The 47344-nt window shown below is 33.1% G+C and carries 44 protein-coding genes and 1 tRNA gene; 25 read left to right on the top strand and 20 right to left on the bottom strand.

Translation table 11 applies throughout. The annotated features are described in order from the left end of the window. The coding region (locus Q5I67_RS09350) for a YitT family protein (protein WP_368043396.1) at window positions 1-542 on the top strand (542 nt) is incomplete at its 5' end. Window positions 543-628: 86 nt separating this feature from the next. Here the strand turns inward: Q5I67_RS09350 and Q5I67_RS09345 are convergent. From Q5I67_RS09345 to Q5I67_RS09335, 3 genes are all read right to left on the bottom strand, one after another. Beyond that, on the bottom strand, window positions 629-1198 hold the full coding sequence (locus tag Q5I67_RS09345) for a hypothetical protein (RefSeq protein WP_302487136.1): 570 nt from the start codon (window positions 1196-1198) through the stop codon (window positions 629-631). Between the two features lie 70 nt (window positions 1199-1268). Continuing rightward, on the bottom strand, window positions 1269-1739 hold the full coding sequence (locus Q5I67_RS09340; protein WP_278402144.1) for a hypothetical protein: 471 nt from the start codon (window positions 1737-1739) through the stop codon (window positions 1269-1271). Window positions 1740-2214: 475 nt separating this feature from the next. Beyond that, the gene (locus Q5I67_RS09335; RefSeq protein WP_302487138.1) at window positions 2215-2682 is read right to left on the bottom strand and encodes a sigma-70 family RNA polymerase sigma factor; all 468 of its coding nucleotides are present in this window, start codon (window positions 2680-2682) and stop codon (window positions 2215-2217) included. A gap of 223 nt (window positions 2683-2905) precedes the next feature. Between Q5I67_RS09335 and Q5I67_RS09330 the strand changes: the two genes are divergently transcribed. The 6 genes from Q5I67_RS09330 (at window position 2906) to Q5I67_RS09305 (ending at window position 7775) form a co-directional block, all read left to right on the top strand. Continuing rightward, window positions 2906-3292, top strand: coding sequence for a phage holin family protein (locus Q5I67_RS09330; protein ID WP_204921459.1), 387 nt, complete (start codon window positions 2906-2908; stop codon window positions 3290-3292). Window positions 3293-3388: 96 nt separating this feature from the next. Next, window positions 3389-3844 carry an amidase domain-containing protein gene (locus Q5I67_RS09325; protein ID WP_278850183.1) on the top strand — a complete coding sequence of 152 codons (456 nt, stop codon included), beginning with the start codon at window positions 3389-3391 and terminating at the stop codon, window positions 3842-3844. Window positions 3845-3911: 67 nt separating this feature from the next. Further along, window positions 3912-4745 carry a hypothetical protein gene (locus Q5I67_RS09320; protein ID WP_302487135.1) on the top strand — a complete coding sequence of 278 codons (834 nt, stop codon included), beginning with the start codon at window positions 3912-3914 and terminating at the stop codon, window positions 4743-4745. Between the two features lie 276 nt (window positions 4746-5021). After that, a complete protein-coding gene (locus tag Q5I67_RS09315; RefSeq protein WP_302487134.1) occupies window positions 5022-5852 on the top strand; it encodes a hypothetical protein in 831 nt (276 codons plus the stop codon). Between the two features lie 82 nt (window positions 5853-5934). Then, window positions 5935-6744, top strand: coding sequence for a hypothetical protein (locus Q5I67_RS09310; RefSeq protein WP_204921455.1), 810 nt, complete (start codon window positions 5935-5937; stop codon window positions 6742-6744). A gap of 689 nt (window positions 6745-7433) precedes the next feature. Further along, window positions 7434-7775, top strand: coding sequence for a hypothetical protein (locus Q5I67_RS09305; protein WP_204921454.1), 342 nt, complete (start codon window positions 7434-7436; stop codon window positions 7773-7775). A gap of 93 nt (window positions 7776-7868) precedes the next feature. On the opposite strand, the gene Q5I67_RS09300 is transcribed toward Q5I67_RS09305, so the two are convergent. From Q5I67_RS09300 to agaF, 9 genes are all read right to left on the bottom strand, one after another. Continuing rightward, window positions 7869-9152: an adenylosuccinate synthase gene (locus Q5I67_RS09300; RefSeq protein WP_204965165.1), complete on the bottom strand. Its 1284-nt coding sequence runs from the start codon at window positions 9150-9152 to the stop codon at window positions 7869-7871. A 42-nt stretch (window positions 9153-9194) separates the two neighbouring features. Further along, window positions 9195-10490, bottom strand: a complete 1296-nt coding sequence (gene purB, locus Q5I67_RS09295) for an adenylosuccinate lyase (RefSeq protein ID WP_278850170.1) — start codon at window positions 10488-10490, stop codon at window positions 9195-9197. Window positions 10491-10739: 249 nt separating this feature from the next. After that, a complete protein-coding gene (dnaB, locus tag Q5I67_RS09290; protein WP_296896724.1) occupies window positions 10740-12077 on the bottom strand; it encodes a replicative DNA helicase in 1338 nt (445 codons plus the stop codon). 19 nt (window positions 12078-12096) lie between these two features. Then, window positions 12097-14070 (bottom strand): Lon family ATP-dependent protease, encoded by a 1974-nt coding sequence (gene lonC / locus Q5I67_RS09285; RefSeq protein WP_302487133.1) that lies wholly within the window; start codon window positions 14068-14070, stop codon window positions 12097-12099. A 9-nt stretch (window positions 14071-14079) separates the two neighbouring features. Then, complete coding sequence (rplI, locus tag Q5I67_RS09280; RefSeq protein ID WP_296923371.1) at window positions 14080-14523, bottom strand: 50S ribosomal protein L9; 444 nt, start codon at window positions 14521-14523, stop codon at window positions 14080-14082. Beyond that, a complete protein-coding gene (locus tag Q5I67_RS09275; RefSeq protein WP_296896081.1) occupies window positions 14495-16504 on the bottom strand; it encodes a DHH family phosphoesterase in 2010 nt (669 codons plus the stop codon). Before Q5I67_RS09275 ends, rplI begins: the two co-directional genes overlap by 29 nt. Window positions 16505-16515: 11 nt before the next feature. Continuing rightward, a complete protein-coding gene (locus Q5I67_RS09270) occupies window positions 16516-17469 on the bottom strand; it encodes a YybS family protein (protein WP_302487132.1) in 954 nt (317 codons plus the stop codon). A 134-nt stretch (window positions 17470-17603) separates the two neighbouring features. Beyond that, a complete protein-coding gene (nagA, locus tag Q5I67_RS09265) occupies window positions 17604-18758 on the bottom strand; it encodes an N-acetylglucosamine-6-phosphate deacetylase (RefSeq protein WP_302487131.1) in 1155 nt (384 codons plus the stop codon). Further along, on the bottom strand, window positions 18751-19179 hold the full coding sequence (gene agaF, locus Q5I67_RS09260) for a PTS galactosamine/N-acetylgalactosamine transporter subunit IIA (RefSeq protein WP_302487130.1): 429 nt from the start codon (window positions 19177-19179) through the stop codon (window positions 18751-18753). The genes nagA and agaF overlap by 8 nt, the downstream gene beginning before the upstream one ends. Before the next feature lie 365 nt (window positions 19180-19544). Between agaF and Q5I67_RS09255 the strand changes: the two genes are divergently transcribed. From Q5I67_RS09255 to Q5I67_RS09245, 3 genes are all read left to right on the top strand, one after another. Then, entirely contained in the window at window positions 19545-20090 is a 546-nt protein-coding gene (locus tag Q5I67_RS09255; protein ID WP_115150800.1) for an NADH peroxidase, read from the top strand. 144 nt (window positions 20091-20234) lie between these two features. Continuing rightward, window positions 20235-21539, top strand: a complete 1305-nt coding sequence (locus Q5I67_RS09250) for a M18 family aminopeptidase (protein ID WP_302487128.1) — start codon at window positions 20235-20237, stop codon at window positions 21537-21539. An 18-nt stretch (window positions 21540-21557) separates the two neighbouring features. Continuing rightward, window positions 21558-22505 carry a D-2-hydroxyacid dehydrogenase gene (locus tag Q5I67_RS09245; protein WP_302487127.1) on the top strand — a complete coding sequence of 316 codons (948 nt, stop codon included), beginning with the start codon at window positions 21558-21560 and terminating at the stop codon, window positions 22503-22505. A gap of 50 nt (window positions 22506-22555) precedes the next feature. Here Q5I67_RS09245 and Q5I67_RS09240 read toward each other — a convergent pair whose 3' ends face one another. The 6 genes from Q5I67_RS09240 to Q5I67_RS09215 form a co-directional block, all read right to left on the bottom strand. Next, a complete protein-coding gene (locus Q5I67_RS09240) occupies window positions 22556-22930 on the bottom strand; it encodes a desulfoferrodoxin family protein (RefSeq protein ID WP_302487126.1) in 375 nt (124 codons plus the stop codon). Between the two features lie 27 nt (window positions 22931-22957). Further along, window positions 22958-25054 (bottom strand): glycogen-debranching protein, encoded by a 2097-nt coding sequence (locus Q5I67_RS09235; protein ID WP_302487125.1) that lies wholly within the window; start codon window positions 25052-25054, stop codon window positions 22958-22960. A gap of 12 nt (window positions 25055-25066) precedes the next feature. Continuing rightward, a complete protein-coding gene (locus Q5I67_RS09230; protein ID WP_296899860.1) occupies window positions 25067-25408 on the bottom strand; it encodes an STAS domain-containing protein in 342 nt (113 codons plus the stop codon). Window positions 25409-25774: 366 nt separating this feature from the next. Then, window positions 25775-27679 carry a fructose-specific PTS transporter subunit EIIC gene (locus tag Q5I67_RS09225; protein WP_296898208.1) on the bottom strand — a complete coding sequence of 635 codons (1905 nt, stop codon included), beginning with the start codon at window positions 27677-27679 and terminating at the stop codon, window positions 25775-25777. Between the two features lie 37 nt (window positions 27680-27716). Then, on the bottom strand, window positions 27717-28628 hold the full coding sequence (pfkB, locus tag Q5I67_RS09220; RefSeq protein ID WP_302487124.1) for a 1-phosphofructokinase: 912 nt from the start codon (window positions 28626-28628) through the stop codon (window positions 27717-27719). Continuing rightward, window positions 28629-29372, bottom strand: a complete 744-nt coding sequence (locus tag Q5I67_RS09215; RefSeq protein ID WP_302487123.1) for a DeoR/GlpR family DNA-binding transcription regulator — start codon at window positions 29370-29372, stop codon at window positions 28629-28631. A gap of 190 nt (window positions 29373-29562) precedes the next feature. On the opposite strand from Q5I67_RS09215, the gene Q5I67_RS09210 reads away from it, so the two are divergent. The 14 genes from Q5I67_RS09210 to Q5I67_RS09145 all read left to right on the top strand — a co-directional run bounded on the left by Q5I67_RS09210 (window position 29563) and on the right by Q5I67_RS09145 (window position 41780). Beyond that, window positions 29563-30423: a YitT family protein gene (locus tag Q5I67_RS09210; RefSeq protein WP_296898214.1), complete on the top strand. Its 861-nt coding sequence runs from the start codon at window positions 29563-29565 to the stop codon at window positions 30421-30423. A 265-nt stretch (window positions 30424-30688) separates the two neighbouring features. After that, complete coding sequence (locus Q5I67_RS09205; RefSeq protein WP_296898216.1) at window positions 30689-31795, top strand: hydrogenase small subunit; 1107 nt, start codon at window positions 30689-30691, stop codon at window positions 31793-31795. A gap of 6 nt (window positions 31796-31801) precedes the next feature. Then, a complete protein-coding gene (locus Q5I67_RS09200) occupies window positions 31802-33703 on the top strand; it encodes a nickel-dependent hydrogenase large subunit (protein ID WP_302487121.1) in 1902 nt (633 codons plus the stop codon). Next, window positions 33696-34451, top strand: coding sequence for a Ni/Fe-hydrogenase, b-type cytochrome subunit (gene cybH, locus Q5I67_RS09195; protein WP_296898220.1), 756 nt, complete (start codon window positions 33696-33698; stop codon window positions 34449-34451). The genes Q5I67_RS09200 and cybH overlap by 8 nt, the downstream gene beginning before the upstream one ends. Window positions 34452-34466: 15 nt before the next feature. Beyond that, the gene (locus tag Q5I67_RS09190; RefSeq protein ID WP_015562036.1) at window positions 34467-34709 is read left to right on the top strand and encodes a cation transporter; all 243 of its coding nucleotides are present in this window, start codon (window positions 34467-34469) and stop codon (window positions 34707-34709) included. 47 nt (window positions 34710-34756) lie between these two features. Then, window positions 34757-35098, top strand: a complete 342-nt coding sequence (gene hypA, locus Q5I67_RS09185) for a hydrogenase maturation nickel metallochaperone HypA (RefSeq protein WP_296898224.1) — start codon at window positions 34757-34759, stop codon at window positions 35096-35098. Continuing rightward, on the top strand, window positions 35099-35773 hold the full coding sequence (hypB, locus tag Q5I67_RS09180; RefSeq protein WP_302487120.1) for a hydrogenase nickel incorporation protein HypB: 675 nt from the start codon (window positions 35099-35101) through the stop codon (window positions 35771-35773). It abuts the gene before it with no gap. Between the two features lie 2 nt (window positions 35774-35775). Then, complete coding sequence (locus tag Q5I67_RS09175; RefSeq protein ID WP_296898228.1) at window positions 35776-36252, top strand: HyaD/HybD family hydrogenase maturation endopeptidase; 477 nt, start codon at window positions 35776-35778, stop codon at window positions 36250-36252. After that, complete coding sequence (gene hypF, locus Q5I67_RS09170) at window positions 36228-38519, top strand: carbamoyltransferase HypF (RefSeq protein WP_302487119.1); 2292 nt, start codon at window positions 36228-36230, stop codon at window positions 38517-38519. The genes Q5I67_RS09175 and hypF overlap by 25 nt, the downstream gene beginning before the upstream one ends. Before the next feature lie 33 nt (window positions 38520-38552). Next, entirely contained in the window at window positions 38553-38816 is a 264-nt protein-coding gene (locus Q5I67_RS09165) for a HypC/HybG/HupF family hydrogenase formation chaperone (RefSeq protein WP_289128978.1), read from the top strand. Next, complete coding sequence (gene hypD / locus Q5I67_RS09160) at window positions 38767-39864, top strand: hydrogenase formation protein HypD (RefSeq protein WP_302487118.1); 1098 nt, start codon at window positions 38767-38769, stop codon at window positions 39862-39864. Before Q5I67_RS09165 ends, hypD begins: the two co-directional genes overlap by 50 nt. Window positions 39865-39926: 62 nt before the next feature. Next, window positions 39927-40916 carry a hydrogenase expression/formation protein HypE gene (hypE, locus tag Q5I67_RS09155; protein WP_302487137.1) on the top strand — a complete coding sequence of 330 codons (990 nt, stop codon included), beginning with the start codon at window positions 39927-39929 and terminating at the stop codon, window positions 40914-40916. A gap of 64 nt (window positions 40917-40980) precedes the next feature. Continuing rightward, window positions 40981-41056 (top strand) — tRNA-Gln (locus Q5I67_RS09150). Between the two features lie 70 nt (window positions 41057-41126). Next, entirely contained in the window at window positions 41127-41780 is a 654-nt protein-coding gene (locus Q5I67_RS09145) for an HAD-IA family hydrolase (protein ID WP_296897870.1), read from the top strand. 51 nt (window positions 41781-41831) lie between these two features. Here Q5I67_RS09145 and Q5I67_RS09140 read toward each other — a convergent pair whose 3' ends face one another. Then, window positions 41832-43175 (bottom strand): sodium:alanine symporter family protein, encoded by a 1344-nt coding sequence (locus Q5I67_RS09140; protein WP_302487117.1) that lies wholly within the window; start codon window positions 43173-43175, stop codon window positions 41832-41834. A 370-nt stretch (window positions 43176-43545) separates the two neighbouring features. Here Q5I67_RS09140 and gyrB point away from each other — a divergent pair, with 370 nt between their 5' ends. Beyond that, the gene (gyrB, locus tag Q5I67_RS09135) at window positions 43546-45543 is read left to right on the top strand and encodes a DNA topoisomerase (ATP-hydrolyzing) subunit B (protein WP_302487116.1); all 1998 of its coding nucleotides are present in this window, start codon (window positions 43546-43548) and stop codon (window positions 45541-45543) included. A gap of 351 nt (window positions 45544-45894) precedes the next feature. Here the strand turns inward: gyrB and Q5I67_RS09130 are convergent, their stop codons facing one another. Further along, entirely contained in the window at window positions 45895-47004 is a 1110-nt protein-coding gene (locus tag Q5I67_RS09130; RefSeq protein WP_302487115.1) for a M48 family metallopeptidase, read from the bottom strand. Window positions 47005-47344 lie beyond the last annotated feature (340 nt).

The raw sequence follows: 47344 nt of genomic DNA, 5'->3' as shown, positions 1-47344 counted from the left end.
GATATAGTAAGACCTGCTATTTTAGTAGGCAAGTATCGTTTGTATCCAAGAATCCCCTGCATTTAGGCATGGGGAGTATGTCAAAAGTGCCAATGACCTTTATTTTCTGTGCTTTTATTGATTTATTTATGTATATATTTAGTTGGCTCCATCCTCAAGCTTATTATCAACATATTTTAGTATTGTTAATCGGTTGTATCTGTATGGGAATAGGTGTTACATGTCAATTATTAGGACGTGTGGTTATGCTTCCTGGTGAAGGTTTAGTGAATGCGATTGCTACTCATTGGAAATTAGACTTTGGCAAGATAAAGGTTATTTTTGATTGGTCACTCGTTGCTATAGCTGGTGGATTATCATTATATTATTTTGGCACTATTGAAGGAATACGAGAAGGAACACTTGTTTCAGCATTATCCACCGGTATTCTCGTTAAATTCTTCATGAATACGTTGTTGAAGATAAGAATAAAACGTATCGGTAAATTAAGACAGCAGTGCAGAGTGAATAGAATAAATAAAATAAGCACTCAGGCTGAATAAAATAAAAGACCTATGAAGTTGAATGAACAGCTTTATAGGTCTTTTTTATCGTATGCCATAAGATGTAATAAAAAATAAGGCAAATATTATATTTGATGTGTTTCATACAAATAGTTAAAGTATTTTTCATAGAATGCAGGAACGCCGTCGATGATATCCTGTACAGAAATTTCATCAACCGCCGTGCCCTGCCATACGGTCAGTTTGCCGTCATTTGTTACAGCAGTCGGTTTACCAAAATTTTTTGTCATAGCGCGTTTTAGAAGATAATATTTCGTGAAATTTGCATACTGCTGTTTATCTGAATTAAGTTTTTTATTAAAAAACAGGGCGGCTTTATATAATTTGTTGTTATACATATATAAAATAATAAACGATTCATCAGGCGAATATTTTTCTGTTGGAAGCAAAACGTATGATTCGTAATATCTGCCTTTATAGCCGTAGTATTTAAGATTGTACAGCTGATTTATTTTTATTAAATCATCATTCCAATCCAAATTGAAATCATTGTGCATAATATCGTCATAGATATAATGAAAAGGCGGATTATTAGGAAGCGGTTTATAAATATATACGTTTTTATCTGTTTGAGCAAAAGCAGAATTGATAGGCATTAGCAAAAGAAAACAGAAAAACATTAGAAATTTTTTCATAGATAAACTCCTCCAATCTAATGAAATATAAGGCAAAATAAAGCGGTTTTGATTTTATCGGAACTGTTTTTTATTTATATCTCCAATCGGTAGATATTGGATCGTCATATCGAATAAGATACCATGTATTATTTTCTATTAGGACAGTAAACTGCTGGTAGCCCCATCCACCGTTAAGGTCATTATTGTCTTTGTCTTTTAAATGAAATGTTGTACGGGTATCTACATAAATAATTCTCGTATCGTCTTTGTCCTGTGTTTGAGATAATTCCATTAATTCAAATGCAGAGAAATGGTCTAATTCAGGATATTGTGTTTTTTGATTGAGCTGTTTAAAAATTTTTTCTGGCATATGTTCGGCAAGTTTCTCATCATAGCCGTTTTGTGTAGTGATAGCGTATTTTATAGTAGGGATTATATCGACATAGGAAGTATAGAATTGATGAGCTTCTATAAATCTGATAGTGAAGATAGTTGAAGGAATTATCATATTAAAAGCGGACATACCGAGGAAAATCATACATAACATAACTTGAAACAAGGGTTTGAGATAAATATTCCTGCTTGTTTTATGCGGCAGATATAAAAATAAAATGCTTACAGTCAAACATATTATGCAGAGTATGCCCCATGAATTATGAATAGGATTGCCGAAGTAAATAAATAGATAATGCTTGCCAGTATTTTTGTATAGATTATTTTTGATGATTTAAACAGTTTGTTCACGGGAAAAAGTATATAGATTAAAGGAATTGATAAAAACAATAGTTGATAGAGATTTTTTTCATGTGGAGGAATAGAGAATGAATAAAGTGCAGGAAAACAGAAAATAAGAATGACACCGCTTAAAAAATGAAGTGATAATAAGGTTTTTAACAGCTTCAAAGTAATTACCTCCCTAAAAATCCATAATTCCTATAATTCACATATATCTTTGCATAAGATTATTAAATTGTCAAATTAAAACAAAATGCCAATCACTGATTAATATATTTTGCAGGGATTGGCATTTTGTTTTAAGGCAATAATTTTCTTAGTTTGTTTAGAGCATGTTTTTCTAGTTTGTATACTGCTTGAACTGAAACCTTATTTTTCTTGGCAATTTCACTTGTGGAAAATCCATATTTGTATTTTAGAATGATGACAGTTTTTTCTTTGGCAGTTAAGTCTTTTAACAGATTTAGAAATTCCAAATCACTGAATATCACGTTTTCTGATACACAGTTGGCAGGATTTTCTTCATAATTTATTTCATCAAGAAAATTAAGTTCAGTGTTAGATTGATTATATTGCTGTTTAAAGTATTTATAGAACTTAAATTTAATGCTATGTGATATATATGAAATCAAGGTTTTGTCATTAGTGTTATTCATTTTATCTAAAGATATTGTATTAATAAGATGGATTAGGAAAATATATAAGTCCTGCTGTATATCTTCAGATTGAGCTTTTCTGCTGTAAGATTTAATTTGACCTTGAAAGATGGTTAGAATATCCGTTATTTTTCTTTATTGCCTTTTTGGATAGTATCAATCAACTCAAATATATGTTTATCCATGTATAACACTTCCTGTCATACATAAAGAGTTGTTTGATATGTGGATTTTAAACCGTGGCAATAAAAAATTTTTTCAGATTTTGAGGTTTAAATATTCGAGCATAAAAAAATCTATATTTATAGTCTTAATATGAATTGGAGGATGACTTATGACTATAAATATAGATTATTTAAGTAAGATATTTATATTATTATTTGGTGTGTTAGATAAATTTATTATTGCATTGGTAGTGATAATGGTTATAGATTTTATCACTATTTTATTTATAACATACTATAGTAAAGATACATTAAAATTTGATGATGATAATATTAAAAAGAGATTAATAAAAAAGTTGTATATATTGCTGCTTATAATACTTGCACATGAATTGGACATTATAATCGGTGAGGATATGAATATAAGAAATGTAACAATCTGTTTTTTTATCGGCAGTGAAGGATTAAATATTTTAGAAAATGCTGTAACCATGAATATATCTTTGCCGAATATATTGAAGAAAATATTGGAGCGTATTCAAAATAAAAATAAATGAGTAGGTTTAAATTCGGTTAGAAGAAATACTCTATATAAATGTAATCGGTTACAAAGAAAATTTGGGAGGTGCAGTGCCGATGTATTAGATAGAAAAATAGCAGTGGAATATGCGTTGAATTATGCTCTTGTACCCAATATCGGTTCAGAAGATGATTTCTGGTTTTTCATGCAGGACGGTACAAATTTTGTATCGCAATGCTGGTATATGGGCGGAATTAAACAAAACGGCGGCTGGTACTGGCAAAATCGCAAAAATCATACAAAGTCATGGACAGATATGAAAAAGTTCGTGCGATATATGACGAAATATTCAGTCTATTATTCTGATGAAAATAAACCTGTTGCCCGAATTTGCCGAGATAAAAATTCAGTTCAAATTGGAGATTTAATTCAATTTAGAAATAATGCTGATATTTGGTATAAATTGGCAATTATCACGGAAATAAAAAACGGCGAGATATATTATGTACAGCATAGCCCGAATTGTCCGGAACATAAATTAAGTGAAGATAATACAAAAGAAATTCGCTTTATCTGTGTAAAAAATTGAAATATGAATACAGTTTTTCATCATTTTCTAATATATAGAGAATATAATGATAATAGGAATTCTATTTATGATGAAAAAGAAAGGCTGTGATTGTATGTTTAGGAAATTAGTTATGCTATTATGTTTCGGTATTTTGTTAAGTTTCAGCGTGGTAAGTGCTCAGGCTAGTGATGAATTGCCGCCGCTTGTAATTGAAACGGATGATGTAAAATACGCAGGGATAATGTTGAAGTTGGATAAGAACCCGACTATAACGGCACGACAGGAAACGGCTATTCATAAAGAACCTTCACCGAATAGCCCTGTAGTAGGAACAATGCAGCGAAATGATAAAGTTTCAATTATAGGAGCGAAAGCCTATATTTATCCGCGTATGGGAAAAACTAAAATAATCAAGGATATGACTTTGGTAGATGAGTTTGGTAATAAAAAAATTTTAAAACCAGGGGATGTTATGTATTTGATATCTCATAATATTTATGGAGAAAATACTATTTGGTATAAAGATACTTTCTTTATGCCAACAGAAACGCATAATATAAAAATGCCTGCACCGTATTCTGATAGTGATGGGGAAGGTAAATATGCTGAATATGAAGGATATACAAATAAACAGGATACAGAAGCTGATTTTGAATTGTATATAGAATATCCGAATGATAACCCGCATACGCCAATGAATACATGGACATTAGTAGACGGAACAGAATTTAGACGTAATGCCGATATATGGCTTTATGTGGAATTACCGGATAAAGTAACGAGAGGTTGGGTACAATTTCTTGATGCACATTTAGGTTCAAAAACATATAAGCAGATATGGTGGAGACAACCTAGTGTGGACGATAGGGAAAGTTTTGATTTATCTTTTTATTATAGTTATTGGGTAATGAAAAATTAACTTTAGGAGTGAATTTATATGGCTAAAATAGTAGATAAGTTTGGTGAATATAATTTAGAATTAATATATCCTACAGACGAAGAAAAGAAAAATAAAATTAGTTGTGCAGTAAATACAAATGAGTTTTTATTTTATTCAAATAATCCGGAAAGTGTATATTATAAGGACTTTGCTGATAGCGGAAAGTATTTTTGCCGTGAAACGGTCAAGGGCAATGGTCAGATATATACTTGGCACAGAAATGAATACGAAGGAACGATAACATCGCTTATTTTGATGTATAATCCAAATGATTTTGATATTGAATTAAATTTCACAAATATCGGGACGACAATTGATGCAAACTGGGTTTCTGATGTATACGCTTGGCGAGATTATCTTACAGCTGCTAACAATCCGGTAAAAATTACACTTCATCCTTATGAATATGCTAATATTTTTAGCAGACAGATACCAGCACACTGTAATTTCGGAGTTATCAGCAGAGTATCAATTGCAGATAAACAAGGCAATCCTGCGGCAGTTACTTTCTTTGATTTGGCTTATGTTGATGAAGCTAAATCTGGAAATGCTACAGAACCGGCACAAGCAAGTGTTACAGGAGCAAAATCAGATCCGCATAGAGGTGTAGGAGCTGGTTTTTATGAAACATTTACATTGAATTTATCAATGAGTTCAGATGAACAGAATAAGGCAAAAGTTGTTTCTTTTGGTAAAGATAAAACAACCGATACAAGTAATGATGGAGATTCTTTTGATGGAAAAGATTTAATTCAGATGACGGATTCTTCCGGGCAGATTACAGTTAAAGGATTAGCCGGAAATTACGGCGTACAAATGGACGTAAGACTTAATTTTACCAATAATACTGGTAGTGTCGGTAATTTCAAGGTTGTTATGTCGAGTACAGGTGGGGCAATTTATCCATTTGTTTCACTTGATGGGGTATTTGCTTATCCGGGAAGAAGGATTGATACTGCAAAGAATTTAATGGAAATGATAGATTTAGGAACGATAGAAAATGGACAATCTGTTTCGGTAAGTTTCTTTACAGCATTAACAGCTGTATCCACAGCACCTTTTATTATCGGTGTTATCCGTGCTTAATTTTATAATGAAAAGAACAACCTTGAATTTTCAGGGTTGTTCTTTTTTTATAGGTAGTATAATGATAGTAGAAATTCTATTTATGATGAAAAAGAAAGGCTGTGATTATATGTTTAAGAAGTTGGTTATGCTGTTATGTTTCGGTATATTGCTGAGTTTTAATGTAGCAAATGCTCAGACTAATGATGAATTGCCGCCGCTTGTGATTGAAACGGATGATGTAAAATACGCAGGGATAAATATTGATTGGACAAAATCTCCATCAGTAATTATAAAGAAAGATGTTATTTTATATAAGGAACCGTCTTTAAATAGTGCTGTAGTAGGAAAGATTTTAGCTGATGAGAAAGCGAAAGATATGGCAAATCCGTATTTATCATCAGATATGTTAATTCCTGTTGTTAAGGCAAAAGCTTACATTTATCCACGTATGGGAAAAACAGAAATCATATCGCCAATTAAAGAAACGTATGAGTATAAAATAAAGGAAAATACGCCAAAAACAGGAGATTTTATTTATATTATTTATAAGGAACCAACAGGAGCTGCGATAGCCTGGTATAATAATGAATTTATAAAATTGCCGTCAAAAGGAGTGAAAACTCCTGATATGGATAATAATTTTAATGATTATATTTATGCTGTATATGAAGGTTATTTTTCTAAATACGATTATGACGGGAACCCGAGAGCTATTGTAGATATGGTATATGTTGACCGTAAATATTATGTTATAAATTATCCTCGCAGAAATGCAGATGTCTGGTTATATCTGAAAAAAACGGATGAATTACAAGGTTGGGTACAATTAACGAATGCTTATTCAGGTTTTAAACAGCAACCTGATTGGTGGAGATATTTTAATGCTGTTGATTTAGGAATATCATGGTAAAAAATGGGGAGACAAGATTGTGGCTAGTATTATGCAGATAAGCTTAATAGTAAGAAAATAAAGTTTTATGATAATATATGTTTAATATAGTTTAAAAATATATATCGATTTTATATCAAATTTTTTGTGTAATAATTTATTATTGAAGGGGATTGAAATGATACGATACATTATAACATCAGTGATAATTTTATTAATGATAATAATATATTATACCTATCATTCATTAGAAATATTTATGATAGGTATATATTTTTTTCTTTTATTTAGTTTTATATCAGGAATAAGTTTTACAATTTTTACAAAAAGTAAGTGTAGTAAGATATTATTGTTTTTTTATAGAAAACTTATGATTTTTAGTGATAAGTATGAAAATGCCTTAAGTATAGATTATAAAAAAACCGTTTATCTGTTTGGAAAGTTACTTTTAGTAGATACATGTTTAAATTTTTGCGTACTTGTATATATAACAGTAAAAACATATCATTTAACTTATAATGTATTTGTCAATATATATCCATTATGGATTTGTATACAAATAATAGTTTTGATGATAACAATAATAGTTAATATAAATGTATCTTCAGAAATAAAAAAATTAAATAAAGTATTTAGGTTTAAAAATAAAGAGAAATAATACTCTATATAAATGTAATCGGTTACAAAATAAGTTTAAGGAGATATTTATTATGGATGATCTTATGTTTACTACAGAAACGACTAAAGATGAATTACTTAGTGTTTTTGATGAGGCTGAAACTTTGTTAGATGTAACAAGTTCAACAATTTTTTTAGTAGCTAATAACTTGATAGGTTATATTTTTAAAGATAAACCGCCAGTAGTATTAGCAACTTCGCTTCTTGATTTATTGCAAGCGAGTGCAAATGTATTAGAAGATACATTGCATAGAATGGAAATGCATAATGCTAATATATTAACTACTACAACTGTTTATGAATATGTGGGATATATGCCGGGATCTTCATATCCAACATATAAAGCTAAAAATATTAGTTATAGTTATAAATAAGCGTTGATTTATAGCTAAATATTCTATATTAGTGTGCACAATAAAAATAAAAAAACCCGAAGAGTTTTATCTTCGGGTTTTTCTGTAAGTCAATTAGAATACATCATGAAGAATGATTGTCTGGTCACGGTTTGGACCTACGGAAACAAATCCAAGACCAATACCTGTAACCTGTGCCATTCTTTCTAAATATTTACGTGCATTTTCTGGTAAATCTTCATATTTTCTGATGCCGGAAATGTCTGTTTTCCAACCAGCGAATGTTTCATAAACTGGTTCTACATTTGCAAGAACTTTTAAGCTTGCAGGCATTTCATCTAAGATTTCACCATTGTATTTATAAGCCACACACATTTTGATTTCATCGAAAGTATCGAGGATATCAAGGCGAGTAACTGCCATATAATCAATACCGCTGAGGTAACCTGCATAGCGAACTACGCAAGCATCAAGCCAGCCAGTACGACGAGGACGACCTGTAACTGTGCCATATTCATGACCACAATCACGGATTTTATCGCCGATTTCGTTGAGCTGTTCAGTTGGGAATGGACCTTCACCAACGCGAGTGCAATATGCTTTTACGATACCTACTACTTTATCGATTTTGTTAGGGCCTACACCAGCACCAGAGCAAACGCCACCTGCTGTTGGATGAGAAGCTGTAACATATGGATAAGTACCATGATCGATATCAAGCATAGTAGCTTGAGCACCTTCGAACATTACTTTTTTACCAGCATTGATTTCTTTATTTAAGAATGCAGATGTATCGATTACATATTTTTTTAGTTTTTCAGCATAACCGAGATATTCAGTGCGAATGTCTTCGTAGTTTAATGGTTCTTTACCATAGAGTTTTACAAGTTCACGATTTTTAACATCGAGAGCTGTTTTTAATTTTTCACTGAATGTTTCTTCATCGATTAAATCACAAACACGAATACCAATACGGTTATCACGGTCCATATAACATGGGCCAATACCACGTTTTGTAGTACCGATTTTTAATTCGCCTTTGTTTTCTTCTTCAAGACCGTCCATGAGACGATGATAAGGCATTACAACGTGAGCACGATTAGAGATACGTAATCCGTCAACAGAGTAACCATCTTTTTTTAGAGCTTCCATTTCTTGAAGGATTACTTCAGGGTCAAAAGCTACACCATTTGCAATCACACAGATTTTATTATCATAGAGCATACCAGATGGCATGAGTCTTTGTTTAAATTCTTTGCCGTCTACTGTAACAGTATGACCTGCATTACTACCACCTTGATAACGTACAACTATATCAGCTTTTTCTGCTAAATAGTCTACGATTTTACCTTTACCTTCATCACCCCATTGGGTACCAGTTACAACAACTGTTGACATAAGAAAACTTCCTCTCTATTACTCAAGTTTAATATTAACTGCTTATTCAATACCGAAACGAGCCATAATCATGTCTACATTGCGTAAGAACCATTTGTAATCGAAGCAGTTGTCGATTTCTTCTTTAGTGAGATATTTTGTGATATCTGGGTCTTTTTCTACATTTGTACGGAAATCTTCGCCTTTGAGCCATCTAGCCATAGCATTTCTTTGAACCCATTTGTAAGCATCTTCACGAAGTACGCCTTTGCTTACAACTGCGAGCATGATGCGTTGGCTGAAAATAAGACCGCCAGTTTTGTTAAGATTTTCCATCATAGCTTCTGGATAAACGAGAAGTTTATCTAAAAGATTTGTTAATTTACGGCAGCAATAATCAACGTTGATAGTGCTGTCTGGTAAAATTACGCGTTCAACGGAAGAATGGGAAATATCGCGTTCATGCCAAAGAGTGATATCTTCCATAGCTGCAATAGCGTTACCACGAACAAGGCGAGCCATACCAGAGATACGTTCACCAGTGATAGGATTACGTTTATGAGGCATAGCGGAAGAGCCTTTTTGACCTGGCTGGAAGTATTCTTCAACTTCACGGATATCTGTACGTTGAAGGTTACGTAATTCTGTAGCGATTTTTTCAAATGTGCTAGCTACGATAGCAAGAGTAGTCATATATTCTGCATGGCGATCACGCTGAATAACTTGTGTTGCAAGTTTTACAGGTTCAATGCCAAGTTTTTTGCAAGTGATTTCTTCAATACGAGGGTCAATATTGGAATAAGTTCCTACAGCACCGGAGAGTTTACCAACAGCAACGATTTTTTTAGCGTGTTCAACACGTTCAATATCACGGCAAACTTCATCGTACCATAAAGCGAATTTTAAACCGAGAGTCATTGGTTCTGCATGGATACCATGAGTACGACCGATGCAAACTGTATGTTTATATTTTTTAGCTTGACGTTTTAAAACATCACGTAAATTTTTGAGGTCTTCTAAAATAAGCTCAGCAGATTTTTTCATCATAATGCCGAGTGCTGTATCTTTTACGTCGCTGGAAGTTAATCCTTTATGGATATATTTAGAATCTTCGCCAACGTATTCAGCAACGTTAGTTAAAAATGCGATAATATCATGATTAGTAACTTTTTCAATTTCTTTAACGCGTTCTAAGTTAAACTGTGCTTTTTCACGAATATTTTTAGCAGCTTCTACTGGAATTTGACCAAGTTCAGCCATAGCTTCACAAGCTGTAATTTCAACTTCAAGCATTACTTCAAATTCATGTTGGAGAGTCCAAATTCTTCCCATTTCAGGATTGGTATAGCGTTCAATCATTTAAAAATTTCCTCCTCATATTTAAAACCAGCATAATTTTTCCACTGATAACAGCAAAAAGAACCCAAATAGACAATATATGTCCAAGATTTGAGTTTTATTTGTAAAATCTATATGTAGCTTTTACCTTCATATAATAGCATTTTATGTACTTTAGTGTCAATGAAAATGGGGATTATAAGTTTACAATGGAGGCTAGACATAACAAAAAGCTATATCAATGTTAACATCAATATAGCTTGTTTTTTATTAAATATTATCTTGTGTACGAAGTAAATCAGCAAATTTTGTAAACTCTTTGTGAAAGAACAATTGAACTGTATCTACAGGGCCATTACGATGTTTAGCGACAATAACATCGGTTATATTCTTATTTTCTGTTTCAGCATTGTAATAATCTTCACGATATAAAAACATAACGATATCGGCATCTTGTTCTAGAGAGCCTGATTCACGAAGGTCACTGAGCATTGGTTTTTTGATTTGACGAGATTCTACACTACGAGATAGCTGAGAAAGTGCGATTACAGGAACATTGAGTTCACGAGCTAGAGATTTTAAAGAACGAGAAATCTCTGAGATTTCTTGTTGACGATTGTCGCCATTTTTATTTGCTCTACCTTGCATTAACTGTAAATAGTCAATTAATACTAAGCTTAAACCTTTTTCTTGTTGAAGTCGACGAGCTTTGGAGCGTAGTTCCATGATGCTGATACCAGGAGTATCATCAATATAAAGTGGTGCTTTAGAAAATTTATCAGCGGCAGCGATTAGTTTTTGCCAATCCTGTTCATCTAAATCACCGACACGTAATCGCTGGGACTCGACTAGTCCTTCAGCACAAAGCATACGTTGCATTAACTGTTCTTTGGACATTTCAAGAGAGAAAAAAGCTACAGGTTTATTTTCTTTTAAAGCTACATGCGAGGCTATGTTTAGGGTAAATGCTGTTTTCCCCATACTAGGTCTAGCTGCGACTAAGATTAAATCAGAAGGTTGAAGTCCTGCAGTTAATTTATCTAAATCTTTAAATCCAGTAGATAAACCAGTTAACCCACCTTTAGATTCATATAGGCTTTCGATCTTGCTGAAAGTGTCAATGACGATTTGATTGATAGGTGTGAAATCACCAGTTTTACGGTTGGAAGCGATTTCTAAAATCATTTTTTCAGCTTTATCCATGATGGTATCTGCATCTTCGGCACCTTCATAACCCATAGCAGCGATAGCTGTGGCTGTATTGATGAGATGTCTCATAAGAGCTTTTTCTTTGACTATTTTAGCGTAAAAAACTACATTAGCAGCTGTAGGAACAGTGTTGGCAAGGGCTGTAACGAATGCAATCCCGCCGACTTTTTCCAATTGATTTGTTTTATTTAATTGTTCGATGACAGTTAAATTATCTACTGCTTGATTGCGATTAGATAAATCAAGCATTGCCTCAAAAACAATGCGGTGAGCTTCACGATAAAAATCTTGCGGATTTAAAATCTGAGCAGATTCAGCGATAGCTTCTTTGGAGATGAGCATAGCACCTAGGACTGCTTGCTCAGCTTCGATATTTTGAGGAGGTACTCTGTCTATCAAAATGATCACCTCACAGGCTTTAATTTAATGCTAATGCTAAAGCTTCTTTGGCTGTTTTAACAGGATAGACTTTCAAACCATGTAAGTCAGACGGGATATCTTTAGCATTTTCTTCAGGAATAATAAGAGTTTTTATGCCAGCTTGACTGGCACCGTAAGCTTTTTCAAAGACACCACCTACAGGGCGGACTAGTCCTTGAATGGATATTTCACCAGTAATAGCGACATCTTGGTGAATTGGTTTTTGGGTGATGGCTGAAATCAATGCTATCAATATAGCTGTTCCAGCAGACGGCCCATCGATATTGCCTCCACCGATTATATTGATGTGAATATCATAATCGTGGATATCTTCATTTGTGAGTTTGCGAACGACTGCGGCAGCATTGAAGACAGAATCTTGAGCCATAGAGCCTGCTGTTTGATTAAAACGAATGGTTCCCTTGCCTTTTTCATTCGCTTTAAAAGCTATAGCTTCGATTTCAATGACAGAACCGATAAAACCAGCAACACCTAAGCCAAAAATTTTTCCGATTTCACTGGTAGCAGATGCTTTTTTAGTGACAAATGGCGTTAAGCGACTTACTTGAGCTACAGTGTAGATATCTTCTGCAGTGATTGATATATTATTCATATCATTTTGTTGACGAGCAAGGGCATTGCTATAAGCATCAGCTAAGATATTGATAGCTTTACGGCCTTCGATAGTATATTCACTGATGATCTTAGCCACATTATCATCTAATTTAGCATTTAATTTATTAGCGGCATTTAATACAATTGTTTCAATATGTTTCGGTGTCAATGGTTCAAAATATATTTCCGCACAGCGAGAACGAAGTGCTGGATTTAGATAATAATTATCACGTGTAGTAGCACCGATTAAAACAAAATCAGCAGGAGCACCCTCAGTGAATAATTTTTTGATATATTCAGGTACATTGGGGTCATTTGGCTCAAAATAAGCTGAGTCAAAATAGGCACGTTTATCTTCGAGAACTTTTAATAATTCATTTTGTAACATATCATCAAGTTCACCGATCTCATCGATGAATAAAATACCGCCATGAGCGTCAGTGACAAGTCCAGGTTTAGGTTCGGGGATGCCACTATCAGCTAAATCTCTACGTGCACCTTGATAAATAGGATCATGAACAGAGCCAAGTAGAGGATTGGTTATACCTCGTGGATCGTAGCGAAGCGTAGTACCATCTGTTTCAACAAATGGTGCATCGGTATTAAATGGCGTATGTGGCTGTAGACATGCTTCTTGTAACACTAATCTAGCAGCTGTAGTTTTACCAACACCCGGAGGGCCATAAAGTATTAAATGTTGTGGATAAGGAGAGCTAAGTTTGGCTTTTAGGGCTTTGATAGCACGTTCTTGTCCAATGATTTCTGATAAATCCTGTGGTCTTAATAATTCCATGATGGATTTTGTTAAATGAATTTTATTTTTGGCTTCTAAGTCTTTTAATTTTTCTAATGATTGAGTAGACTCTTTAGCAGAACTTTCTTCTTTAAGAATTTGTTTTTTTACATCGTTGATATAATCCTGATGGTTTTCTTCCATCTTTAAAGCAATGCGTTTTTCTAATTCATCTTCAAAAGAACGACGAGCCATGATATTAGCTAAGTAATCTGTCATTTCTTTTAAGAGTATAGGCATTTCATCATTAGTAGGTATTTTATCCAATGTAGGATTTTCATAAACTATTTTTTGCAATCCTAGGACACGTTCATTGCGAATGGTTGAGCGTATTAAGGATAAAGCTTCTAATTTGCCAGCTTTTAATACAAGTTGGTCAGCACCTTCGATATCAACTAAGATATCATATAGAGCATTTATATCATGATCTATAGGTTCAATATCAATTTTTTGTACATCATCAGTATTTTTGTCTATAGAAATAGCAGGCTGCTGTAATTTTACAGCAGCCTTAGTTGTTCTAGATTTTTTTTTAGATTTGAAAAAACGAGAAAATATACTCATAATTGCCTCTTATTTTTCTACAACATGTACAGTTATTGTACTTGTTATTTCAGGATGCACTTTAATTGTTGCAGTATAATCGCCAAGACAAGTTATATTTTTTATATCAATTTTGCGTTTATCAATGTCGATATTATGTTTTTCTTTGAGTGTTAAAGCAACATCTTTACTTGTAACTGAACCAAATAAACGGCTTCCTTCACCAACGCGTACAGGAATAGTGATTTCTACTTGAGATAATTGGGCAGCCATCAAACGAGCTTCATCACTAGCTTGTTGTTTTTTGCGTTCAGCAGATTTTTTTTGAGCTTGAGCTACATTTATATTTTGTTTAGTTGCTTCTACTGCATATTTTTTAGCGATGAGGAAATTTCTACCATATCCTTCAGCAACTTCTACGATATCGCCTTTTTTACCAACTTTTTTAAGATCTTGCAACATTATTACTTTCATTCTTATCAGCCTCTTTCATATATGACAATGTAGTATTTACTACATCTTGTTTTAATTCTTTTAATGGTCTATTTTTTATCTGTGAACCAGCCACATTTTGATGACCGCCACCACCGAATTGTTCCATGATGACTTGAACATTGATTTCCCCAGTAGAGCGAGCACTTACACCAATGACACCGTCTCTTAATTTGAAAAATACGATGCTTACACGCACATTTTCAATACGCAATAAATCATCAGCTATTTTTCCGGATACAGCTTGAATATTAGCTGTATTATCAGGGCATACAGCTACGACTAAGCCCTCTTGATAGAAGTTTGAATTAGCGATAGCTGTACATTCAGCAAGATTTGTTTCATAATCTGTGCGGAATAAATAATGGACTGCTTCAGGATCTGCACCACAACGACGCAGATGAGATACAGCATCAAATGTACGAACACCAGTATTGACGCGGAAATTCTTCGTATCAACAACGATACCAGAATAAAGAGCAGTAGCTTCTAAACGTGATAACTTAATATTTTCGTTAAAGTACATCAATAATTCAGTTACCAATTCGCTTGTAGAAGAAGAGTATGGTTCAATATAGATTAAAAGTGCATTTTTAATTACATTTTCCGAACGGCGATGATGGTCGATTACAATGACATTATTTATTGATTGTAATAAATCAGGACTAGCTACTAAATGTGGTATATGTGTATCAACAACAAATAATACAGGATTTAAAGCTGTCATGGCTAGAGCTTCTTTTTGGGTGATAAAGAGATTTTCAAAATCCTTATCAGTCTTACAAAGATTGATTAATTTGTCTACACCTTCATTCATATCACTTAATATGATATATACGGGTTTTCCCATTTGGCGAGCCATACGAGATACACCGATAGCTGAGCCTAAGCTATCAAAATCTTCATTTAAATGCCCCATGACAAACACTATATCAGCAGCTTCCATGCGTTCAAAAACAGCATGAGCGACAACGCGAGCTTTTACACGAGTATGTTTTTCTACAGCTTTAGCTTTACCACCGAAAAATTGAACTTTGCCATCTAAATCTACAGCTACTTGGTCACCACCTCTACCTAATACTAAATCTAGATGAGATTGAGCAAGTGCACCAAGTTCTTCCATAGAGGTTTTTGGTCTACTTTGGATTAGACCGATACTTAAAGTAACTGGAAATTTATTATCTCCATGGAGATTACGTACTTTATCTAAGATATCAAATTTTTCACTGACTGCTAAATCAAGTGCATGACGTTCTAAGATGATTACATACATATCATCAGAGATACGGCGAAGTAAACCGCCTAATGAGTGAGACCATTTATCCAAAAGACTATTGACTTCAAATAAAATAGATGTACGTTGAGCTTCACTTAGCCCTTGCATAACGTCGTCATAATTATCTATTTGGATATAGCCAAAGACCATAGTACGCATAGCTGTATCGAGCTTGAAACGTTCATGTTCTGAAATATCATAGATATATAAAGTCATTAGAGGTGAATCATCATCATTGTTGACAGGACGATAGATTACCATATAAAACTTGTTATCTTGAGAAAATATATATTGACCTCTGCGATTCCAGATATTATCAATAGGAATGTTTGGCCAGATATCAGTTATGAATGAGCCTATTTCCGGTGGTTCATTGAGCCAGCGTTCTAATTCATGGTTATACCATTCTAGACGTAAATCCTTATTGATAACCATAATTACTTGAGGTAATTGTTCTAGAGCAAAGTTAGATAATTCATTTACATTTTTGATGACATTTTCATAGTAAGCTTTTAAATTTTTTCGTCGTTCAATACTGCGTTCTTTTAAATAGAAAAATAAACATATCCATAAAACAACACCGCCACTAAATATATACCAATTGTATTGAAATAATATGACTAATAATATTAAAGAGCTAATTAAAGCAACACATATATCAATCCAAGTGGATAATTTATTAGGCATAAAATTACCTCCTAAACATCATTGCTATTTCTAAACTTTTTTCGATAATCAAAAATCATATCAAAGAAACCAGCAAGAGCAATGATTTGAGCAATTACCATGTTTAGACATAACATAACGATGATGAAAATCCAAACAGCGGTTGGCCATTTCTTTAATTTATAGAAAAATCTAATGACAGATAAACCTTGCACTAAACCTAAGACATTAGCACATAAATAAGTATTTAAAGCAACTTGATAAAGTAGTGTAATACTGCGAGTATCGCCCCAATACATGCCAATTAAAGAAAATGCATAAATATAGATAAAAATTTTAGGAAAACGCCATAAACTAAATGGTGGTAAAGAATTTATATTTGTAGTTCCTAATCGTTTTAATAAAAAAGAACTAGCAATATAATTGATCACTAATTTTATTACTGCATTTAAAATAAAAATCATAGGCAAAACAAGAGCAAGGGTGTCTACTAGATGTTGAGTTTGCCTTTGGGCATCAATCATAGCTTCAGAAGTTACGCCCATAGAATTAAAGATTTCATTTGTATCGAGCATAGCTGTTTTAAAAGCATCTAATTGATCTACGAATAAATTGATACCTGTGAGGTAAAATGTACATATTAGAAATAAACATACACCCAAAATAGAAGCTACAAAAGATGTAGTAAAAATTTTTACAGCTGACCAACAATGATTATAGCCGAAACCTAAAGTTAAAGCTAATGGAGCCGAACCTAAGATTAGTGGTATTGCTGTAACGGGTGTTAAGAATATACACAATAAAATACTAGCAATTAAAACACTAAATATACCATAATTAAGATTATGTTTGGCTGTGATAATTGTAATAGGTAAAGTCCAAAATAAAATAATAAAAGGTATATAAATTCCTGCCATGGCAATGATTACCGTTATGGCAGTTAACAGGCTACTTTCAGTTAAAGGTCGTAGCTTAGTATTTTTCATAAGAAAATCCTTTCATTAAGAATTAGTTTAATAATTGATAAACCTTAATTCTTAATTATAATATAAAAACTATATTACTGCAAAAACTAAAAACACTTTCTAATATAAAAATTAGAAAGTGTTTTCGTTAATTATTAAGCTTTAAATACACATTTTCCATCGAGCCAAGTTTCTTTGATTTCATAATCTGGAGTAACTATGAGAAAATCGGCTTTTTTGCCCATAGCAATACTTCCTAATTCATCGTCAACGCCAAAGCGTTTTGCTGGATTTAATGAAGCCATATTGATAGCATTTATTGGATTTTCATGTAATTCTAAAATTAAACGACGTACTTCTTTTAAAAGAGTTGTTGTACTGCCAGCGAGATTACCACTATCAATGCGAGCAATACCATCTTTTACATTAAATGGTAATGTACCAAGCATATAGCGACCATCTTTTAAACCAGTGCCTTGAATTGCATCACTTACAAGTAAAGCCTTATCTTTTGGTTTGTTTTGTAAGAGAATTTTCATAGCTGGCAAAGAAACATGGATACCATCAGCGATAAGCTCTGCATATACATCGTTGCGAGTCATGATAGCACCTAATAAATTAGGATTGCGATGATGAAGTTGTTCCATAGCACAATAAGTATGAACACCAGCATCAGCACCCATATCAAAACATGCACAAGCTTCTTCGTAGTTTGCACTGCTATGACCTAAGGAAACTTTTATTTTTAAATCTTGTGTTATCCATTTTGTAAATTTAGGAGCATCTTCTTTTTCAGGAGCGATGATAATGGATTTTACAGTGTTATATTCAGCCATTTTTTCGATTTCTTCTTTATTTAATGGGCGAATATGTTCTTCAGGATGAGCCCCTTTGTGTTTGCTGGTGATATAAGGTCCTTCGATGAACATACCAAGAATGCGGGCACTATTTAATGTGTCTTTACATTCAGCTACATTGGCAATCGCTTTATAGATGTCTTCAAGTGGTGCTGTTACTGTAGTTGGCATCCATGTAGTTGTACCTTGAGTCAAAAGATAGTCTCCTATACTTTTTAAAGCCTCTGGGGTAGCATCCATAGTATCATTACCTACTGCACCATGAATGTGAGTATCAATGAGACCAGGAATGATGAAGGAATCATTGTATTCTTTTACAGGAATATTTTCTTTTTCCACCATTTCTTGAGAAAGGAAACCAGCAAATTTATTGTCTTCAATAATTAGATAGTTATCGCTTTCGATAAAATCGGCAGTAAAAATTTTTTGGGCCTTAATAGCAATTTTAGTCATTAAGAACACTTCCTCGATTTTTTTTATTTTGGGAACGAGATTGGAATACTTGAATTCTAGACTGATGACTATCAACTAAAATTTCAGATAAGCTTAAAGCTGTTTGGTTAGTTCTACTAAAGAGTGCTTCTAATAGCACAGGAACATTAGTACCACTAATGACCTTACTATTTGGTAGATGTGTGGATAAAATAACGCTTTGATTAAAAGGTGTGCCACCGGCGATATCTGTACAGAAAATAATATCAGAACAATCTAAACGGTCTACTGCTTCTTGTAATTGCTTAGCTAAATCTGTATTTGTAGAGCCGATAGGAAAATCAATCGCTTCAAATTTTTCTTGTTTGCCAGCAATAACTTCAATAGATGAAGCTAGGCCAGATGCGAAGTTACCGTGACCTGTAACTATAATACCTATCAACAAAAAAACCTCCTTAGAGTGAATATCCTCAAATTTTAAAATCTTTGTATACTAATTGTATCATAAAATAAATATAACTACAGTTTATTTAATATATTTTTTATATAAAAAGAGTAATTGATAATAATTATTAAAAACTAAAAAAAAGCTATAAAAAATAAATTTTAGTTAGTAAAACATAGAATAATGAAGGATTATGGAGAAAATAAGAGATAATAAGAGATAATAACTATTTTTTGGTATTTGATTTATTGGAAAGATAATCATATAATATACACATAAGGAACAAACAATATTGATAAGGAATTTAGAAATTATCAATTTTATTTAAATATGTATATATCTAAGTATTGGAGGAATTTATAATGAAAAAATGGGTTTGCAGTATTTGTGGTTATGTATATGAAGGTGAAAGTGCACCAGAACAGTGCCCAATTTGTAAAGCACCAGCAGATAAATTTGTAGAACAGTCCGGTGATTTAGTATTCGCTGATGAACATCGCGTAGGTGTAGCAAAAGGTGCTGATCCTCGTATTATCGAAGGTTTACAGCAGAACTTCACTGGCGAATGCACAGAAGTTGGTATGTATCTCGCTATGAGCCGTGTTGCTGAACGTGAAGGTTATCCTGAAATCGCTGATGCTTACAAACGTTATGCTTTCGAAGAAGCAGAACATGCTGCAAAATTTGCTGAACTTCTCGGTGAAGTTGTAACTGATAGCACTAAGAAAAATCTTGAACTCCGTGTTGCTGCTGAACATGGTGCATGTGCTGGTAAAAAAGAACTTGCTACTTTAGCTAAAGAACTTGGCTTAGATGCAGTTCATGATACAGTTCATGAAATGGCTAAAGACGAAGCTCGTCATGGTTGTGGCTTCAATGGTCTTTTAAAACGTTATTTCGGTAAATAATTTGATATAGATAGGATTATTAAAAGAGTATGGTGTAAGCCATACTCTTTTTTATTTTTATAAATAATTATTGAATGTTATAAATTTATATTAGTATAATAAATTTAATAGAATTTTTATTAAATTTTTTTGAGGATTGATTTTATGAGTTACACAGGTTCATTATTTAATTTTATTAACAATTCAACATCATCATTTCATACAGTTTTAAATGCACAATCATATTTAATTAAAAATGGCTTTGAAGAAGTCGATTTTAGTGAAGATTGGCAGTTAAAAGCAGATAAAAAGTATTTTACTAAGATATATGATTCAACATTGATTGCATTTATTCCTCATCAAAATTTGCGTGAAGGCATGAAAATAGCTGTTAGCCATACAGATTTCCCTTGTTTAAAGATAAAACCTAGTGCTGATATCATGCAAAATGACTATGGCAAATTAAATGTAGAAATTTATGGTGGTATGATTTTAAATACATGGTTTGATAGACCATTATCCATAGCGGGAAAAGTCGTTTTGAAAGGTCAAGATTGTTATCATCCAGATGTAAAATTTGTAGATTTTAAACGACCATTGATGATTATTCCCAATCTTGCTATTCATATGGATAGAAGTATTAATTCAGGCAAAAGTATAAGTAAACAAAAGGAAATGTTGCCTTTAGCTTTTATGCAAACTGAAAATAATAATGAAGATGAATTAGTAAATGATAATAGTAAATTAATTAAATTATTAGCTGAAGAATTATCCTGTGCTCAAGAGGATATTTTGAGTTATGATTTAACTGTATATCAGGTGGAAACTCCGTATTATTTAGGTTTTGCCGGTGAATTAGTGACAGCACCTAGACTAGATAATATAACTTCTGTTAAAGCTTGTATTGAAGGAATTATTGCTGATAAACGCAAGGTAGGTTTAGATATAGCTGTTTTATTCGATAATGAAGAAGTGGGCAGTAGAACAAAACAAGGCGGAGCTTCTAATGTTTTGGCAAATGTAATTGAACGCATTTATATGGCATTTGGTTATACTAGACAAGCATTTTTGGCAGATTTAGCAAAGAGTTTTATGTTATCCATAGATGTAGCTCATGCTATGCACCCTAATTATGTAGAAAAAAATGATTTGACTAATAAACCAATATTAAATAGAGGTTTGGCTATAAAAATGGCAGCTAGTCAATCATATGCAGGAGATGCTGAAGCTATTGCTATCGTAAGAGCTTTATGTGAAAAATATAAGATAAATTATCAGATGTATGTAAATAATTCAGATATTCCGGGCGGATCAACTATAGGCTCCATGGCTTCTGCTTTGTTGACTATGAGAACATTAGATGTAGGTATTCCTATTTTAGCTATGCATTCAGCACGTGAAACTATGGGGAAAGATGACCAGAAATCTTTAGAAAAATTAGTTAGAGTGTTTTTTGAAGGTTTTTATTAAAATATAGAGGTGAAATAGATGAGAGTTTTAGTAGTGATGCCATTTAAAGATAAGCATAAAGCATTAATGGCTCAAAATTTTCCTCAAGTAGAATTTATTTATGAACGTAATCCAGCAAAAGAATTAGTGGAAAATGTAGAGGCAATTATTGGCAATATTAAGCCGAATCTATTGAAAGAGGCTAAAAATTTAAGATGGTTGCAATTAAATAGTGCAGGTACTGATGGATATTGTGAAAAAGGTGTTTTGCCAATGCAGACTATATTGACTAATGCTACAGGGGCATATGGTTTGGCTTTATCTGAATATATGCTTGCTGTATTGATGGCTATGCAGAAAAAATTATATAGTTATCACGATAATCAAAAACAATCTCTATGGAAAGATGAAGGAGAAGTAACTTCTATTTTTGATTCTACTATTTTAGTCGTAGGCTTAGGTGATATAGGAAGTTGTTTTGCTAAACGAGTAAAAGCTCTAGGAGCAAAGGTTATCGGCATTAAGCGTCGTCTAGGTGAAAAACCAGACTATGTGGATGAATTAGTTAGTCTAGATAAATTAGATGAGTATTTACCTAAAGTTGATATAGTAGCTACTGTATTGCCGGGAACAAAAGCGACTTATCAGATTTTTGATAAAGAAAAATTCGCTTTGATGAAAAAAGGTGCATTCTTTATTAATGCAGGTCGTGGAAGTGCCGTAGTTGAAGATGATTTAATAGAAGCTTTAAATTCAAATCATTTAGCAGGAGCTGCTATTGATGTAACGCAGATAGAGCCATTACCACAAACAAGTGCTTTATGGCAGACAAAAAATCTGCATATTACACCGCATACAGCAGGTCAATATCATTTAGCAAAGACATTAGATAATATAGTGAATATCGCTAAAGATAATTTACATGCTTTGATAGATGGTGAAGAATTAAAAAATATTGTCGATTTTGAAACTGGATATAAAAAATAAAAATAGCCACTCATTATGATGATAAATAATGAGTGGCTTTGTTTTTTATATTAAGCTTTCCAAAGGCTGTGAAGATTGCAATAAGCATAAGCTGTAATTACTTCTTCACCATCTAAAAGAGCAAATTGAGCTGTTGGAGGAGTGTTTGGTTGTAGTACTTTACGTTGATTGCCTTTATTTGTTTCAAGTGAAATCCATTCAATATAATGTTCTGGAAGCATAGGATGTTCAACAGAGCCTACGGTAACAGTGACGATATTGCCTTCTTGGGAAATCACAGGAACGTGTTTTTCAACAGCAGCATCAGTAGTACCAGGAATAATTTCTTGCATTTTTTCACCACAGCAGATGATAGGTACACCTTTATCTTTGACAAAAGCGATGATATTTCCACAGTGGGAACAAATATAAAATTTTTGAGACATAAAAATCCCTCCTCAAATATATAATAACTATATTATAGCATTATATACAGATACAGACCTAGCATTTAATACATTTTGTTGATAAATTTTAGGTCGATTTTGAGGTTTAATAAATGCTTTATCATCAAATTCTGTATTGATGATTAATTGCCAAGGCGTATCATGTGGTAGTGATGGCAAATTAATGCGATGATTTTCCCAGTGAGCATTAATAGCGATATAAATAAAATCATCTTTTCCATCTTCTGTTTTGCCTGTTAACATGATACAGACAACACGATTGCCATGAGATGAATCGAATTGCCATGGATTGATACCGTGTAAGCTTACAGCAGGATAATTTTTAGGTGTACCCTCAGAAGCACGACGGAAAAGAGGGTGTTCTTTTCTAAACGCAATTAACTGTTTGAAGAACAAGAACATATCATGATTTTCTTGTAATTGGTTCCAATTTAACCATGAAGTTTCATTATCTTGGCAGTAAGCATTATTATTGCCGAATTGGGAATTGCAGAATTCATCGCCAGCCAAAAGCATTGGTATACCAATACTACAGAATAAGATTGTTGCAGCATTGCGTACCATTTTTCTACGTAAGGCTAAAATTTCAGGATCGGTTGTTTCTCCTTCAACACCACAATTCCAGCTGATATTATCATTACTACCGTCAGTGTTATTCCAACCGTTTTCTTCATTATGTTTTTCATTATAGGAGAATAAATCCCATAAAGTGAAACCATCATGACAAGTAATGAAGTTGATGGAAGCATAATTTCCCCTATTCGAAGGATTGTATATATCTTCAGAACCTGTAATGCGATTTACTATAGCTTGTGCAAAACCCAGATCACCTTTTAAGAAATGGCGTACATCATCACGATAGTGACCATTCCACTCAGACCATTTACCATAAGCTGGGAATGTACCTACTTGATAGAGTCCACCAGCATCCCATGCTTCAGCAATTAAAATTGTATTATTGAGTAATGGATCAAAAGTCAATAGTTCTAAAAGAGGTGGATTGCTCATAGGAGAACCATCTTGATTGCGTCCTAAAATAGAAGCTAAATCAAAACGAAAACCGTCAATATGATATTCAGCTGTCCAATGGCGTAGACAATTTAAAATCATTTGACGGACTATAGGGTTATTGCAATTCAATGTATTGCCGCAACCACTAAAATTATAATATTCTCCATTTGGCCCTAAGATATAGTAAGCTTTATTATCGATACCCTTAAAAGATATATAAGGACCACGATCGTCTCCTTCGGCAGTATGATTAAAAACTACATCAAGAATGACTTTGATATTGTTTTTATGTAATTCCTTAATTAGATTTTTAAATTCATAATTTTGCATGGAATATTTGCCGCTAGCAGCATAACCTGCTTTAGGAGCAAAAAAAGATATTGGGTTATAACCCCAATAATTTAAAAGTCTATTACCTTTGCTATCATAGCGAATATTGTCATTGATGACATCTTCATTTTCATCGAATTCAAAGATCGGTAAAAATTCAACAGCATTAATTCCTAACTCTTTAAGATAGGGAATTTTTTCAATAAATCCAGCATAAGTTCCTGGATGTTTTACCTTAGATGATTTATGACGTGTAAAACCTCGTAAATGAGCTTCATAGATTATTAAGTCTCCATGATCAGCTTTTTGAGGTAGATCAGAATCAAGTTCAAAATCACTGATTACGACTTTAGAACGATATTGAAAAATATTATTTTTATCTGGCAATACTCCCCATTCATTACGTCCAGAAATCATTTTTGCATAAGGATCTAATAAAATTTTATGACGGTCATATATATCACCAGTTGCTTTATTATATTTTCCATCAATGCGAAAACCATATTCTATATTTTCATAATCTAAATCAAGTACAATCATGGCAAAAACATTGCCGACGCGATAATTTTCAGGATAAGGAATTATCGCAAATGGTTTTGGTGCTCTATCTTTAAATAGTACTAATTCACAATTTGTGGCACCTGCGGAGTATATACAGAAATTGACTCCACCAGGGACGATAGAAGCACCATTTAAACGAAAAAAACCACGTCTAATTTTAAATTGCTTAAACGTATCAGTAGGCAGAATATCTAATTGCATGATAACACCTCATTAATGTATCAGAGCATATTTTTTTATAGCATCATCAATTGAAGGAGCAAGTTCAATTGTATCTGTTAGACCTGTTAAGTCAAATATTTCTGATATTTTATCAATTATGGAAACAAAAATAGCTTTTATGTTTAATAATTTAGCTTTGTTGGCAATATTAGAAAGTAAATAGAGGCCATAATTAGAAATATAATTACAACCAGACATATCGATTATAATATTGTCACCAGAAGTCATTTTATCTAAAATTTCAATTTTAGCTTGTTGAGCTGTAGATATATCTAATTTACCCTTTATTGCTATAATGTGAAGTTTTTCCTTTTGATTAGTGCGAGTTTCCAATATAGTAAATACCTCCTAATGACTATAAATAAAAATAATATTATAATAAATTTTAGCTATACAAAAATATAAATAATACTAATAATGTATATATATATTAGCTATACAAGCAATATATTGTAAATTGGAAAAAAATAACGATATCTGCCTACTAATATAAAATTTAATATAGTTTTAAATTTAATTATAGCTAGAACTAGGGTTTTTAGAATTTTTAGTAAAATGACTACGTAAAATTATGTTAGTTCATTCCCTAATATTATTTTATATAAGTTTACATTGTTTTGCAAGTATTAGAGCTTTATTTGTTAGCTATTGTTAATAAAAAAATCAATGCAGATGTGACTCTGCATTGATTTTTTATCATTATTTATTTAATGGTTTTTTTAAGATAGCTAAGAGAATCATAGCAACTACAGCACCAATAGCTATGGCAGCTAAGTACATGAGAGGATTTCCAATTGTTGGAACAACGAAAATACCACCATGAGGAGCACGAAGAGTACATGCAAAAGCCATAGACAAAGCACCAGCTACAGCAGACCCAATAACACAAGATGGAATTACACGAGCAGGGTCAGCAGCAGCAAATGGAATAGCACCTTCAGTGATGAAAGATAAGCCCATTACATAGTTTGTAATACCAGATTTTCTTTCAGATTCAGTGAAACGATTGCCAAAGAATGTAGTACAAAGAGCGATAGCGATAGGAGGAACCATACCACCTGCCATAACAGCGGCCATAACACCAAATTCACCATCAGCTAAAAGAGCTGTACCTGTTACATAAGCGGCTTTATTGAATGGGCCACCCATATCGATAGACATCATACCACCAACAACTGCACCGATTAAAATACGGCTACTAGGATCCATTCCTTTTAATGTTTCAACAAGCCATGTATTGATAGCACTTACAGGAGGATTGATGATGAAAGTAATAGCAATACCCATCAATAATACACCGAATAAAGGATAGATTAAGATGGTCTTTATACCTTCAAGGGATTCAGGTAATACTTTGCAAACTTTTCTAAGACCTAAAATAATATAACCAGCAGCAAAACCAGCGATTAAAGCACCCAAGAAACCAGAACCACCAGTGTTTGCCATAGCACCACCAACGAAACCAGCAACAAGACCTGGACGGTCAGCAATACTCATACCGATGAAACCAGCAAGTACAGGAAGCATAAATCCGAAAGAAACACCGCCAACATTTTTAAAGAAAGCAGCAAGAGGAGTATTAGAACCGAAATTTGATGGATTTGCTGGATCATAAACATCGACTAAGAAGGCAATAGCAATTAAAATACCGCCACCAACAACGAATGGAAGCATATGAGATACACCGTTCATCAAATGTTTATAAATTTGACGACCGATACTTTCATTTTCAGTAGAAGCTGTAGCAGAATCATCATCATCACCAGAACCTTTATAGATAGGAGCATCTTGAGCCATAGCTTTATCTAAAAGTTCATCAGCTTTATTGATACCATTAGCTACTTTAGTGATAATGACATGTTTACCATTGAAACGAGCCATTGGTACATTTTTATCAGCAGCTACGATAATACATTTTGCATTAGCAATTTCTTCGTCTGTTAATACATTTTTTCTACCGCCAGCACCATTTGTTTCAACTTTGATGGAAATATTTTTGCGTTTAGCATGTTGTTCTAAGGATTCAGCTGCCATATAAGTATGAGCGATACCAGTAGGGCAAGCTGTAACAGCTAATACATCATAACCAGTAGAAGTTTCTTCTTCGGCAGGTGCAGTTTCTGCTTTAGTTTCTTCTTCAGTTGGTGGATTTTCTTTATCATTGATTAATTTTAAGAATTCATCTACAGATTTTGCAGCGATTAAGGATTCTTTAAAATCAGGATCCATTACCATCATAGCGAGTTTACTCAATAATTCTACATGTAAATCACTTGCAGTATCAGGAGCTGCAATCATGAAGAATAAGCGAGATGGGTTGCCATCTAAAGCTTCAAAATCCATACCTTCTGGTACAACCATAGCAGCAAGACCAGCTTCTTTAACAGCAGCACTTTTGGCATGAGGTGTAGCGATACCATCGCCTAAGCCAGTGGAACCAGATTCTTCACGAGCTATTACGGCTTTTAAGTATTCTTCTTTGTTATTTAAGTTGCCACTTTTTTCCATTAAATCAGCTAAGATTTCAATAGCTTCAGTTTTGGATTTTGGTGGAGCAACATTTAATTGAATACTAACTGGTTTTAATAAGTCGGTAATTTTCATTTAATATATCTCCTTAATATTATTAACTTTTATGAAGTTAGTTATTTAAAGTTTTTAATAAGGCTTCAACTTCACTGCGAGTTGCCAAATTTTCAGAGAAAGCAGAAGCAGAACCAGTAGCAACTCCCATATAGAAAGCTTTTTCATAGCTATTTGTTTCAATATAGCCTGTTAAGAAACCAGCGACCATAGAATCACCAGCACCGATGGAGTTTACTAATTTTCCTTTAGGAACAGGGCTATATGTTATAGAACCATCTTCAGCTACTAAGATAGCACCATCTTTACCCATAGAAACTAATACATTTTTAGCTCCCATATCTTGGAGTTTTTTGGCATAAGTGATGATATCGTCATTGCAAGTTAAAGTAACATTAAACATTTCAGCTAATTCATGATTATTTGGTTTGATTAAGAATGGACGATATTTTAAAACATTAAGTAAGAGATTTTTAGTAGCATCAACAACGATATTGATATTGCGCTTTTCTAAACGTGCCATGATTTTTTCATAGATATCATCTGGCAAAGTTTTAGGAATACTACCAGCTAAAACTAAAGTATCGCCAGCAGTTAATTTATCTAATTTAGTAAAGAGTTCTTCAATAGCACTTGCAGGAATATCTGGGCCTTGACCATTGACTTCAGTTTCTTCATCATTAGTTTTTATTTTTACATTTATACGAGAGAAACCATTTGGTAATTCAATGAAATCACTTTGGCAACCAAAGCTATGAAGTTGGCGAATGATTTCTTTTCCAGTAAAACCAGAGATAAATCCTAATGCAGTACTGTCAATACCAAGATTTTTTAAGACAATAGAAACATTTATACCTTTTCCGCCGCCTAAAACTTGTTCGTAATTAACGCGATTAGTAGCACCAGCAACAAATTCTGGCATACGAACAATGTAATCAATGGCAGGATTGAATGTTACAGTATAAATCATTTACAATACCTCCATAATATTAGTGTAATCTAGATATTTTTTATTTTTTAAGATGTCTGTGATGATGATGGCATCTTCTAGATTAGCAAAAGTTATTGGCGTGATTTGATCAAATTTTGTGGAATCAGCCAAAATATAAGCTTCTTGACAATGTTTTAAAGCTGTTTTTTTTACGCAAGCTTCAATACTATCAGGTGTGGAAAAACCTGCTTGTAGACTAATGCCATTTGTACCAAAGAAGCCTTTAGTAAAGTTATAAGGTTGAAGATTTTCAATAGATGTGGTACCGATGATAGCACCAGTAGATTTTTTTAACTGACCACCAATGATAAAAGCATTAAAACCTTTATCAATTAATTTTTGAGCATGAATAATGCCATTCGTTATATATGTAGCGTTTTTTTCAGTTAAATAATCAATGATTAATTCTGTAGTAGTACCAGCATCAATGTAAATTAAATCATGAGGTTTTACTAAACTAGCAGCTTTTTTAGCAATTAAATTTTTTTCTGTAATTTGTAAATCATGTTTGGTATGAATATCTTTTTCATCAGATGTATAAAAATCAAGACTAGTTGCTCCGCCATAAACTTTACGAAGTTTGCCAGCTTTATCAAGGGCTGTTAAATCACGACGAATAGTTGATTCGGATGTATTTAATAAAGTGGTTAACTCTAATAAAGTAACGCTAGATTTAGTTTTTAATAAATTTAAAATAGCACAATGACGATCTTGTGTTAGCATAAACTCACCTCATTTCAAAATAATTATAACATTCAAACTCATTCAAAGTCAATCATAAAATGAGTTTGAATCAGTCAAAAAATATCAAAATCAATCAATTGAATTATAGTTATTTTAGTCATAAGTATTTTTTATGGAGAATACATATATAAAATATGATATTATTAGAGTAAAAAAAGGAGGTTACATATTGAATAATAAAAAAAGTAAAGTTAGCCAATATTTGAGAAAATATATTTATATTTTTATTGGTTCGATAATTACAGCTGTAGGATTAGAAATATTTTTAATACCTAATAATATAATTGATGGTGGTGTAGTAGGTATTTCTATTATGCTCAGTGCCATAACAGGGCTTCCTTTTGGTGCATTTTTAATTTTAATTAATTTACCTTTTCTATATTTAGGTTATAAACATATAGGTAAAGCTTTTGCTATAGCGACAACTTTTGCTGTAATATCGTTATCTTTTTGGTCAAGTGTATTTTTGCCAATATTGCCTGTAACAACGGATTATTTTTTAGCTGCTGTTTTTGGTGGTATTATCACAGGAACAGGTGTAGGTCTTATTATCCGTAATGGCGGTTCTTTAGACGGAACAGAGATTGTGGCAATTTTAACGGATAGAAAAACTGTATTTTCTGTTGGTGAAATTGTCATGTTTATAAATTTATTTATCTTAAGCAGTGCAAGCTTAGTTTTTGGCTGGGATAAAGCTATGTATTCATTAGTAGCATATTTTGTTATTGCCAAAATGATTGATATAGTTTTAAAAGGTCTAGAGGAAACATATTCTGTAATGATAGTTACTTCTCAACATACTGATATTTTGAATAAATTAATGTTAGAAATGGATAAGGGTGTAACTGTACTTCATGGAGAAGGTGGTTACACGAAAGAAAAACGCAAAATTTTGTACTGTGTAGTAACTAGATTGGAAATAGATAAATTAAAAAATATGGTTTTAGATATAGATGAAGGTGCATTTGTAACAATTAATCCAGTGAGTGATATTGTAGGTGGAAGATTGCGTCTTAAAAAGAAACACTAAAATTTAAAATGCTTGACGATATAAGGAAAACAGAACTATAATACATGTATAATAAAATTTTATAGTAAGTATTGATTTAATAAAAAAAATATATGAAACTATACAGTTAATTTATAAGGTTTTTCTACATATTTGAATTCATTTTTAAATGGAGAATAGATAATATTCTTATTATTTTTATATAAATATTGGTTTTAATGAGTTTTCATTTATTATCTAATTTTTTAGGACAAATCCAGTATTTAATTTATTTAGGAGGGGTACTGTGGAAAAGTATAATTCTATTTGGGACATGTACCAGAAAAAGGGAATGAGTCGTCGTTCCTTCATCAAAGCTTGTACAGCAATGGCTGCTATGCTTGGCATAGCTCCTAGTATGTTATCTGAAGTTGTAGAAGCAGCAGAAAAAAGATTACCTGTTGTAGTATGGCTTCATGGTCATGAATGTACAGGTTGTAGCGAAGCTTTTCTTCGCTCTGGAGCTCCAATGACATCTGATGTAGTATTAAATATGATTGCTTTGGAGTATGATGATACTTTAGCAGCTGCTAGTGGTCAGCCTTTTGAAGAGCATCTTCAGGAAATCATCAAAGCATACGATGGTCAATATATCTTAGCTGTAGAAGGAGCAGTACCTGTTCTTGCTGATTCTGGTTATTGTATGGTTGGTGGTCACGCTTTCATTGATCAATTAAAAGAAGCGGCTGCCCATTGTGCTGCAATTATTAATTATGGTTCTTGCTCCGCTTGGGGTGGTATTCAGGCAGCTAGACCAAATCCAACACAATCTACTGGTGTATCTAATATTATTGGTGATAAACCTATTGTTAATGTACCAGGTTGCCCACCAATTCCAGAAGTAATGACTGGTGTTATTGCTCACTATGCTATGTTTGGTAAATTACCACCTTTAGATACAGAAGGACGTCCAAAACAATTCTTCGGTAATCGTTTGCATGATACATGCTATCGTCGTCCATTCTTTGATGCAGGTCTTTTTGCTGAAGATTTCAATGATAAAGGTGCAAAAGCTGGTTGGTGCTTATATAAATTAGGTTGTCGCGGACCTGAAACTTATAGTTCTTGTGGTAATCTTCGTTGGTGGAATGGTCTTTCTTATCCTGTACAATCCGGTGCTGGTTGTATTGGTTGTACAAATAAAAACTTCTGGGATGAAGATCCATTATATGAACGTATGCCAGAAGTTCCAGGAATGAGTAGTTTAGGTCTTGGTCATATTGATACAGTTGGTGCTGTTGCACTCGGTGCTATGGCTGTCGGTATCGCAGGACATGCAGCTACATCTGCTATTCAGAAAAAGAAGAGAGATGCAGCTGAAGCTAAAAAGAGCTCTGAAAGAAAGGACGGTTGATAAATAATGGCACATATCGTAGTAGATCCAATAACACGTATCGAAGGACATTTACGTGTTGAAATTGAAGTAGAAGGCAATAAAGTAACAGATGCTATCTCTAGTGGAACAGCTTGGAGAGGTCTTGAAGTAATTGCTAAAAATCGTGACCCTCGCGATTTATGGGCATATATTCAACGTATTTGTGGCGTATGCACTAGTTCTCATTCTCTTGCTTGTGTTCGTGCAGTAGAAGATGCACTTGGCATTAAAATTCCTAAAAATGCAAATTATATCCGTAATATAATGGCTGCAACACTTACTGTTCATGACCATTTAGTACATTTTTATCATTTACATGCATTAGACTGGGTTAGTCCACTTGAAGCTTTAAAAGCAGATCCAACAGCAACTGCTAACTTACAAAATACAGTACTTGCTAATTATAAATTACCATTCAGTGGTCCTGTAGAATATGATTTTTCTGCATATCCAAAAGAGTTCCCAAAAGCAACTCCTGCATATTTCCAAGCAATTAAAGATAAAGTTCAATCATTAGTCAGTGGTGGTCAGCTCGGTATTTTTGCTGCAAATTGGTGGGATCATCCAGATTATCAAATTCTTCCACCAGAAGTACATTTAATGGCTATCGCTCATTATTTAAATATGCTTGATAAACAACGTGAAGTAGTTATTCCTCATGTTATATTTGGCGGTAAAAATCCACATCCTCATTATGTTGTTGGTGGTATGCCATGTGCTATTTCTATGGATGAAATGAATGCTCCAATAAATAGTCAGCGTTTAGCTGCTGTAGGAACAGCAATTGATTTGAGCATGGATTTAGTAAATAATTTCTATTTACCAGATTTATTAGCTATGGGACATATTTATGCTCAAAAAGGTGCTGGTCTTGATGGTGGTGGACTTGCTAAAGAACGTGTATTAGGTTTTGGTGCATTCCCTGAAGAACCATTTGCAGGAATAGCTAATGGTGGAGATTGGTTCAATCAAATCATGATTCATTGCAATGGTGTAGTCGAAAACTTCAGTGCTGGTGTTATGAATGCAAAAGTTACAGAAGTTACAGCTGATGACTTGAAAGATCCAGAAGTATTGACAGAAGCAACAACTCATGCATGGTATAAAGATGGAGAAGCTCTTCACCCATGGGATGGTAAAACTGAAGCAGAATACACTGGTGATAAAAACGGCAATAAGAGTCATTGGGATCAGCTTGATGAAAAAGGCAAATATTCTTGGATTAAAACACCATTATGGCGTGGTAAAATGGCAGAAGTTGGCCCTCTTGCTCGTTATATTATTGTTTATACAAAAGTTAAACAAAATCTTATTCAACCAAATTGGGCAGAAAAAATGATGGTAGATCAAATTGATGCTATTTCCAAATTATTAAATGTAGCTCCAGAAGTTTGGTTACCATCTACTTTAGGTCGTACAGTTGCTCGTGCTTTAGATGCTCAGCTTAATGCTTGTATGAATAAATATTTCTTAGGTAAACTTATTAAAAATATTTCAGCTGGTGATACAGATACAGCAAATACTACTAAATGGAAACCTTCTACATGGCCAACAGAAGAAGTAAAAGGTGTAGGTCTTTATGAAGCTCCTCGTGGTGCACTCAGCCATTGGATTTCCATTAAAGATAAAAAATGTAGTAACTATCAAGCAGTAGTACCAACTACTTGGAATGCTTGCCCTCGTGATGAAGTAGCCGGTCAAGGTGCTTTTGAACGTTCAATGATGGATACTGCTGTTAAAATCCCAGAAAAACCATTAGAAATTGTCAAAGCTATACGTTCCTTTGACCCATGTATAGCTTGTGCTACTCACTTATATGATGCGAAGGGAAGAACAATAAGTACAATAAATACTGACCCTTATATTAGGGGTGGTTTAAATGATTAAAAATTATTATACAGAAGAACAATTACCACATAAACGAAAAGGCCATTTAAGAAAATATTATTTATTTAGTCCTTTTTTGAGAATTTTCCATTGGATTATGGTTTGGTGTATTGCTGTATTATTTATAACAGGACAGGTAATAATGAATCCATTACCTGGAGGTGTAAGTAGTGAACCAACTTTTGCTGATTGGCGTTTATCTTTAGATTTAATTCGTAATATACACTTTTTGGCAGGGTTTATTTTCACAGCTTCATTTGTATTGAGAATATATGGATGGATTATCAATCGTGGTGACCGTTTACTTCCTAAATTCTGGACTACAAAATTTATGGAAGAAATGGTAGAAGTTGCAAAACATTATAGTCTATTAAAGTATTCTCATAAACAATATATAAGAAATCCATTAGCAAGAGCTTCTTATTTGGGATTATATGTTATGGTTTTAGTAGAAATCGTAACAGGTTTTGCTATGTATTATATGCCTAATTCGACAGGTGTACCAGCTACTATTTTTGGTTGGTCAATTGGTATGTATGGTGAAATGATTTTCCATTGGGTTCATCATGTTTTTGCTTGGCTCATTATTTTCTTTGCTATGGGTCATGTATACATGGTATTCAGAGCTGACCTTATGGAACGTGAAGGTGAAGCATCTAGTATGTTTTCTGGTGTAAAAACAATATCAGAATTACCATCAGATATTGATGACTTAAAAGATAAACATGGTAGAGTAGCAAAAGATTAAGGAGATGTAATTTCCATGTGTCTTACTTGTGGTTGCCTTTTTGGTGGAAAAGGTAATAAATTAAGATTTAAAGTTGAAGGATATACAAAAGAAAATGCTAAAGAACTTAAAGAAAGTTTATTAGGATTACCTGGAGTATATAACGTTCATATTCATGCGCATAACGGTGAAACAACGATTAATTATAATCCTGCTAAAACACCGCTAACACAGTTGACTGCTGAATTTGCTCAGCGTGGGTTAACTGCTCTGTTATAAGGAGATAAAAACAGTCGGGTTTTTACCCGACTGTTTTATTTTAGATCATGCATGAAATGGCATTAGCAGAAGGCATTTTAGATATTGTGCTTTCTTATGCAGATAAAAACGAAGCGAAAAAAGTGACGGAGATTTCTGTTTTAGTGGGAGAAATGACTGGTGTAGTAGACGAGTCTTTAGAATTTTGTTTTACTTCTATAGCTAAAGATACGAAAGCTGAAGGAGCAAAATTGATTTTGAAAAAAATACCACTTGTAGCTAAGTGTTTAGAATGTGGTAAAGAAACTAAAATAGAAAGATATAATTTTACTTGTCCTCATTGTGGTTCTTTGCGCATGGAAACGATATCAGGACGAGAGCTTCGAGTAGAATCATTGGAGGCGGATTAAATGGATATTCCTGTAATGCAAGATATTCTCGGCAGAAATGATGAGATTGCTAGTAAAAATAAAGCTTTATTTGATAAACATGGTATTTTAGCGATTAATTTATTGGGCTCTCCAGGGTCAGGTAAAACGACTTTATTGGAACGCACTATTGCTCATTTAAAAGATGATTTAAATTTAGCTGTAATTGAAGGAGATTTATTTACAGATAAAGATGCTGATAGAATAGCACAGCATAATGTACCTGTAATTCAAATCAATACAAATGGTGGTTGTCATTTAGATGCACCAATGGTAGAAGAAGTACTTGGCGATTTAGATTTAGATAAATTAGATGTTGTAATCATTGAAAATGTGGGTAATCTTGTTTGTCCGGCTGAATTTGTAGTTGGCGAGGATATGAAAGTCACTGTTTTAAGTATCACTGAAGGTGATGATAAACCATTGAAATATCCTATTATTTTTAAAGAATCTAAAGTAGCTATTTTGAATAAAGTTGATATTTTACCATTTACTAATTTTGATATGGAATCAGCTAAACATGATTTAAAATGTATTCATCCGCAACTTGAAATCATGGAAACTGCTGCTTCGAAAGATATGGGTGTAGATAAATGGTGCGATTTTATTCACAGTGAATTTAAGAAAAAACAAGAACAGTTAAAAATAGGAGAATAATTATGGCAGATATTTCAGTTGTAGGTATTGGCAATATCATCATGCAAGATGAGGGCTTTGGTGTAAGATGTGCGGAATATTTGCAGAAAATCACAGATTATCCTGATTTTGTGCAGATTATTGATGGTGGCACTTTGGGTATGGATTTAATGCCATATATTGCAGGTACTAAAAAATTATTATTCATTGATGCAATAGATGTGGAAGGTAATGTTGGTGATTTTTATCAATTTACTGGCGATGAATTAAATGCGTATTTTAAAAATAAAATCACTATACATGATGTAGGCGTTAATGATATGTTAGCTGTTTTGAAATTAACAGATAATCCTATTGAGGAAGTAATTGTAATGGGTATTAAACCAGAAATTGTTTCTATGGGATTGGATATGACAGAAAAAGTAGCTGAAAAAGTGCCAGAAGTAGCTCAAAAAGCTAAGGAGCTAGTTGATAAATGGGTAGCACAGCATCAAGGATAAAAAGATATCAAATACGTGTAGAAGGAATTGTGCAAGGTGTAGGCTTTAGACCATTTATATATCGTTTAGCAATGAATGAACATTATAGTGGTTATGTATTAAATGATGTTGAAGGTGTTTTGCTTGAAATTCAAGGTGAAGATATAGATATAGAAAAATTTTGCCAAGAAATAAAAATAAAAGCACCTAAGGCATCGTATATAACAAACATAAATTATCATGAAATTAAAATAGTTGATGGGGAAAAAGCATTTATCATTCAAAAAAGTCCTCAAGGTTTTCAAAAAGAAACATTGATTTCTCCAGATTTAGCTATTTGTGAAGATTGTAAACGAGAGATAAAGGATAAAAATAATAGGCGATATAGATATGCTTTTACGAATTGTACAAATTGTGGGCCACGTTTTTCTATAGTGCAAGATATTCCCTATGACCGCAAAAATACGACAATGAAAGTATTTACGATGTGTCAAAAATGTGAAGCTGAATATACTAATCCATTAGATAGGCGATTTCATGCTCAGCCAAATGCTTGTGATATTTGTGGGCCTCAGTATAAATTAGTAGCTGATGAGGTATATACGGACATTGAAAGTATAGATAAAGCACATGAGTTAATAAAAAAAGGTGCGATTATTGCAGTAAAAGGCATAGGCGGATATCATTTAGTCTGTGATGCTTTTAATGAAGAAGCCGTGGCGAATTTGCGACAACGAAAAATTCGCGAGGATAAACCTTTTGCAGTAATGGCGACTAATCTTGATATAGTAAAAAAAATCTGTGAAGTGAATGATAAAGAAGAAGAATTATTGACTTCTATGCAAGCTCCAATTGTTTTATTACACAAATCACAAAATTATAATTTAGCACCTAAAGTAGCACCCTATAATGCTTATTTAGGTGTGATGATAGCATATGCTCCCATACATTATTTATTATTAAATGATGATGATATATTTGTAATGACGAGTGCTAATTTAAGTGATGAGCCGATTGTTTATCAAGATGAAGAAGCTAAATCTCATCTGTCAACAATAGCAGATTATATACTTACACATAATAGAATTATTCAAACGCGTGTAGATGATTCTGTAGTGCGAGTGTTTAATGATAAACAGATGTTAATCCGCAGAAGTAGAGGATATGCTCCTTCTCCAGTATTGTTAAAAGGCGATTTGATAAGTGATATTCCTGTATTAGCTTGTGGACCAGAATTGAAAAATACTTTTTGTATGACGAAACATCAAAGGGCTTTTCTTAGTCAGCATATCGGTGATTTAGAAAATATGGCAGTCAATAATGCTTATAAAGATAGCATTGATTTATTTAAGCGTTTATTTACTATTGAGCCAAAGCTTATTGCTTGTGATATGCACCCAGAGTATTTTTCAACAAAATTTGCTAAGCGTTATGCTCAAGATAATGATTTACCATTAATACAGGTGCAACATCATCATGCACATATCGCGTCAGTCATGGCAGAGCACGATTTAAAAGGTGATGTAATCGGCATTAGTCTAGATGGTACAGGTTTTGGCGATGATGGTCATATTTGGGGCGGAGAATTTTTTATAGCAAATTTATCTGGATATGAACGCAGAGGTCATTTTCAATATATGCCATTGCCATCTGGAGCCAAAGCGGTAAAAGAGCCATGGCGATTAGGTTTGTGGATAGCTTATGAATTATACGGTGAGGATATTAAAGAAAAATATCCTGAATTATTAAAAGCAAATTGGCAATTATTAGTAAAGGCTACGCAAAAAGGTTTTAATGCACCACTTACTTCTAGTGCTGGCAGAATTTTTGATACTGTAGCCAGTTTACTAGGTATCTGTTATCAGATAAATTATGAAGGACAAGCGGCTATAGAATTAGAAAAAACAGCTTATGCTAGTGATGGTGAAGTTTTACCATTTGCAATAAGAAATGAGTCAGGTCAATATATCATAGATTTTATGCCAATGTATCAAATAATTTATGATTTAAAACAAGAATATTCTATAGCTTATATAGCAAAATCTTTTCATATGACTATGGCAAAAGCTATTTGTGAAATGGTGGATTTATTAAATAAAGAAAGTAATTTAAATAAAGTGGTATTAAGTGGTGGCGTTTGTCAAAATATTACTTTATTGGATTTAATCTACAAAGAATTACAAGATAGATACGATATTTATATCAATGAGAAAGTACCGTCAAATGATGGTGGGATAGCTTTAGGTCAAATGGCGGTGGCATTGACTCGTTATTTGCAGATGAGATGATATTTAAAGAGAAAAGAGATAGGAAGGATTTTTATGTGTTTAGCGGTACCAGCAAAAGTTATTGAAAAAAGAGACATGGTAGCAACTGTAGATGTTGATGGCATTCGCCGTGATATTAGCTTGATGTTATTACCAGAGGCTAATGAAGGGGATTATATCTTGATGCATGCTGGTTTTGCCATTCAGATAATTGATGAAGAAGAAGCAAAAATTACTAGTGAATTATTGAAAGAGGTGCTAGGTGCTAATGAGCCAGCAAGCGAACGAAACGAAACAGATAGCACAGTTCTTGCTTAAAGAAATAGATAGATTGATAGATAGACCAGTGCGTATTATGGAAGTATGTGGTACACATACAGTATCTATTTTTCGTGCGGGAATTCGTCAGTTATTGCCAGAAAAGGTGGAGTTAGTAAGTGGACCAGGTTGTCCTGTATGTGTTACGCCAAATGATTATTTAGATACAGCAATTGCGTATGCTCGTCAAGAAGATGTTATTATCACTACTTTTGGCGATATGTTAAAGGTGCCAGGAACATCATCTAGTTTAAGTAAAGTAAAAGCAGAAGGTAGCGATATAAGAATTATTTACTCTCCTATGGATAGTCTGCAAATAGCAAAAGATAATCCTGATAAAAAAGTTATTTTTCTTGCTGTTGGTTTTGAAACAACTTCTCCTACAGCAGCAGCTACAATACTTGCAGCAAAACAGCAAAATATAAAGAATTTTTATGTGTTAACAGCACATAAATTGACTCCACCAGCAATTGAAGCTTTGCTTTGCGATGAAAAAATAAAGATTGATGGCTTTTTACTTCCAGGTCATGTTTGTGTAATCACCGGTGAAGAGCCTTTTGAATTTATTGCTCAAAAATATCATTTGCCAGCAGTTGTAGCAGGTTTTGAGCCACTTGATATTTTGCAGTCTATTTATATGATTGCAAAACAAATTCATGCAAAGAACTTTAAAATCGAAAATCAATATAAACGTGTAGTAAAAGCTGTTGGTAATAAACAAGCACAAAAAATCATGGACTTAGTATATAAAAAAGCACCTGCTAATTGGCGTGGACTGGGTGTAATCGAAAATTCAGGATTGGATTTAACAGATGCTTTTAGTGAATTTGATGCTTTGAAGATGATACCGGTAAATAAGGAAATATCTAAGGAAGCTGCTGGTTGTCGTTGTGGTGAAGTACTTCGTGGTTTGGTAAAACCTACAGATTGCCCTCTCTTTGGCAAAGTATGTACACCAAATCATGCAGTCGGTTCATGTATGGTTTCTGTTGAAGGAACTTGTGCTGCTTGGTATAAATATGGTTCGAGAGTATTTCATTTTGAATAAGTTTAAAAATTTTGGTGGTGATAATATTGGCAGGTAATTTTGGTGTAAATGATGTAATTACTATGGCACATGGCAGTGGTGGTCAAGCAGGTCATGAGCTTATGGAGAAAATTTTATTGCCAGCATTTGATAATCCTATATTAAGGGAAATGCACGATGGTGCTAAATTAGATTTAAGTACAAATAAAATAGCATTTACTACTGATTCATATGTAGTAAAACCTTTGTTTTTTGCTGGCGGTAATATTGGCAAATTAGCTGTTTGTGGTACTGTAAATGATTTGGCTATGACAGGAGCTATTGCTAAATATATTTCTGTAGGCATGATAATTGAAGAAGGTTTTTCATTAAAAGATTTACAAGAAATAGTGACTACTATGCGTAAAGCTGCGGATGAAGCTGGCGTTTATATCGTTACTGGTGATACTAAAGTAGTAAATAAAGGCTGTGCTGATGGTATATTTATCAATACTGCTGGTGTGGGTGAACGCATAGAAGGTGTAGAAATATCCCCATTGAAAGCAAAAGCAGGTCAAAATATTATTGTCAGTGGCTATTTAGGAGATCATTCAGCAACAATTATGGCATCTCGTCACAATTTAGAATTGCCAAGTGTGATAAAAACAGATTGTGCACCACTCAATCATATGGTGAAAGAAATGCTCACAGTAGCTCCAAATATCGCTGTACTTCGCGATCCAACTCGTGGAGGTGTAGCAGCTGTCTTAAATGAAATAGCACAGCAAGCTCAGGTAGGAATTTTATTAGAAGAAGATAGTATTCCAGTGCGTGAAGAAGTGCGAGGTTTTTGTGATATTTTAGGATTTGATCCACTTTATTTGGCAAATGAAGGCAAATTAGTAGCTTTTGTAGACCAAGAAGATACAGAAAAAGTATTAGCTACAATGCATAAATTTGAATATGGAAAAAATGCTAGAGTAATAGGTAAAGTCATCGATAAAGCTATCGGTGAAGTTGGACTTCGTACAGCTATAGGTGGTATACGTATTGTAGATATGCCACAAGGTGAACAAATTCCACGTATTTGTTAAATAAAAAAATTTTAGTTGACAAAAGCTTTATTGGCTTTTATAATATTATAAGTCAATAAGATATAGGGGTATCGCCAAGTTGGTAAGGCACGGGTTTCTGAATCCCGCATGCGTTGGTTCGAGTCCAGCTACCCCTGCCATTTAGAAATTTACGTCGCTTTTATAGCGACGTTTTTTTGTACCTAAAAACAAATGAAAAGGAGAAAAGCGATGAATAAATTTAAATATATATTATTCGATTTAGATGGAACATTGATTGATTCAGGCAAAGGTATAATAAATGCCGTTAAATATGCTTTAAAAAAATATGGTATAGATGAAACAAATGAAGCTTTACTCAGAAGTTTTGTAGGGCCTCCATTAAACCAACAATTTGCTAAATGCTATGGTTTTTCAGCTGAAAAGAGTTTAGAAGCAGTTATGGTTTTTCGTGAGTATTATGAGACAAAAGGTATTTTGGAAAATGAAATGTATAAAGATATTGATAAAGTATTAAAGCATTTAAAAGAACAAGGAAATTTTCTCATGGTGGCAACATCTAAGCCAGAAAAATTTGCTCATAATATTTTAGCTCAACATGATTTAGAAAAGTATTTTGATTTTATTGGTGGAAGTTTGGTCGACGGCAGTCGTGTGACAAAAATTCAAGTTCTTGATCATGTGCTTAAGACAAATGAGATAAATAACGCAGATGAAGCTTTAATGATTGGTGATACGAAGTATGATATGATAGGTGCTAAGAATTTTAATTTAAAAACAGTAGCTGTTACTTATGGTTATGGAACAAAAGAAGAATTATTAGCAGCTAAACCGGATTTTGTAGTTGATACACCAACTGAAATTTTGCAGATAGTTAAAGCTTAAAGTGAATATAAAAAAAGCAGTAGATATTTATCTACTGCTTTTTTATTTATTTTATTGTTTTTTTAGATGTTCAAAGTATTTTTTAGTTTCAAGAGAAATTACTCCAGAAAGAGCGATGATAGCAATTAAGTTTGGAATAGCCATCAAGCCATTTACAATATCAGCTAAAACCCAAATCGCTTCAAGTTTTAAGAATGCTCCGGAAGCAACTAGACAAATGAAGATGATGCGATAAGGTAAGATACCTTTTATGCCGAATAAATATTGGCAAGCACGTTCACCGTAATAATTCCAGCCTAGGATTGTAGTGAAGGCAAATAAAGCTAAAGAAACTGTGAGGAATATTCCACCCATGAAGCCATAATCCATGCTAAATGCTGTATTAGTCATGGCAGCTCCAGAAAGGTCTCCAGACCAAACACCAGTTAAAACTAAAGTCAAACCAGTCATGCTACAGATGATGATAGTATCAATAAAAGTACCAGTCATGGAGATTAAACCTTGTTCAGCAGGCCAATGTGTTTTAGCAGCAGCAGCAGCAATTGGTGCAGAACCAAGACCGGATTCATTGGAGAATACACCGCGTGCAATACCATTTTTCATAGCCATCATAAGTGTTGAACCAGCAAATCCGCCAACAGCAGCATGACCATTGAAAGCACTATCAATAATGAGTGCAACAGCAGCAGGAACATCTGAAATATGAAGTAAAATAATACCTAAACAAGTTACAAAGTATAAAACAGCCATAAAAGGAACGATGGCAGAAGCTGCACGGGCGATACTTTTTAAACCACCTAAAGTGATACCTGCAACTAATAAAGTAAGAATAATATCGGTTATGTAAACTGGAACGCCAAATGTCAAAGAAACACTGTCTACAATAGCATTTACTTGAGCAAATGTACCAATACCAAAGAAAGCAACTAAGATACAAAAAACAGCAAAAATAACAGCTAATGGTTTGAATTTTTTACCCATACCAAGTTCTATATAATACATAGGTCCACCAGCGACTTGTCCAATTTCGTCTTTAGAACGGTATTTTATAGCAAGTAAACCTTCGGCATATTTTGTAGCCATACCAAAAAATGCTGCAACCCACATCCAAAAAATAGCACCAGGACCACCGATTTCAACAGCAGTAGCAACACCGACGATGTTACCAGTACCAACAGTAGCAGATAATGCAAGGCAAAGTGCTTTGAAACTACTGATGTCACCATCACCTTTATTTTTAGCACTTAAGATGAGTTTCATAGCTAAAGGTAATTTAGCGACTTGAAGTAGTTTTAAACGCAGTGTTAGATAAATACCTGTACCAACCAATAAGATGATTAATGGTGGTCCCCAAAGGAAGCTGTCAATAGCGGAAATAATAGAAAAAAAGTCCATGAAAAAAGTCCTCCTCTTAGATAAATACATTTGTTTAGTATAGTGATACAAAAATATTTTCTATCATAGCATAAAAAAAGACAAATGTCACTGTAAAAAACACAAAAATACATTTTAAATTTAAAAAATAGCAAAAATAATTATAAAAAATCATGAAAAATGATACAAAAGTAAAAAAATCAAACATAATGTATATATTTTTCCTATGATTATTTTATTTTTGAATGTTAGATTAATATGTAAATTCTTTATCAGAAATTTTAGCAAGGTAATATTGAAGATGATATTGAAAATAATAAACAAAAATAGAGATTAATTGCTTCAAATGCTTATAAATGGTACAATATTAAAGAGGATAAGGAGGAACGACATGGCTAATTTGGAAGAAAATATAAATAATGAAATAGATGTTAAAGTTGATGAACCTATAAAGATTCATTTAGATGAAGAAAGTGCAGAAGTAACTGCTGTAGAAGGCGATTACGGTGCAAATCAGATCCAAATTTTGGAAGGCTTAGAAGCTGTACGTAAACGTCCTGGTATGTATATTGGTAGTACATCAGCTCGTGGGTTACATCATTTAGTATATGAAGTAGTAGATAATAGTATTGATGAAGCTTTAGCTGGTTATTGTACACATATAGAAGTAACAATTCATAAAGATAATAGTATTACAGTAACGGATAATGGTCGTGGTATTCCTGTAGATATGCACGAAAGTGGAAAACCAGCAGTTGAAGTAGTTCTTACTGTACTTCATGCTGGTGGTAAATTCGGTGGTTCAGGATATAAAGTGTCTGGTGGTTTACATGGTGTAGGTGTATCCGTAGTTAACGCACTTAGCACAAATATGGAAGTAAAAGTAAAACGTGATGGTAAAATTCATGAAATTACTTTTGAAAAAGGCGTAACAAAAGAACCATTAAAAGTGATAGGTCAAACTCAAGAAACAGGAACATTAGTGCATTTTGTACCAGATCCAGAAATTTTTGATGAGACTGTTTATGATTATGATACTTTAAAACATCGTTTACGTGAATTATCCTTCTTAAATAGAGGAATTACTATTATTTTGACTGATGAACGTGGTGAAGAAGTTCGTCAGGAAACTTTTTACTTTGAAGGTGGTATAAGTTCTTTTGTAGAACATTTAAACCGCAATAAAGAAGTAATCAATCCAGAACCTGTATATTTCAATGGTACAAAAGATACTACTGTTGTAGAAATTGCACTTCAATATAATACAAGTTATAGCGAAAATATCTATAGTTTTGTTAATAATATTAATACAGAAGAAGGCGGTACACATTTAGCCGGCTTTAAGAGTGCTTTGACTCGTGCAGCTAATGATTTTGCACGTAGACAGGGTATCATAAAAAATAATGAAGATAATTTAGTGGGTGAAGATATTCGTGAAGGTTTGACTTGTGTTATCAGTATCAAACTTCGTGAACCACAATTTGAAGGACAGACAAAAACAAAATTAGGAAATTCGGAAGTTCGTGGAATTGTAGATTCTATCGTTACAGAAGGTCTATCTGAATACTTTGAGGAAAATCCTGTTGTCTCTAAAAAAATCATTGAAAAATCCATCATGGCATCTCGTGCTAGAGAAGCTGCACGCAAAGCTCGTGAATTAACTAGACGTAAAAATGCTTTAGAAGTAAGTTCTCTTCCTGGTAAATTAGCTGATTGCTCTGTAAAAGATCCAGAACAAGCAGAAATTTACCTTGTCGAAGGTGATAGTGCAGGCGGTAGTGCAAAACAAGGACGTGATCGTCGTTTCCAAGCTATATTGCCACTTCGTGGGAAAATACTAAATGTAGAAAAAGCACGTTTAGATAAAATTCTCAATAACGAAGAAATTCGCACTATGATTACTGCATTTGGCAGTGGTATCGGTTCTGAATTTGATATCACAAAACGTCGTTATGGTAAAATCATCATCATGACAGATGCCGATGTCGATGGTGCACATATTCGTACATTATTATTGACATTCTTCTATCGTTATATGAGACCGCTTATTGAAAATGGTCATGTATATATTGCTCAACCACCACTTTATCAAATAAGAAAAGGCCGTAGTCATTGGTATACTTATAGCGATGAAGAATTGGCACAAAAATTAGATGAAATCGGCAGAGATGGTATTACTGTACAGCGTTATAAAGGTTTAGGGGAAATGAACCCAGAACAATTATGGGAAACAACTATGGACCCTGAAAAACGTACCGTATTGCAAGTACATCTTCGTGAAGCAGAAGAAGCGGATTCTATTTTTACTATCTTAATGGGTGATAAAGTAGAGCCTCGTCGTCGTTTTATTGAAGAACATGCAAATTTAGTTAGAAATCTTGACTTATAAAAATAAAAAGACTTACTACTCAAATTTTAGTAGTAAGTCTTTTTTTGTCAGTTGAAGTCATGAAAGGACATAGAAATATATCCTACATGAAAAAGGATAGTTAATATTAAAATGATATTTAAACTACAAATAAAGAAATTAAATTTTTTATTAGGTATTAATTGAGATAGAGAATTTTTAAATTTATTTATTAGCCAACAATTACAAGCAAAGAATAATATAAAAAGAGGATGAGACTTAAAAGAATATAAAGCACTTAATAATAGACAAGATAAAGTAATGAAGTTAATACTATAAATCATTACATGGATAAAAGTAATTAATCTATTTTTAGTTATATCCTCCGTCAAATTATCTAATAGAATTTAATTTATTTACAATACTATTACCATTTTCTCCATATTCAACAACCATTATTGCCTGATTGCCCATATATATTGTATTTCCACTTAAATAAGCTTCAGGTGGATTTTTCGGATGATTATGGTAAACAGCTGCTAAATTACCTGCAATTAGATATGCTCTTTCTTGACTGCTCATATCATTTGCTTCGACAGGAATTATAAAATCATGACGATTGATTTTAATCATTCCATTATCAGCATCTACCTTTACTTTATTATTGCTATATTTTGTAAGTTTATCAGCATAATTGTCACGGCGAGATTGATGACTAGGATGGTCAGATGGTGAGAATAATTCACCCACAAAATTAGTTTTAGATTCGCCCATTTTATCGATAAAACGTTGCCAAGTAGCAGCACCAGCACCGATATTATAACCAGCACTTAGTGTGTAATCAAAAGCGATATCATCAGCATCTTGTTCTTGAACTTTAGTTATACCTTTAGCAATCATATTATTTTGAAGAACATTTGCTCCGATTATAGATATGATATTAGGATTTTGGGAAGCGTATAGATTGGTCAATAATTGTACAGAAAAGCTTTTTTTAGCAGAGCTTTGAACATGTTCTTCTTCACCATGAGCTAATTCATGAGCGATAACTATGGCAAGTTCGTCTTCATTGTTATTTAATAATTTGAACATACCAGTATTTACACTTAGATTATGACCAACAGTGCAAAACGCATTATATTCTTCACTAGGATTAATAAAGTAATTATAAGGTTTATCTTTAATAGAAGGGTCAGTTAAGGATATAGCATACGTTAAACGACTCATGATATTATCCAATAAACTGTTATAATAAGGATCAGTATTTTCTCCTAATTCATTTTTCATTTGATTGAAATATTCATGGCGACCATCACTATCTAAATAGTTAAGTTGTTTTTCTAATTGTTGATATTGTATACCAGTTATAGCTACAGCACCGATGGCATTACCCCAATTGAAAGCATAAGCAGATTGATTGGGTAAAATTGTATAAGAAATGGAAAAACTTAAAGATAAAGCAATACCTGTAGATATTAATTTTTTATACGTTGTTCTTAACATAGATATCCCTTCTTTCTATATATTAATTATGTACATTTTTATTATAATATATATATTTATAAAAGAAATTAAAATTATATTAATTTTTTTATAAAAAAAATAAAAAAAGGTGTTGACATTTAGGTTGAGTTTAATATATAATAATCAACGTTGTCGATGAGCAACAAACAAAATAAAGAGTTTTGAAAACAGCAAAACAAACAAATAAAAAAGTTTGAAAAAAGTTGTTGACAAAACAAAAAACGTAAGATATAATATTTAAAGTCAGCTCGAGAGAGCAAGACAAAAGATGTTCTTTGAAAACTAAACAATGCACAATATGTTTTCTAACATAAACGAA

Origin of the sequence: uncultured Megamonas sp., from assembly GCF_958438645.1 — a bacterium.
Lineage (GTDB): Bacteria > Bacillota > Negativicutes > Selenomonadales > Selenomonadaceae > Megamonas.
Note: the sequence above shows the minus strand (reverse complement) of the source record. Positions and strands in the feature narration are given on the sequence as shown.

What these genes read in the sequence shown, in the direction of transcription:
- nagA (WP_302487131.1), bottom strand. Translation starts at nt 18,758, where the DNA reads ATGACTAAAATTGCTATTAAGGCCCAAAAAATTTTTACTGCCGATTTT.
- hypD (WP_302487118.1), top strand. Translation starts at nt 38,767, where the DNA reads ATGAGCCAGCAAGCGAACGAAACGAAACAGATAGCACAGTTCTTGCTT.
- Q5I67_RS09275 (WP_296896081.1), bottom strand. Translation starts at nt 16,504, where the DNA reads ATGCCTAATAAATTATCCACTTGGATTGATATATGTGTTGCTTTAATT.
- Q5I67_RS09225 (WP_296898208.1), bottom strand. Translation starts at nt 27,679, where the DNA reads ATGAAAATTACCGACTTATTAAAACCAGTTAGTATTCAATTAAATGTT.
- purB (WP_278850170.1), bottom strand. Translation starts at nt 10,490, where the DNA reads ATGATTGAACGCTATACCAATCCTGAAATGGGAAGAATTTGGACTCTC.
- Q5I67_RS09345 (WP_302487136.1), bottom strand. Translation starts at nt 1,198, where the DNA reads ATGAAAAAATTTCTAATGTTTTTCTGTTTTCTTTTGCTAATGCCTATC.
- Q5I67_RS09330 (WP_204921459.1), top strand. Translation starts at nt 2,906, where the DNA reads ATGACTATAAATATAGATTATTTAAGTAAGATATTTATATTATTATTT.
- gyrB (WP_302487116.1), top strand. Translation starts at nt 43,546, where the DNA reads ATGGCTAATTTGGAAGAAAATATAAATAATGAAATAGATGTTAAAGTT.
- hypB (WP_302487120.1), top strand. Translation starts at nt 35,099, where the DNA reads ATGGATATTCCTGTAATGCAAGATATTCTCGGCAGAAATGATGAGATT.
- Q5I67_RS09140 (WP_302487117.1), bottom strand. Translation starts at nt 43,175, where the DNA reads ATGGACTTTTTTTCTATTATTTCCGCTATTGACAGCTTCCTTTGGGGA.
- Q5I67_RS09315 (WP_302487134.1), top strand. Translation starts at nt 5,022, where the DNA reads ATGTATAATCCAAATGATTTTGATATTGAATTAAATTTCACAAATATC.
- hypA (WP_296898224.1), top strand. Translation starts at nt 34,757, where the DNA reads ATGCATGAAATGGCATTAGCAGAAGGCATTTTAGATATTGTGCTTTCT.
- lonC (WP_302487133.1), bottom strand. Translation starts at nt 14,070, where the DNA reads ATGAGTATATTTTCTCGTTTTTTCAAATCTAAAAAAAAATCTAGAACA.
- Q5I67_RS09165 (WP_289128978.1), top strand. Translation starts at nt 38,553, where the DNA reads ATGTGTTTAGCGGTACCAGCAAAAGTTATTGAAAAAAGAGACATGGTA.
- Q5I67_RS09145 (WP_296897870.1), top strand. Translation starts at nt 41,127, where the DNA reads ATGAATAAATTTAAATATATATTATTCGATTTAGATGGAACATTGATT.
- Q5I67_RS09255 (WP_115150800.1), top strand. Translation starts at nt 19,545, where the DNA reads ATGAAAAAATGGGTTTGCAGTATTTGTGGTTATGTATATGAAGGTGAA.
- Q5I67_RS09130 (WP_302487115.1), bottom strand. Translation starts at nt 47,004, where the DNA reads ATGTTAAGAACAACGTATAAAAAATTAATATCTACAGGTATTGCTTTA.
- Q5I67_RS09175 (WP_296898228.1), top strand. Translation starts at nt 35,776, where the DNA reads ATGGCAGATATTTCAGTTGTAGGTATTGGCAATATCATCATGCAAGAT.
- Q5I67_RS09245 (WP_302487127.1), top strand. Translation starts at nt 21,558, where the DNA reads ATGAGAGTTTTAGTAGTGATGCCATTTAAAGATAAGCATAAAGCATTA.
- Q5I67_RS09300 (WP_204965165.1), bottom strand. Translation starts at nt 9,152, where the DNA reads ATGTCAACAGTTGTTGTAACTGGTACCCAATGGGGTGATGAAGGTAAA.
- Q5I67_RS09320 (WP_302487135.1), top strand. Translation starts at nt 3,912, where the DNA reads ATGATGAAAAAGAAAGGCTGTGATTGTATGTTTAGGAAATTAGTTATG.
- hypF (WP_302487119.1), top strand. Translation starts at nt 36,228, where the DNA reads ATGGGTAGCACAGCATCAAGGATAAAAAGATATCAAATACGTGTAGAA.
- pfkB (WP_302487124.1), bottom strand. Translation starts at nt 28,628, where the DNA reads ATGATTTATACTGTAACATTCAATCCTGCCATTGATTACATTGTTCGT.
- Q5I67_RS09240 (WP_302487126.1), bottom strand. Translation starts at nt 22,930, where the DNA reads ATGTCTCAAAAATTTTATATTTGTTCCCACTGTGGAAATATCATCGCT.
- Q5I67_RS09190 (WP_015562036.1), top strand. Translation starts at nt 34,467, where the DNA reads ATGTGTCTTACTTGTGGTTGCCTTTTTGGTGGAAAAGGTAATAAATTA.
- Q5I67_RS09235 (WP_302487125.1), bottom strand. Translation starts at nt 25,054, where the DNA reads ATGCAATTAGATATTCTGCCTACTGATACGTTTAAGCAATTTAAAATT.
- Q5I67_RS09215 (WP_302487123.1), bottom strand. Translation starts at nt 29,372, where the DNA reads ATGCTAACACAAGATCGTCATTGTGCTATTTTAAATTTATTAAAAACT.
- Q5I67_RS09200 (WP_302487121.1), top strand. Translation starts at nt 31,802, where the DNA reads ATGGCACATATCGTAGTAGATCCAATAACACGTATCGAAGGACATTTA.
- hypE (WP_302487137.1), top strand. Translation starts at nt 39,927, where the DNA reads ATGGCACATGGCAGTGGTGGTCAAGCAGGTCATGAGCTTATGGAGAAA.
- Q5I67_RS09305 (WP_204921454.1), top strand. Translation starts at nt 7,434, where the DNA reads ATGGATGATCTTATGTTTACTACAGAAACGACTAAAGATGAATTACTT.
- Q5I67_RS09250 (WP_302487128.1), top strand. Translation starts at nt 20,235, where the DNA reads ATGAGTTACACAGGTTCATTATTTAATTTTATTAACAATTCAACATCA.
- cybH (WP_296898220.1), top strand. Translation starts at nt 33,696, where the DNA reads ATGATTAAAAATTATTATACAGAAGAACAATTACCACATAAACGAAAA.
- Q5I67_RS09270 (WP_302487132.1), bottom strand. Translation starts at nt 17,469, where the DNA reads ATGAAAAATACTAAGCTACGACCTTTAACTGAAAGTAGCCTGTTAACT.
- rplI (WP_296923371.1), bottom strand. Translation starts at nt 14,523, where the DNA reads ATGAAAGTAATAATGTTGCAAGATCTTAAAAAAGTTGGTAAAAAAGGC.
- Q5I67_RS09310 (WP_204921455.1), top strand. Translation starts at nt 5,935, where the DNA reads ATGATGAAAAAGAAAGGCTGTGATTATATGTTTAAGAAGTTGGTTATG.